The sequence below is a fragment of the Streptomyces noursei genome (assembly GCF_016917755.1).
Lineage (GTDB): Bacteria > Actinomycetota > Actinomycetes > Streptomycetales > Streptomycetaceae > Streptomyces > Streptomyces yunnanensis.
In genome coordinates this window covers 4,275,428-4,331,841 of record NZ_CP070326.1, presented here as the reverse complement: position 1 = coordinate 4,331,841, position 56,414 = coordinate 4,275,428, and the positions used below count along the sequence as shown (strand labels likewise).

The 56,414-nt window shown below is 71.8% G+C and carries 49 protein-coding genes, 1 tRNA gene, 1 pseudogene and 1 riboswitch (2 of these 52 running past the window's edge); of the genes and pseudogenes, 30 read left to right on the top strand and 21 right to left on the bottom strand.

All coding sequences use genetic code 11. The features are described 5' to 3' along the window. A protein-coding gene (locus JNO44_RS19010) for a tetratricopeptide repeat protein (RefSeq protein ID WP_275695756.1) crosses the window boundary here: on the top strand, nucleotides 1–497 show its end. The gene continues 1,798 nt to the left of window position 1, outside the view; 497 of the gene's 2,295 nt are visible here — the last part of the coding sequence; the start codon falls outside the window, past its left edge; it ends in the stop codon at nucleotides 495–497. A gap of 232 nt (nucleotides 498–729) precedes the next feature. On the opposite strand, the gene JNO44_RS19005 is transcribed toward JNO44_RS19010, so the two are convergent. The 3 genes from JNO44_RS19005 to JNO44_RS18995 form a co-directional block, all read right to left on the bottom strand. Continuing rightward, nucleotides 730–1,239 (bottom strand): DUF6879 family protein, encoded by a 510-nt coding sequence (locus tag JNO44_RS19005; RefSeq protein WP_205365390.1) that lies wholly within the window; start codon nucleotides 1,237–1,239, stop codon nucleotides 730–732. Next, nucleotides 1,226–1,432 carry a hypothetical protein gene (locus JNO44_RS19000; protein WP_205365389.1) on the bottom strand — a complete coding sequence of 69 codons (207 nt, stop codon included), beginning with the start codon at nucleotides 1,430–1,432 and terminating at the stop codon, nucleotides 1,226–1,228. Before JNO44_RS19000 ends, JNO44_RS19005 begins: the two co-directional genes overlap by 14 nt. Nucleotides 1,433–1,551: 119 nt before the next feature. After that, nucleotides 1,552–1,908, bottom strand: a complete 357-nt coding sequence (locus JNO44_RS18995; RefSeq protein WP_205365388.1) for a hypothetical protein — start codon at nucleotides 1,906–1,908, stop codon at nucleotides 1,552–1,554. A gap of 137 nt (nucleotides 1,909–2,045) precedes the next feature. Here JNO44_RS18995 and JNO44_RS18990 point away from each other — a divergent pair, with 137 nt between their 5' ends. Both JNO44_RS18990 and JNO44_RS18985 read left to right on the top strand, forming a co-directional pair. Further along, complete coding sequence (locus JNO44_RS18990) at nucleotides 2,046–2,870, top strand: helix-turn-helix domain-containing protein (RefSeq protein ID WP_205365387.1); 825 nt, start codon at nucleotides 2,046–2,048, stop codon at nucleotides 2,868–2,870. Then, a complete protein-coding gene (locus JNO44_RS18985) occupies nucleotides 2,857–3,081 on the top strand; it encodes a DUF397 domain-containing protein (RefSeq protein ID WP_205365386.1) in 225 nt (74 codons plus the stop codon). The genes JNO44_RS18990 and JNO44_RS18985 overlap by 14 nt, the downstream gene beginning before the upstream one ends. On the opposite strand, the gene JNO44_RS18980 is transcribed toward JNO44_RS18985, so the two are convergent. Next, nucleotides 3,056–4,357 (bottom strand): MFS transporter, encoded by a 1,302-nt coding sequence (locus tag JNO44_RS18980; RefSeq protein ID WP_205365385.1) that lies wholly within the window; start codon nucleotides 4,355–4,357, stop codon nucleotides 3,056–3,058. The two genes, JNO44_RS18985 and JNO44_RS18980, sit on opposite strands and share 26 nt — an antisense overlap. Nucleotides 4,358–4,467: 110 nt before the next feature. On the opposite strand from JNO44_RS18980, the gene JNO44_RS18975 reads away from it, so the two are divergent. The 10 genes from JNO44_RS18975 to JNO44_RS18930 all read left to right on the top strand — a co-directional run bounded on the left by JNO44_RS18975 (nucleotide 4,468) and on the right by JNO44_RS18930 (nucleotide 16,555). After that, entirely contained in the window at nucleotides 4,468–5,343 is an 876-nt protein-coding gene (locus JNO44_RS18975; RefSeq protein WP_205365384.1) for a LysR family transcriptional regulator, read from the top strand. A gap of 151 nt (nucleotides 5,344–5,494) precedes the next feature. Then, nucleotides 5,495–6,769, top strand: a complete 1,275-nt coding sequence (locus tag JNO44_RS18970) for a cytochrome P450 family protein (RefSeq protein WP_205370057.1) — start codon at nucleotides 5,495–5,497, stop codon at nucleotides 6,767–6,769. A gap of 189 nt (nucleotides 6,770–6,958) precedes the next feature. After that, on the top strand, nucleotides 6,959–8,116 hold the full coding sequence (locus JNO44_RS18965) for a LysM peptidoglycan-binding domain-containing protein (protein WP_205365383.1): 1,158 nt from the start codon (nucleotides 6,959–6,961) through the stop codon (nucleotides 8,114–8,116). A gap of 259 nt (nucleotides 8,117–8,375) precedes the next feature. Next, nucleotides 8,376–8,545, top strand: a riboswitch (cyclic di-AMP (ydaO/yuaA leader). 7 nt (nucleotides 8,546–8,552) lie between these two features. Beyond that, nucleotides 8,553–9,245 (top strand): transglycosylase family protein, encoded by a 693-nt coding sequence (locus tag JNO44_RS18960; RefSeq protein WP_205365382.1) that lies wholly within the window; start codon nucleotides 8,553–8,555, stop codon nucleotides 9,243–9,245. 273 nt (nucleotides 9,246–9,518) lie between these two features. Next, entirely contained in the window at nucleotides 9,519–10,835 is a 1,317-nt protein-coding gene (gene eno, locus JNO44_RS18955; protein WP_052286865.1) for a phosphopyruvate hydratase, read from the top strand. 172 nt (nucleotides 10,836–11,007) lie between these two features. After that, nucleotides 11,008–11,514, top strand: a complete 507-nt coding sequence (locus JNO44_RS18950; protein WP_205370054.1) for an FtsB family cell division protein — start codon at nucleotides 11,008–11,010, stop codon at nucleotides 11,512–11,514. Between the two features lie 123 nt (nucleotides 11,515–11,637). Further along, the gene (locus JNO44_RS18945) at nucleotides 11,638–12,189 is read left to right on the top strand and encodes a DUF501 domain-containing protein (RefSeq protein ID WP_205365381.1); all 552 of its coding nucleotides are present in this window, start codon (nucleotides 11,638–11,640) and stop codon (nucleotides 12,187–12,189) included. Continuing rightward, nucleotides 12,186–13,184 (top strand): Ppx/GppA phosphatase family protein, encoded by a 999-nt coding sequence (locus JNO44_RS18940; protein ID WP_205365380.1) that lies wholly within the window; start codon nucleotides 12,186–12,188, stop codon nucleotides 13,182–13,184. Before JNO44_RS18945 ends, JNO44_RS18940 begins: the two co-directional genes overlap by 4 nt. Before the next feature lie 471 nt (nucleotides 13,185–13,655). Continuing rightward, entirely contained in the window at nucleotides 13,656–15,044 is a 1,389-nt protein-coding gene (locus JNO44_RS18935) for an NAD(P)/FAD-dependent oxidoreductase (RefSeq protein ID WP_073443097.1), read from the top strand. Between the two features lie 200 nt (nucleotides 15,045–15,244). Continuing rightward, entirely contained in the window at nucleotides 15,245–16,555 is a 1,311-nt protein-coding gene (locus tag JNO44_RS18930; RefSeq protein ID WP_205365379.1) for a class I SAM-dependent methyltransferase, read from the top strand. Between the two features lie 86 nt (nucleotides 16,556–16,641). On the opposite strand, the gene JNO44_RS18925 is transcribed toward JNO44_RS18930, so the two are convergent. Next, the gene (locus JNO44_RS18925; RefSeq protein WP_205365378.1) at nucleotides 16,642–19,173 is read right to left on the bottom strand and encodes an ABC transporter permease; all 2,532 of its coding nucleotides are present in this window, start codon (nucleotides 19,171–19,173) and stop codon (nucleotides 16,642–16,644) included. Between the two features lie 63 nt (nucleotides 19,174–19,236). Beyond that, entirely contained in the window at nucleotides 19,237–20,073 is an 837-nt protein-coding gene (locus JNO44_RS18920) for an ABC transporter ATP-binding protein (RefSeq protein ID WP_205365377.1), read from the bottom strand. Between the two features lie 482 nt (nucleotides 20,074–20,555). Between JNO44_RS18920 and JNO44_RS18915 the strand changes: the two genes are divergently transcribed. Further along, nucleotides 20,556–20,637, top strand: a tRNA-Leu gene (locus tag JNO44_RS18915). Between the two features lie 115 nt (nucleotides 20,638–20,752). Here JNO44_RS18915 and JNO44_RS18910 read toward each other — a convergent pair. After that, nucleotides 20,753–21,922, bottom strand: a complete 1,170-nt coding sequence (locus JNO44_RS18910) for a glycosyltransferase (protein ID WP_073443103.1) — start codon at nucleotides 21,920–21,922, stop codon at nucleotides 20,753–20,755. Further along, nucleotides 21,922–24,771, bottom strand: coding sequence for a bifunctional glycosyltransferase/CDP-glycerol:glycerophosphate glycerophosphotransferase (locus tag JNO44_RS18905; protein WP_205370052.1), 2,850 nt, complete (start codon nucleotides 24,769–24,771; stop codon nucleotides 21,922–21,924). Before JNO44_RS18905 ends, JNO44_RS18910 begins: the two co-directional genes overlap by 1 nt. A 556-nt stretch (nucleotides 24,772–25,327) precedes the next feature. Here JNO44_RS18905 and JNO44_RS18900 point away from each other — a divergent pair. After that, a complete protein-coding gene (locus tag JNO44_RS18900) occupies nucleotides 25,328–26,170 on the top strand; it encodes a Bax inhibitor-1/YccA family protein (RefSeq protein WP_205365376.1) in 843 nt (280 codons plus the stop codon). Between the two features lie 84 nt (nucleotides 26,171–26,254). Here JNO44_RS18900 and JNO44_RS18895 read toward each other — a convergent pair whose 3' ends face one another. Continuing rightward, nucleotides 26,255–26,482, bottom strand: coding sequence for a DUF4287 domain-containing protein (locus JNO44_RS18895; protein ID WP_039635780.1), 228 nt, complete (start codon nucleotides 26,480–26,482; stop codon nucleotides 26,255–26,257). A 98-nt stretch (nucleotides 26,483–26,580) separates the two neighbouring features. Between JNO44_RS18895 and JNO44_RS18890 the strand changes: the two genes are divergently transcribed. Then, entirely contained in the window at nucleotides 26,581–26,982 is a 402-nt protein-coding gene (locus JNO44_RS18890; RefSeq protein WP_205365375.1) for a hypothetical protein, read from the top strand. On the opposite strand, the gene JNO44_RS18885 is transcribed toward JNO44_RS18890, so the two are convergent. The 3 genes from JNO44_RS18885 to JNO44_RS18875 form a co-directional block, all read right to left on the bottom strand. After that, nucleotides 26,946–27,950, bottom strand: coding sequence for a hypothetical protein (locus JNO44_RS18885; protein WP_205365374.1), 1,005 nt, complete (start codon nucleotides 27,948–27,950; stop codon nucleotides 26,946–26,948). The two genes, JNO44_RS18890 and JNO44_RS18885, sit on opposite strands and share 37 nt — an antisense overlap. A 580-nt stretch (nucleotides 27,951–28,530) precedes the next feature. After that, a complete protein-coding gene (locus JNO44_RS18880) occupies nucleotides 28,531–29,751 on the bottom strand; it encodes an acetyl-CoA C-acetyltransferase (RefSeq protein WP_205365373.1) in 1,221 nt (406 codons plus the stop codon). Nucleotides 29,752–30,120: 369 nt separating this feature from the next. Beyond that, entirely contained in the window at nucleotides 30,121–31,152 is a 1,032-nt protein-coding gene (locus JNO44_RS18875; RefSeq protein ID WP_205365372.1) for an SGNH/GDSL hydrolase family protein, read from the bottom strand. A gap of 273 nt (nucleotides 31,153–31,425) precedes the next feature. Between JNO44_RS18875 and JNO44_RS18870 the strand changes: the two genes are divergently transcribed. Beyond that, complete coding sequence (locus JNO44_RS18870; protein WP_205365371.1) at nucleotides 31,426–32,814, top strand: cystathionine beta-synthase; 1,389 nt, start codon at nucleotides 31,426–31,428, stop codon at nucleotides 32,812–32,814. 369 nt (nucleotides 32,815–33,183) lie between these two features. Here the strand turns inward: JNO44_RS18870 and JNO44_RS18865 are convergent, their stop codons facing one another. Continuing rightward, nucleotides 33,184–33,597 (bottom strand): hypothetical protein, encoded by a 414-nt coding sequence (locus JNO44_RS18865; protein WP_205365370.1) that lies wholly within the window; start codon nucleotides 33,595–33,597, stop codon nucleotides 33,184–33,186. Nucleotides 33,598–33,638: 41 nt separating this feature from the next. Next, nucleotides 33,639–35,075, bottom strand: coding sequence for a purine-cytosine permease family protein (locus tag JNO44_RS18860; RefSeq protein ID WP_205365369.1), 1,437 nt, complete (start codon nucleotides 35,073–35,075; stop codon nucleotides 33,639–33,641). Nucleotides 35,076–35,204: 129 nt separating this feature from the next. On the opposite strand from JNO44_RS18860, the pseudogene JNO44_RS44460 reads away from it, so the two are divergent. Next, nucleotides 35,205–35,408 (top strand): annotated as a pseudogene (locus JNO44_RS44460) (sigma factor-like helix-turn-helix DNA-binding protein); the annotation flags it as partial. A gap of 174 nt (nucleotides 35,409–35,582) precedes the next feature. Continuing rightward, on the top strand, nucleotides 35,583–36,446 hold the full coding sequence (locus tag JNO44_RS18850) for a MurR/RpiR family transcriptional regulator (RefSeq protein WP_235096012.1): 864 nt from the start codon (nucleotides 35,583–35,585) through the stop codon (nucleotides 36,444–36,446). Nucleotides 36,447–36,470: 24 nt separating this feature from the next. Here JNO44_RS18850 and JNO44_RS18845 read toward each other — a convergent pair whose 3' ends face one another. The 5 genes from JNO44_RS18845 to JNO44_RS18825 all read right to left on the bottom strand — a co-directional run bounded on the left by JNO44_RS18845 (nucleotide 36,471) and on the right by JNO44_RS18825 (nucleotide 40,922). Continuing rightward, nucleotides 36,471–37,805, bottom strand: coding sequence for a type III PLP-dependent enzyme domain-containing protein (locus JNO44_RS18845; protein WP_205365368.1), 1,335 nt, complete (start codon nucleotides 37,803–37,805; stop codon nucleotides 36,471–36,473). Between the two features lie 318 nt (nucleotides 37,806–38,123). Then, nucleotides 38,124–39,077: an ABC transporter permease gene (locus JNO44_RS18840; RefSeq protein WP_205365367.1), complete on the bottom strand. Its 954-nt coding sequence runs from the start codon at nucleotides 39,075–39,077 to the stop codon at nucleotides 38,124–38,126. An 11-nt stretch (nucleotides 39,078–39,088) separates the two neighbouring features. After that, the gene (locus JNO44_RS18835; protein ID WP_205365366.1) at nucleotides 39,089–40,063 is read right to left on the bottom strand and encodes an ABC transporter ATP-binding protein; all 975 of its coding nucleotides are present in this window, start codon (nucleotides 40,061–40,063) and stop codon (nucleotides 39,089–39,091) included. Next, nucleotides 40,060–40,404, bottom strand: coding sequence for a transcriptional regulator (locus JNO44_RS18830; protein WP_039635804.1), 345 nt, complete (start codon nucleotides 40,402–40,404; stop codon nucleotides 40,060–40,062). The genes JNO44_RS18835 and JNO44_RS18830 overlap by 4 nt, the downstream gene beginning before the upstream one ends. After that, nucleotides 40,401–40,922 (bottom strand): hypothetical protein, encoded by a 522-nt coding sequence (locus tag JNO44_RS18825; RefSeq protein ID WP_205365365.1) that lies wholly within the window; start codon nucleotides 40,920–40,922, stop codon nucleotides 40,401–40,403. The genes JNO44_RS18830 and JNO44_RS18825 overlap by 4 nt, the downstream gene beginning before the upstream one ends. Nucleotides 40,923–41,159: 237 nt before the next feature. On the opposite strand from JNO44_RS18825, the gene hutU reads away from it, so the two are divergent. The 4 genes from hutU to hutI all read left to right on the top strand — a co-directional run bounded on the left by hutU (nucleotide 41,160) and on the right by hutI (nucleotide 46,694). Beyond that, nucleotides 41,160–42,842 (top strand): urocanate hydratase, encoded by a 1,683-nt coding sequence (gene hutU, locus JNO44_RS18820; RefSeq protein ID WP_205365364.1) that lies wholly within the window; start codon nucleotides 41,160–41,162, stop codon nucleotides 42,840–42,842. Nucleotides 42,843–42,859: 17 nt separating this feature from the next. After that, the gene (locus JNO44_RS18815) at nucleotides 42,860–44,077 is read left to right on the top strand and encodes an allantoate amidohydrolase (protein WP_205370048.1); all 1,218 of its coding nucleotides are present in this window, start codon (nucleotides 42,860–42,862) and stop codon (nucleotides 44,075–44,077) included. After that, entirely contained in the window at nucleotides 44,068–45,423 is a 1,356-nt protein-coding gene (locus JNO44_RS18810) for a formimidoylglutamate deiminase (RefSeq protein ID WP_205365363.1), read from the top strand. The genes JNO44_RS18815 and JNO44_RS18810 overlap by 10 nt, the downstream gene beginning before the upstream one ends. An 89-nt stretch (nucleotides 45,424–45,512) precedes the next feature. After that, on the top strand, nucleotides 45,513–46,694 hold the full coding sequence (hutI, locus tag JNO44_RS18805) for an imidazolonepropionase (protein ID WP_205365362.1): 1,182 nt from the start codon (nucleotides 45,513–45,515) through the stop codon (nucleotides 46,692–46,694). A 139-nt stretch (nucleotides 46,695–46,833) separates the two neighbouring features. Here hutI and JNO44_RS18800 read toward each other — a convergent pair whose 3' ends face one another. Further along, the gene (locus tag JNO44_RS18800) at nucleotides 46,834–47,772 is read right to left on the bottom strand and encodes an RNA polymerase sigma factor SigF (protein WP_205365361.1); all 939 of its coding nucleotides are present in this window, start codon (nucleotides 47,770–47,772) and stop codon (nucleotides 46,834–46,836) included. Between the two features lie 272 nt (nucleotides 47,773–48,044). Here JNO44_RS18800 and JNO44_RS18795 point away from each other — a divergent pair, with 272 nt between their 5' ends. The 6 genes from JNO44_RS18795 to JNO44_RS18770 all read left to right on the top strand — a co-directional run bounded on the left by JNO44_RS18795 (nucleotide 48,045) and on the right by JNO44_RS18770 (nucleotide 53,958). Continuing rightward, on the top strand, nucleotides 48,045–48,413 hold the full coding sequence (locus JNO44_RS18795) for an STAS domain-containing protein (protein ID WP_039635822.1): 369 nt from the start codon (nucleotides 48,045–48,047) through the stop codon (nucleotides 48,411–48,413). 171 nt (nucleotides 48,414–48,584) lie between these two features. After that, nucleotides 48,585–49,106: an ATP-binding protein gene (locus JNO44_RS18790; RefSeq protein ID WP_039635826.1), complete on the top strand. Its 522-nt coding sequence runs from the start codon at nucleotides 48,585–48,587 to the stop codon at nucleotides 49,104–49,106. Between the two features lie 237 nt (nucleotides 49,107–49,343). Then, entirely contained in the window at nucleotides 49,344–50,057 is a 714-nt protein-coding gene (locus JNO44_RS18785) for an LPXTG cell wall anchor domain-containing protein (protein ID WP_205365360.1), read from the top strand. 21 nt (nucleotides 50,058–50,078) lie between these two features. Further along, entirely contained in the window at nucleotides 50,079–51,257 is a 1,179-nt protein-coding gene (locus JNO44_RS18780; protein ID WP_205365359.1) for a COG1470 family protein, read from the top strand. A gap of 137 nt (nucleotides 51,258–51,394) precedes the next feature. Then, entirely contained in the window at nucleotides 51,395–52,507 is a 1,113-nt protein-coding gene (locus JNO44_RS18775) for a hypothetical protein (protein WP_205370046.1), read from the top strand. Next, the gene (locus tag JNO44_RS18770; protein ID WP_205365358.1) at nucleotides 52,507–53,958 is read left to right on the top strand and encodes a hypothetical protein; all 1,452 of its coding nucleotides are present in this window, start codon (nucleotides 52,507–52,509) and stop codon (nucleotides 53,956–53,958) included. Before JNO44_RS18775 ends, JNO44_RS18770 begins: the two co-directional genes overlap by 1 nt. Before the next feature lie 124 nt (nucleotides 53,959–54,082). Here JNO44_RS18770 and JNO44_RS18765 read toward each other — a convergent pair whose 3' ends face one another. Next, nucleotides 54,083–55,612, bottom strand: coding sequence for a peptide MFS transporter (locus tag JNO44_RS18765; RefSeq protein WP_205365357.1), 1,530 nt, complete (start codon nucleotides 55,610–55,612; stop codon nucleotides 54,083–54,085). Nucleotides 55,613–56,117: 505 nt separating this feature from the next. Here JNO44_RS18765 and JNO44_RS18760 point away from each other — a divergent pair. Next, nucleotides 56,118–56,414, top strand: partial view of a response regulator transcription factor gene (locus JNO44_RS18760; protein WP_016575659.1) — the 5' end (the start) only. The gene runs 384 nt beyond the window's last position; only the first 297 of its 681 coding nucleotides appear in the window; its start codon is at nucleotides 56,118–56,120; the stop codon falls past the right edge of the window.

The window sequence follows — 56,414 nt, the reverse complement described above, 5'->3', positions numbered from 1 at the left end:
ACGTGGACGACGCCTTCGACAGCTATCTGAGGGCGGTCGACGCTGGGTACGCACCGGTCGCCGCGAGCATGGCGAGGGTGAACCAGATATGGAACGACAACGAGTCCGCCACGGTATGGCTGCGTCGCGCCGCCGACGCGGGCGACGTGTGGGCCTCGTCAGTACTCGCGGATTACGTCCGGAAGGAGAACCACACGGAACCCCGCCGAGTGGAGACGGTGGACAGGGCGCTGGATGACATCCATTACGGCGCCGAAAGGGGCCGGGCGCTGGACGCCACCAATCTCGGCGTACTCCTCGAAGAGCGCGACCGCGCCGACGAGGCCCGCCCCTGGTACCTCAAGGGCTACGAACTGGGCGACGCCTACGGCGCGTTCCGCCTCGCCGAGCTCCACAAGAAGGAGGGCGACACTGCCGAGGCCACTGCCTGGTACCGCAAGGCCGCCGACCTGGGCCACCTCGGCGCCAAGCGGGCCCTCGGGGAGTCGTACGGGTAGCGCTTCCCCGCGTGGGTGGGATGGGCAAGGGCAGCCCGGGGAAAGGGCGCCTCAGACGGAATGCGAGAGCCTGGGCACCAGACCGCAGTCGTAAGCCGCTCGCTCAGCAACTCGGCCTCCGAAGGTGGCAGGACCGTCTCCGTATCCGTCACGTGCCGACCACTCCGCGACAGCCATACGGCAATGACGTATTCCGGGGTCTGGAGCAGGCCGGGAATCAACTGCCCTCGGGTCAGTGGTGCCGGCTCCAGTACTCCGCGAACGGGACGGCGTGGGCTTGGGCGGTGTCCCGGTAGCGCCGATAATCGGCGAGCCGGTTGCGGGGGAGGAGTTCCGCCCCGGTGAACTGCCCGGCTTCGGTGTAGTGCATACGGTAGGCGTCGGTGTCGTCAAAGAGCCAGAAGTCGTGATCCGGCAAGCCGGACACCTCTTGCTCCGCGAGGTCGATGACACCGATGGATTCGCCCGCTGTGATGTTCCCCGGGTATGCCGCCAGTTCGTAGCGGAGATAGTCCGTCAGTGGTGAGCGAAGGACGTGCACGCGGGAGACGGACTTCCCTCGGTTCGTCATGGAACGCACCCAAGGGTTGTGGTGCCACCCTGGCGGCATGGGCTTCCCGGCCAGGAACGCTTCGAACTCTTCATGCTCTTCTTGGACGTCGTACACCGCGAGGGTTTCCAACCGGAAGGCCGTCCGCTCGAAGGTCTCAAAGAGTCGGCCGAACTCCTCAGCAGTGAGCACGGAAATCCTCCTCCAGGACCGCGGAAGGAACCATCACGGCCGTTTCTCCCTCGGGCAAATCGAGCTGCGAAAGCCGTTCCGGATCCGTGATGACGTATCCCTGCACCGCGTGGTTCTGAGTGTCTTCCGTACCCCACAGGGTCGGGCATGTGCCGTTCTTGCAATCCGGGTCACCCGACAGCTTGCGTAGCATTCTCGCCCCCTTGCCTCGGCATCCGTCTGTCGGTCCAGAACGGGAAAGTTCCACTGGCCGCCCGCTTTCCGGCCGGGCGGTCTCGTGCACCGGCCGGCTAGCGGACCGAGCCCGTCGGCTCAGGCGGGACGGGCCCCGCCCCGCTCGGCGATCGCCCGGTCGGGGAAGTCCTCGGCGGGCGCGGGCAGGCGGGCGCCCCGGCTCACCGCCACCCGGCGCACATTGCTGAGCGATGCGGTCAAGTCGGCGGCGAGCAGATGGATTTCGCCGGGTGTCCAGGTCCGTTCGCGAAGGACCTGCCGAGCCTCCTCGATGAGCAGGGCCGCCGAGTCGAGCTGTTCCGCCTCCACCCGGTCGGCCATGCGGGAGACATATCCCGTCCCGTCGCCCGCGAGGAGGTAACAGGGCTTCCCCTCCGGGCTGGACCACGGTAGAAGCCGCCCGCCGTCCATGAGCCCCCGATCAGGCTCGGTCATATGTCGTCAACCTCCGTGCGAGGGTTCAGCGCTTCTTCACGCTGTGTGGCCTTTCCCTCACAGGGTGGGGTCTGTTCTGGCTACGCTGGTAGTAGGGCGAGCCTGACAACGCACCTTTCAACTCGGGGAGTTAGCCCATGGATAAGGACAGCCGGCCACGTACCCCCAGGGAGAAGTACGGCGAGGAGCTGAGGATCCGGCGCGTCGCGGCCCACATGACGCAGGAGGCGCTGAGCGAGCGTGTGGTGTGTTCGCCGACGCTGATCAGTCATTTCGAGGCGGGCAGGCGACTTCCGAAGCCGGATGACGCGCAGCGGATCGACCGGGCGCTGGGGGCGGACGGGTTCTTCGTTCGGTGGTTGGAGGACCTGGAGTCGAAGTACACCGACCATTTCGCGGCGGTGGCCGAGTTGGAGCAACAAGCCACGTTGATCCAGTACTTCGCGCTGACGTTGGTCCCCGGTGTGCTCCAGACCGACGACTACGCAGGCGCCCTGTTTCGCGCGTACCGGCCGAACTACACGGCCGAGGAGCTTGATGAGTTCGTCGTCATCCGAACGAAACGCCGCCGCATCCTCGACGGGCCGATGCGGCCTGTCGCCTGGACGTTGCTCGATGAGGCCGTCCTCCGGCGCCCCGTCGGCGGCCCGCAGGTCATGGCCGAGCAGTTGCACAGGATCGCGGACATGACTGAGGAGGGGCGGCTGCGCCTACACGTCCTGCCGTACAACGTGGGGGCACATGCGCTCCAACAGAGTTTGCTCACGCTCATGAGTTTCGAGGACGCGGCTCCCGTGTCGTACGTCGAGGGCTTCGTGACCGGGAACTTGATGGATGATCCGGCCCTGGTGAGTGCCTGCCAGACGGCCTACGCTCTGGCCCTGAGCGACGCGTTGTCGCAGCAGGAGTCACTGGCCCTTGTCAGGGCAGCAGCAGAGGAACACGCGCATGGTCAGCACTAAGGGCATCGTTTTCGACTCGTCCACCCTCGCCGGGTGGTACAAGTCCAGTCACAGTGGTGGTGATCAAGGCGAATGCCTTGAGGTCGCCCGCGGCCACGCCCACATCCCCGTCCGCGACAGCAAGCGCCCCACCGGCCCCGCGCTGATCTTCCCCGCCGCAAGCTGGTCGGCGTTCGTAACCGCCGTCAGGGGCGGGGAGTTCTCCGCCTGAGCCGCTCCGCCGTCCACACCCCCACGGCGGCCGCCGACAGTCCCGCTCCCAGGGTGCAGACGCCGGCCCAGCCGCCCAGGCCCCAGAGCATCGACGTCAGTGCGGAGCCCGCCGCGCCGCCGGCGAAGTAGCTGGTCATGTAGGCCGAGTTGAGGCGGTTGCGGGCCTCGGGGCGGACGCCGTAGATCAGGTTCTGGTTGCTGACGTGCACGGCCTGGACGGCGAGGTCCAGCACGACCACCCCGGCCAGCAGGGCGGTCAGCGACCAGCCGCCGCCGGTGCCGCCGGCCGCGAGCAGGCCCCAGGAGCCCAGGAGCAGGACCGCGCAGACGCCGCTGACGCGGTGCGCCAGTCCCCGGTCGGCCAGCCGGCCGGCCGTCGAGGCGGCGAGCGAACCGGCCGCGCCGACCAGTCCCAGCAGGCCGATCGTCGACTCCTGCCAGCCGTAGGCGGGGCCGGACAGCAGGAAGGCCGCCGCGGTCCACAGCACGCTGAAGGCGGCGAAGGTCAGGGCGCCGAGCGCCGCCCGCCAGCGCAGCACCGGCTCGTGGGCGAACAGCGTCAGCGTCGAGCGGAGCAGGGCCGGGTAGCGCAGTCCGGCGCTGGTGCGCAGGGTCGGCAGGCGCAGCCGCAGCAGGAGTGCGATCAGCAGCATCAGGGCGGCGTTGACCCAGTAGACGGTGCGCCAGCCGCCGAGTTCGGCCAGCAGGCCGGCGGCGGTGCGGGCGAGCAGGATGCCGAGCAGCAGGCCGGTCATGACGGTGCCGACGGTCCGGCCCCGTTCGGCGGGGGCGGACAGGGTGGCCGCGAACGGCATGACGACCTGGGCGGCCACGGAGCTGAGACCGGTCAGGGCGGTGCCGACGAGCAGCAGCGTGCCGTTCGGGGCGCTCGCGGTCACGGTGAGGAAGACGGCGGTCAGGGTGCAGAGGACGACCGCGAGGCGGCGGCGTTCCAGGAGGTCGCCGAGGGGGACGAGGAGGAGCAGGCCGAGCCCGTAGCCGGTCTGGGCGACGGTGACGACCAGTGCGGCGGTGCCGGTGGAGAGGTGGAGGTCGCGACCTATGACGTCCAGGAGGGGTTGGGCGAAGTAGTTGCCGGCGACCGCGAGGCCGGTGGCGACGGACATCAGGAGCAGGGTGCCGCGGCCGAGTCGGGGCGCCGGCGCCGCCGTCGGGTGGCCCGCGGTGCCTCCGGAGCTCGTGGCCGGGGCGGTCTCCGGACTGGTCTCCGGACCGGTTTGCGGGCCGCTTCCTTCGTGTGCGGTGGTTCTCATGGGGTCAAGGATCGGGGCGAGGGCATCGATCGGTCCAACACATGGTTTTCATCGCATCGATCGTGGATTGAGATGGAGGGTGGGGGCGGTGCGCGCCTACGATCGCGCGCATGGAGCTCCAGCAGATGCGGTATGTCGTCGCGGTCGCCGAGACGGGTGGGTTCACCCGGGCCGCGGAGCGCTGTCATGTGGTGCAGTCCGCGCTGAGTCATCAGATCGCCCGCCTGGAGAAGGAGTTGGGGGCGCGGCTCTTCCACCGGACGAGCCGGAGCGTGCGGCTGACCGCCGCCGGGGAAGCTTTCGTTCCGGTCGCCCGGCAGGCGCTCCAGGCCGCCGAGCGGGCCCGCGCGGAGGTGGAGGCGGTGACCGGCGAGGTGCGCGGGCGGCTGGCGGTGGGGGCGATCTCCACCGTGGGGGCGATCGATCTCGCCCGTGAGCTGGGGGCGTTCCGCGCCAGGTACCCGAAGGTCCGGGTGAGCCTGCAGATGGAGATGAGCGATCCGCTGCTGGAGCGGGTGCGGGAGGGCGCGCTGGACGTGGCGTTCGTCGGGCTGGTGCCGGGGGCGCGCGCGGTCGGGGTCCGGGAGAAGGTGCTGGCGCGCGGGGAACTGGTCGCGGTGGTGCCGCCGGAGCATCCGTTGGCCGGGCGGGAGTGGACGACGCTGGGGCGGGTGGCCCGGGAGACGCTGGTGGACTTCACGGCGGGGTCGGCGGCCCGCCGGCAGCGCGAGGAGGCGTTCCGGGCGGCGGGGCTGACGGCGGAGGTGGCGTTCGAGGTGACCACCGTGGAGTTCCTGGCGGAGCTGGTCCGGGCCGGACTCGGCGTCGGCATGGTGCCGGAGGCGTTCGCCGGCAGGCTGGCCGGGCTGCGGACCGTGCGGGTGCGGCCGGCGCCGGAGCGGACCGAGCGGGTGGTGTGGAGCGGGCTGGGGCCGTCGCCGGCCGCGGCGGCGTTCCTGGCGGGGCTGGGCGTGGAGACGGGGTGAGGCCCTGAGGGTGGGGTGGGGCGGGTGTGTCACCGGTTACGGTCGATATGTGCATCAGACGCCCGACGCCCGCCAGGAGACCCGGTCCGACTCCCACCCGGAGACCCGGTCCGACACCCGTCCGGCGGGCGACCCGCCCACCGGTTGCCCGGTGGCCCCGTCTCCGGCCGCCGCCGGCCCCACCCCCGCACTCTTCTCCTGGGAGTTCGCCGCCGACCCGTATCCGGCGTACGCCTGGCTGCGCGAGCACGCGCCGGTGCACCGGACCCGGCTGCCCAGCGGCGTCGAGGCGTGGCTGGTCACCCGTTATCCGGACGCCCGGCAGGCGCTGGCCGACGCCCGGCTGTCGAAGAACCCGGTGCACCACTCCGAGGCCGCCCATAAAAAGGGCAAGACGGGTATTCCGGGCGAACGCAGTGCCAACCTGATGACGCACCTGCTGAACATCGACCCGCCGGACCACACCCGGCTGCGCCGCCTGGTCTCCAAGGCGTTCACCCCGCGCCGGGTCGCCGCGTTCGCGCCGCGCATACAGGAGCTGACCGACCGCCTGATCGACGCCATGATGGAAAAACAGCGCGGCGCGGAGCGGGGGAGCGCGGACCTCATCCACGAGTTCGCGTTCCCGCTGCCGATCTACGCGATCTGCGATCTGCTCGGCGTCCCGCCCGAGGACCAGGACGACTTCCGCGACTGGGCGGGCATGATGATCCGGCACGGCGGCGGGCCGCGCGGCGGGGTCGCCCGCTCCGTCAAGAAGATGCGGGCCTATCTGGCCGAGCTGATCCACCGCAAGCGCGGCGCGCTCGGCGACGACCTGATCTCCGGCCTGATCCGGGCCTCCGACCACGGCGAGCACCTCACCGAGAACGAGGCCGCCGCCATGTGCTTTGTGCTGCTGTTTGCCGGATTTGAGACCACGGTCAATCTGATCGGCAACGGCATCTATGCGCTGCTCCGCCACCCCGCCCAGCGCGAACTGCTCCAGAAGTCGATCGCGGCCGGCGACACCGAGCTGCTCGCCACCGCCGTCGAGGAGCTGCTCCGCTACGACGGGCCGGTGGAGCTGGCCACCTGGCGGTACGCGACCCGGGACCTGACGCTGGGCGGAGCGCGGATCGCCGAGGGGGATCCGGTCCTGGTGGTGCTGGCCGCCGCCGACCGCGATCCGGCGCGCTTCGACGAGCCTGACGTGCTCGACCTCACACGGCGTGACAACCCGCATCTGGGATACGGGCACGGCATCCACTACTGCCTCGGCGCACCCCTGGCGCGCCTCGAAGGACAGACCGCGCTCGCCACTCTGTTGACCCGACTCCCGGACCTCCGGCTTGCGGCGGAACCTGATGATTTGCGCTGGCGCGGCGGGCTCATCATGCGCGGACTGCGCACCCTGCCGGTGGAGTTCACGCCCGAGCGGCCCTGACCAGGAACAGCCGCATAATTGACGATCCGTCAGCTACGTAATCATTGCGTGATCTCCGCTACACCGACTTGTGACTGCCCGTAACCCCGGCTACCTTTCCTCCGACGATCGAGGTCGGCCACGGGTTGCCGCACGGCACCCCTTCCGCCGCCGATCCGACAACTCAACCGCCGCGCGAAAGGCAACCGCATGCGTTCCGGGAACGGCCGGCATCGTCGCCCCCGACAAGCACCGGCCATTTTTGTCACGGCAGGAGTGACCGGCGCGGGCCTGGCCCTGCCGCTGTTCGCGGCGAGCGGCGCGCACGCCGCCGACACGACGACCTGGGACAAGGTCGCGCAGTGCGAGAGCGGCGGGGTGTGGAGCGCCGCCACCGGCAACGGCTTCTACGGCGGTCTCCAGCTCACCCAGGAGATGTGGAACGACTACGGCGGCACCGCCTACGCCTCCCGCCCCGACCTCGCCAGCCGCGCCCAGCAGATAGCCGTGGCCGAGGCGATACTCGACGACCGCGGCCCGGACGCCTTCCCCAGCTGCGCGGTGAACGCCGGACTGACCAAGGACGGCCGCAAGCCCCGCGTCGACCCGGGCCCCACCACCCGCCCCTCGCCGCGGCCGACGCACGGCCACAACGGCGGCGCCTCCGGCGAGGCGGGGGACGACTCCGACACGGCGGGCGGCGACCAGGGCCACCCGAGCCCGGCGACCCGGACGCCGGAGCCGTCCGGCGGCGACTCCGACACGGACCGCGGCCCGGACGTCGGCAGCGGCTCCGACGCCGGCGCGGACGGCCCGCACGCGCCCTCGGCGACCCCGGGGCCGTCGGGCTCCTCGTCCGCCTCGCCCGCCCCGTCCGACTCCGGGGCACCCACCGACTCCCCGTCGGGCTCCCCGTCCGACTCCCCGTCGGGAAGCCCGTCCACCTCTCCGGCGGACCCGTCCGCGCCGTCCGACCCGTCGGGCTCGACGGACCCGGCCGACCCGGCGTCGCCCACCCCGTCCGACTCCACCGCGCCCGGCGGCCAGGACCGGCCCGGCGACCCCGCTACGCCGCCCGCCACCGGCAAGCACCGCGGGACGCCCGGCGGCGGTACGGAGGCCGGCGACGGCCGGGACGGCGGCCGCGGCCGGCACGCCTCCCGCGGCGGCGAGGCGCCCCGCACGCCCCCGGCGGAGGCCGGCAGCTACCGCGTGCGCCCGGGTGACAACCTGTCAGAGATCGCCGTCAGTCATGACCTGCCGGGCGGCTGGCCGGCGCTCTACCACCGCAACCAGGACGTCATCGGCTCCGACGCGGATCTGATCCACCCCGGTCAGGTGCTCGATCTCGGGCGGACGCAGGGGTAGTTACCGGCAGTTCGCCGTCTTTCGCGGCGTTTCGTAAAAGTGAGATATGGCTCTCGTTGCGGGGGATGGGTCCAGACCTGTCCCCCGTTGCCATACCGGGGCCTACCTGCGGAAATGACCCGCGCGGTGATCAAAAACGGTCAACTTGGTTCAGAAGATGGGGTTTGAACACCAACAGGGTTACTGCTTACGGTCAGGACCGCTCGCCAAAGCGGGCCCTTCGATCGCACGCCGAGTCCTGCCGGCGGTCGGAGTCGACGACGCGCAAGCGCCGAAGGCAGGAGCGGGGGACCCAAGGTAAGTGCCGACCCCGCCCGTGAGAGCGGGTCAGTCGGCTTGGGGTGAAGTCGTGTGTGCAGCACACACGACCGGGCAGCTCACACGGCCCGAACCCGACAGCTCACCTCGTAGGCGTCGGTGAGGAAACGAACGCACGATGCTGATCAACAAGGGCAAGCACCGCCGCAGCTCCAAGGCCGTCCGCGTCGCCACCCTGGCCGGTGTCGCCGGCGCCGCCGTCGCCGTTCCGCTGATGGGCGCCACCTCTGCTTCCGCCGCCTCGGTCGCCACCTGGGAGAAGGTCGCCCAGTGCGAGTCCAGCGGCAACTGGTCGATCAACACCGGTAACGGCTACTACGGTGGCCTGCAGTTCTCGAACTCCAGCTGGGCCGCCGCCGGTGGCACCAAGTACGCGGCCCGCGCCGACCTGGCCACCAAGGAACAGCAGATCGCCGTCGCCGAGAAGCTGCTCGCCATGCAGGGCCCGGGTGCCTGGGGCTGCGCCGCTGCCGGTGGTCTGACCTCCGGTGGCCCGGCCGCCGACGTCAACCCCTCCGGCTCCACCGTCAAGAAGAGCCAGGGCACCGAGGCCCGCAAGCAGACCGAGGGCTCCACCAAGAAGTCCGCCCCGGTCCGCGAGAAGGCCGAGAAGAAGGCGGAGAAGGCCCAGCCGGCCGCCCCGCAGCACTCGCACCGCTCCGGTGACACCTACACCGTCAAGTCGGGTGACACCCTCGCCAAGATCGCCAAGGCGCACGGCACCAACTGGAAGGCGCTCTACGCCGCCAACAAGTCCGTCGTCGGCGGCAACCCCAACCTGATCTTCCCGGGCCAGAAGCTCAGCATCTGAGCCGATCCGGCTGCCCGAGAGAGCTGCCCCGCCGCGGCGCGTACCCCCGAGCGCGCCGTGGCGGGGCTTCTCCGTTGCCGGGCCCGGCCCCCCGGGGACGGCCCGGCGCGCGTCGCCCTCCCCGGCGCCCCGAGCGCTCCGGCACGACGTTCCCCGCATAGCGAACAGTGCCCTGAAACCTCCTGTGAACTGGGGTTTTGTTCTGCTTGTTGGGTTTTTTCGTCCCACGGAGCGGGCCACGGGCGAGCGGATCCCCCCGGGGCCGTTAGGCTCATGCCGAGAACTCCAGACACCCCCGAAGGAGACAACGTGCCGTCCATCGACGTCGTCGTAGCCCGCGAAATTCTCGACTCGCGAGGTAATCCCACGGTCGAGGTCGAGGTCGGCCTCGACGACGGCAGCACCGGCCGTGCCGCCGTCCCGTCCGGCGCCTCGACCGGCGCCTTCGAGGCCGTCGAGCTGCGGGACGGTGACCCCAACCGCTACCTCGGCAAGGGCGTGGAGAAGGCCGTCCTGGCCGTCATCGAGCAGATCGGCCCGGAGCTCGTCGGCTACGACGCGACCGAGCAGCGGCTGATCGACCAGGCGATGTTCGACCTGGACGCCACCGACAACAAGGGCTCGCTCGGCGCCAACGCCATCCTCGGCGTCTCCCTCGCCGTCGCGCACGCCGCCTCCGAGGCCAGCGACCTGCCGCTGTTCCGCTACCTCGGTGGCCCGAACGCGCACGTGCTGCCCGTCCCGATGATGAACATCCTGAACGGCGGCTCGCACGCCGACTCCAACGTGGACATCCAGGAGTTCATGATCGCCCCGATCGGCGCGGAGTCCTTCTCCGAGGCGCTGCGCTGGGGCGCCGAGGTCTACCACACCCTCAAGAAGGTGCTGAAGGCCAAGGGCCTGGCCACCGGCCTGGGCGACGAGGGCGGCTTCGCCCCCAACCTCGGCTCCAACCGCGAGGCCCTGGACCTGATCCTGGAGGCCATCAAGGAAGCCGGCTACGCCCCCGGCCAGGACATCGCGCTCGCGCTGGACGTCGCCGCCTCCGAGTTCTACAAGGACGGCAAGTACCAGTTCGAGGGCAAGGAGCGCTCCGCCGCCGAGATGACGGAGTACTACGAGGAGCTGGTGGCGGCCTACCCGCTGGTCTCCATCGAGGACCCGCTGTTCGAGGACGACTGGGCCGGCTGGAAGGTCATCACCGACAAGCTCGGCGCCAAGGTCCAGCTCGTCGGCGACGACCTCTTCGTCACCAACCCCGAGCGCCTCGCCCGCGGCATCGAGGAGGGCTCCGCCAACGCGCTGCTGGTGAAGGTCAACCAGATCGGCTCGCTGACCGAGACCCTGGACGCCGTCGAGCTGGCCCAGCGCAACGGCTTCAAGTGCATGATGTCGCACCGCTCCGGTGAGACCGAGGACGTCACCATCGCCGACCTCGCCGTCGCCACCAACTGCGGCCAGATCAAGACCGGCGCCCCGGCCCGCTCCGAGCGCGTCGCCAAGTACAACCAGCTGCTGCGCATCGAGGAGATCCTCGACGACGCGGCGGTGTACGCCGGCCGCAGCGCGTTCCCGCGCTTCAAGGGCTGAGGCCCGCCCCCCACACCACCGTCCGGCTGAGCTCCCGAGGACTCGACAACGGAGCAAAGCCGGGGTGAAGCGCAGCGTCCCCGGCGCCGGTCCCGTACCGTTGCCGGGGACGTACGTCATGACGACCGCCGTGACGACGTCAGGACGGAAGCTGAAGGGGAGGCGAGACGACGTGCCCGCGGACCGGTTCTCCACCGCGACCCGGCTCAAGGCGCTCGGCGAACAGGCCGCCGCCCGCGTCCACCGCGCCAAGCGACGGCCCCGCCGCAACCGCCTCACCGGCCGGGCCGCCCTGCTGGCGCTGGTGATGTGCTCGCTGGTGGTCGCCCTGGCGTACCCGATAAGGCAGTACATCTCCCAGCGTTCGGACATCGCCGACCAGCGCCGCAAGGCCCAGGACGCCGCCGCCGCGCTCGACCGGCTGCGCGACGAGAAGGCCCGCTGGCAGGACCCGGCCTACGTCCGGCAACAGGCCCGCCGGCACCTGCACTACGTCATGCCGGACGAGACCGGGTACATCGTCCAGGACGGGACCGGGGTCCGCGCCGCGCCCAAGGGAGCGGCGGCGGCCCAACGCCCCTGGTACGACAAGTTCTGGGAAGACGTGGACCGCGCTGACGGCGCCGCCCACGCCGACACCGCCCACGCCCCCGACACCCCCGCGGTCACCAAGCGGTAGCCCGCACCGGCGGGTAGCGGCGAGACTGTACGGGCGGGCCCGCACACGGCCGTACGGCACGCCCTCGCCGTGCCTCCGCCCGGCCCGTTCGTCACTCACCACCGGCCCTCACCGAAAGCGCACATGGACACGCCCCCGCCCCAGACCGAGCCCACCGAGCCCACCGCCGCGGACATCGCCGCCTTCAAGGAGCAGCTCGGCCGTCCGCCGCGCGGCCTGCGCGCCATCGCCCACCGCTGCCCCTGCGGCCAGCCGGACGTCGTCGAGACCGCACCGCGCCTGGAGGACGGCACCCCCTTCCCCACGCTCTACTACCTCACCTGCCCGCGCGCCGCCTCGGCGATCGGCACGCTGGAGGCCAACGGCGTGATGAAGGAGATGACCGAACGGCTGGCGACCGACCCGGAGCTGGCCGCCGCCTACCGCGCGGCCCACGAGGACTACATCCGCCGCCGGGACGCCATCGAGGTGCTCCAGGGCTTCCCGAGCGCGGGCGGCATGCCCGACCGGGTCAAGTGCCTGCACGTGCTGGTCGGCCACTCGCTGGCCGCCGGCCCGGGCGTCAACCCGCTTGGCGACGAGGCGCTGGCCATGCTGCCCGAGTGGTGGAAGAAGGGCCCCTGCGTGAGCTCGTGCGGGGAGACCGTCGAGACCGACGAGGGAGCGTCCGAGTGAAGCGTGTCGCCGCTGTCGACTGCGGTACCAACTCCATCCGCCTGCTGGTCGCGGACGTGACGCTGCCCGACGGCGCCTCCGGCGAGCTGAAGGAGCTCGACCGCCGGATGCAGATCGTCCGGCTCGGCCAGGGCGTGGACCGCACCGGGCGGTTGGCGCCGGAGGCGCTGGAGCGGACCTTCGCGGCCTGCCGGGAGTACGCCGCGGTGATCAAGGACCTGGGCGCGGAGCACGTCCGCTTCGTGGCGACCTCGGCCTCCCGCGACGCGGAGAACCGCGCGGACTTCGTCCGCGGCGTGGTGGACATCCTGGGCGTGGAGCCCGAGGTGATCACCGGCGACCAGGAGGCGGAGTTCTCCTTCACCGGCGCCACCAAGGAACTGACCGGCCACCCGCACATCGAACTCCCCTACCTCGTCGTGGACATCGGCGGCGGCTCGACGGAGTTCGTGCTCGGCAGTGCCCACCCGTCGCCCGCCACCGCCCTCCCCGGAGATGCTGCGCATCACAGCTCTGTGAGGGCCGCCCGCTCGGTGGACGTCGGCTGCGTGCGGATGACCGAGCGCCATCTGCTCCACGACGGCCGGATCACCGACCCGCCCACCGCCGCCCAGATCGCCGCCATCAAGGCGGACATCGCCGCGGCCCTGGACCGCGCCGAGGAGACCGTCCCGCTGACCGAGGCCGCCACCCTGGTCGGCCTGGCCGGTTCGGTGACCACCGTCGCCGCCATCGCGCAGGGCCTGGACCACTACGACTCCGCGGCCATCCACCACTCCCGGATCTCCCGGGCCACCGTCCGCGAGGTCACCGAGCGCCTGCTGACCTCCACCCACGCCGAGCGGGCGGCGATCCCCGTCATGCACCCCGGTCGGGTCGACGTCATCGCGGCCGGCGCCCTCGTGCTGCTGTCGATCATGGATCGCATCGACGCCGACGAGGTCGTGGTCAGCGAACACGACATTCTGGACGGAATCGCCTGGAGCCTCGCCTGACGAGCGGTCCCCGCACGGGGTCCGGAACGGCGCCGCAGCCGCTGCCCATATCGGGCTTTTCGCGCGGGCGCGGCGCCGTCTGAGCGGGTTTCAGGGGCTCCGGAGGGGGTCTCGGGGGGCGCCCGGAAAAAAGGTTCGTGAAATCCTTCACATGAAAAACCCGCCTCCCGGGCGAACTATGGGGCCATCCGACCCTCATTCGAAGGTCCTAGGACTCATCTGCCCGAAGAATGCGGGGTCTACGGTGGGTCTCCACTGTGTGACAGGAGTGTTCCCGCGGGGTGTGGTCTAGCCGCTCACAGGCGGACAAGCCCTGATCAATAGGGGTATCCAACGTGTCGCGTTATACCGTGGTTCCCCGAACGCGCTATGGCGTCGGTCACGAAGCCGGCGGAGTGTAGCAGATGCCTTCGTGATTCTTGTGAAGGGGCTCACGAGCGACCCCCCATGTGGGGGTGGATACTCGATTGCATGAGCACCACGGAGCGTCCCAGGATCCTCGTTGTAGGCGGTGGGTACGTAGGCCTGTACGCGGCACGCCGCATCCAGAAGAAGATGCGGTACGGCGAGGCGACCGTCACGGTCGTCGACCCGCGCTCGTACATGACGTACCAGCCCTTCCTCCCTGAAGCTGCGGCCGGCAGCATCTCCCCCCGTCACGTTGTGGTCCCGCTGCGGCGCGTGCTGCCCAAGGCGGAGGTCCTCACCGGCCGGGTGACCACCATCGACCAGGACCGCAAGGTCGCCACCATCGCCCCGATCGTGGGCGATGCGTATGAGCTGCCCTTCGACTACCTGGTCGTCGCGATGGGCGCGGTCTCCCGTACCTTCCCGATCCCCGGCCTGGCCGAGAACGGCATCGGCATGAAGGGCATCGAGGAGGCCATCGGCCTGCGCAACCACGTCCTGGAGCAGCTGGACAAGGCCGACTCCACGACCGACGAGGAGGTCCGCCGCAAGGCGCTGACCTTCGTCTTCATCGGCGGTGGCTTCGCCGGTGCGGAGACCGTCGGCGAGGTCGAGGACATGGCCCGCGACGCCGCGAAGTACTACAAGAACGTCAAGCGCGAGGACATGCGCTTCCTGCTGGTCGACGTCGCGGACAAGATCCTCCCCGAGGTCGGTCCCAAGCTCGGCGCCTACGGCAAGGAGCACCTGGAGTCCCGGGGCGTCGAGGTCTACCTCAAGACCGGCATGAAGTCCTGCGTCGACGGCAACGTCGTCCTCGACAACGGCCTCGAGGTGCTCTCCAACACCATCGTGTGGACCGCCGGCGTCAAGCCGAACCCGGCGCTGTCCCGCTTCGGTCTGCCGCTGGGCCCGCGCGGCCACATCGACACCGCCGCCACCCTCCAGGTGCAGGGCACCGACTACATCTGGGCCGCGGGCGACAACGCCCAGGTTCCGGACATGGTCGGCCGCAAGAACGGCAACGAGAACGCCTGGTGCCCGCCGAACGCGCAGCACGCGCTGCGGCAGGCCAAGGTCCTCGGCGACAACGTGGTCTCCGGCATGCGGGGCTTCCCGCAGAAGGAGTACAGCCACGCCAACAAGGGCGCGGTGGCGGGCCTCGGCCTCCACAAGGGCGTCGCGATGATCGTCATGGGCAAGATGAAGATCAAGCTCAAGGGCCGTCTCGCCTGGTACATGCACCGCGCGTACCACGGCATGGCGATGCCGACGTTCAACCGCAAGATCCGGGTCTTCGCCGACTGGACGCTGGCCACCTTCCTCAAGCGCGAGGTGGTCTCGCTGGGCGCCATGGAGAACCCCCGCGAGGAGTTCTACGAGGCCGCCAAGCCGGCCCCCGCTCCGGCCGCCGCGGCCGACGGAGGCAAGCCGAAGGCCAAGGCTTCCTGAACCATCGGTCGGGTACTCCGACCAGCCCGAAGGGCGTCCGCCATCCGTGGGGCGGGCGCCCTTCGGCGTGCCCGGGTATGGCTGAAAACGGGCGGCATGTTGTTCTCTTGCAGGCGAACGGGACTATATGGGCGCCCACTTGGCGTTTAGGTGGTGGGTGAAACTTCTTTGCCCGACTCGTCATGACGGAGGTGTGCGACATGGCCGGTGCCGCTGGACGGCTCACCAACCTTGCCGAGGAGGTTCTGGGGGCCCCGCTCCCGGTGCGGATCCGCGCCTGGGACCGCAGCGAGTCCGGCCCCCCGGACGCCCCGGTGCTCGTCATCCGCAATCGCCGGGCGCTGCGCCGACTGCTGTTCAAGCCAGGTGAGTTGGGCCTGGCCCGGGCCTGGGTGGCCGGTGACATCGACGTCCAGGGCGACCTCTACGAGGCGCTGGACCTGCTCGCCGGGCTGATCTGGGAACGCGGCAGCGCCGGCCCGAAGGCGCCGCGTGCCGCCGTGCTGCGCGCCCTGGCCCGCCCCGAGATCCGCGCCGCCGCCAAGGAACTGCTCTCCCTGGGCGGCCTCCCGGTCCCGCCCCCGCCGCCCGTGGAGGAGGCCCGCCCGCGCCGCGGGGCGCTGCACTCCCTGCTCCGCGACCGGCAGGCGATCAGCCACCACTACGACGTCGGCAACGACTTCTACGCGCTGGTGCTCGGCCCGTCCATGGTCTACTCCTGCGCCTACTGGGAGACGCCGGACGCGCCTTTGGAGGACGCCCAGCGCGACAAGCTCGACCTGATCTGCCGCAAGCTCGGCCTGGCGGAGGGGCAGCGGCTGCTGGACGTGGGCTGCGGCTGGGGCTCGATGGTGCTGCACGCGGCCCGCGAGTACGGCGTCCGGGCGGTCGGCATCACGCTCTCCGAGGAGCAGGCCACCTACGCCCGCAAGCGGATCGCCGAGGCCGGGCTCGCCGACCGGGTCGAGATCCGGGTGCAGGACTACCGCGAGATCGCCGACGGGCCGTTCGACGCGATCTCCTCGATCGGGATGGCCGAGCACGTCGGCCGGGCCCGGTACGCGGAGTACGCGGGACTGCTGTACGCGCTGCTCAAGCCCGGCGGGCGGCTGCTCAACCACCAGATCGCACGCCGGCCGCTGACGGACGAGGAGGCGTACCGCGTCGACGAGTTCATCGACCGCTATGTCTTCCCCGACGGGGAGTTGGCCCCGGTGGGGCGGACCGTCGGCCAGCTGGAGGAGGCCGGCTTCGAGGTGCGGGACGTGGAGGCGATCCGGGAGCACTACGCGCTGACGCTGCGTCGGTGGGTGGCCAATCTGGAGGCCCACTGGAGCGAGGCGGTCCGGCTCACGTCCCCGGGCCGGGCCCGGGTCTGGCGGCTCTACATGGCCGCCTCGGCGCTGTCGTTCGAGCGCAATCGCATAGGGGTCAACCAGGTGCTGGCGGTCCGTACGCCGGACTCCGGCGCCTCCGCGCTGCCGCTGCGGGCCCGGGACTGGCGGGGCTGAACCACCGGGCAACCACGGCCGAGGGCCCCGTTCCCCGCACCAGGGCGGGGGAACGGGGCCCTCGGGCCGTCCGGGAGGGCTGCCGGCTACTCCGCCTTGATGGCCTGGAGCATGTTGAGCTTCGCCGCCCGGCGCGCCGGCCACAGCGCGGCCAGGACGCCCACCAGCGCGGCCACCGCGAGGAAGACGGCCATCCGGCCCCACGGCATCACCAGCTCGTAGGTCGGCAGCGAGCCGCTGACCAGCTCACCGGCCGCCCAGCCGAGGAACACGCCCAGGCCGATGCCCAGCACCCCGCCGAAGAGCGAGATCACCAGCGACTCCAGCCGCACCATCCGCTTGATCCCGCGGCGGTCCAGGCCGATGGCACGCAGCATGCCGATCTCCTGGGAGCGCTCGAAGACCGACATCGCCAGGGTGTTGATGACGCCGAGCACCGCCACGATCACCGCCATGGCCAGCAGGCCGTAGACCATGTTCAGCATCAGCGTGAAGGTCTGGGCGATGGCGTTGGAGACGTCCTTCTTGTCCGCGACGGTGATCGCCGGGTTCTTGCCGAGCGCCTTGACCAGGGAGTCCTTGGCCTCGGGGGTGGCGCCGTGCGCGGTCTTGACCATCACCTGCATGTCGGTGGCGTGCTTCTGGTGCGGCGCGAGCGTGCCGTTGTCCAGGATGATGCCGCGGATCACCTGGTTGCCCTGGTAGATCCCGCCGATGGTCAGCGTGCCCTTCTTGCCGTCCTCGAAGGTCACCGGCAGCCGGGAACCGACGTGCCAGCCCTTGAACTTGGCGAGGGAGGCGTCCACGACGGCCCGGTCGCCGTCGAGGGTGCCGAGCGCGCCCTCGGTGAAGTCGAGCTGGGTGAGCCGGCCGAAGTCCTTGCCGTTGACGCCGGTCAGGTACTCGGTGTCGGCGCCGATGCGGGACGGGGAGTTGCGCAGCGGGCTGGACGCGGTGACCCCGTCCACGGCCGCGAGCTTCTGCGCCACGTCCGGGGAGAGCGGGGACCGGGTCGCCATGGAGACGACGTAGTCGGCCTTCAGGGCGGAGGTGGCCATCTTGTCGATGCCCTGCTGCACGCTGCCGGCGATCACCGTCAGGCCGGTGATCAGGGTCAGCCCGATCATCAGCGCGGAGGCGGTGGCGGCCGTCCGGCGTGGGTTGCGGACGGCGTTCTGCCGGGCGAGGGTGCCGGATATCCCGAAGAGCCGCAGCACCGGGGAGGCCAGCGCGATCAGCGGGCGGGACAGCAGCGGCGTCAGCACGAACACGCCGATCAGCAGCAGTGCGGCGCCCGCGCCCATGGTGACCTTGCCGTCGGACATCCCGGTGGCGACCAGGACCGCGGCCGTGCCGGCGCCCGCGAAGAGCGCGCCGATGATGTTGCGGACCACCAGCGACTTGGTGGTGGCGGTGGCGTGCACGCTGTTCATCGCGGCGACCGGCGGGATCTTCGCGGCCCGGCGGCCGGGCAGCCAGGCGGCCAGGACCGTGACGACGATGCCGACCACCAGGGCGATCAGGATCGTGCTGGGCGAGATCACCAGCGGGCCGTCGGGCACCTTCGCGCCGGTGGCGTTCATCAGCGAGCGCAGGGCGGCGCCGATGCCGATACCGGCCAGCAGGCCCGTCACCGCGGCCACCGCGCCGACCACGAACGCCTCGGTCAGCACCGAGCGGGTGATCTGGCGGCGGCTGGCGCCGACCGCGCGCAGCAGCGCCAGCTCCTTGGTGCGCTGGGCGACCAGCATGGTGAAGGTGTTGGCGATGATGAAGATGCCGACGAAGAGCGCGACGGCGGCGAAGCCGAGCAGGCCGGTCTTCATCCCGTCCATGCTCTGCGCGATCATCTTGGCCTGCTCGTCGGCGAGTTGACGCCCGGTGGTGGCCTCGGTGCCCTGCGGCAGCACCTTCTCCACCGCGTCCTTCAGCGCCGCCTGGGAGGTGCCCGGGGCGGCCTTGATGTCGATCTCTTCGAACCGGCCGGGTGCCGCGAACAGCTTCTGGGCGGTGGCGGTGTCGAACAGTGCGAGGCTGCCGCCGGCGCCGACCCGGGCGTCGTCGGTGGTGAAGACGCCGGTCAGCTTCTGCTCCCGGACCGGGCCGTCGACGGATATCCGGACGGTGTCGCCGACCTTGTAGCCGCCGCGGTCGGCGGTGTGGGCGTCCAGCGCGATCTCGTGCGGGCCCTTGGGGGCGGTGCCGCTGCGCATCGGATAGCGGGCGTCGGTGCCGTTCGGGCCGGGGGAGTAGTTGCCGCCGAGGGTCGAGAAGCCGTCGCCGATCATCGTGCCGTGCTTGTCGGCGATGGCGGTGAAGCCGGAGACGGTGCCGGTGGCGGAGGCGGCGCCCGGCAGGTGGGCGGCCGTCTCCAGCAGCTTCTGGTCGAGGGCGGGGCGGGCCCCGGGGGCGCCGTCGGCGCGGTCGGAGCCGCCGCGCTGGATGGCCACGTCGACGTTGTCGAAGCCCTTGCGGGCGGTGTTTTGGAGGGCGTCGGAGAGGGTGGAGGTGAAGACCAGGGTGCCGGAGACGAAGGCCACGCCGAGCATCACGGCGAGCACGGTCATCAGCAGCCGGGCCTTGTGCGCGAGCACATTGCGCAAGGCGGTACGGAACATGGGTGGGTCAGTCCTGGAGGAGTGGTCCGGGGTGTCCGGGGTGCGGGAGGTGGCTGCTGCCGGTCAGTTGACGCGGCCCGTGGCGTCGAGGCCGGGGGTGCGGGGCCGCGCGGCGGAGCCGCTGGTGTTACCGCCCCCGGAAAAGCCCAGCATGCGTTCCAGCACCATGTCGGCGCTGGGGTCGGGCATGTCGTCCACGATCCGGCCGTCGGCCAGGAATATGACGCGGTCCGCGTACGACGCGGCGACCGGGTCGTGGGTCACCATCACCACCGTCTGGCCCAGTTCGCGCACGGAGTTGCGCAGGAAGCCCAGGACCTCGGCGCCGGAGCGGGAGTCGAGGTTGCCGGTGGGCTCGTCGGCGAAGATGATCTCGGGCCGGGAGGCCAGGGCGCGGGCCACCGCCACGCGCTGCTGCTGGCCGCCGGAGAGCTGGCTCGGGCGGTGCTTGAGCCGGCCGGAGAGGCCGACGGTCTCCACGACCCGCTCCAGCCAGGCGCGGTCCGGCTTCCGGCCGGCGATGTCCATGGGGAGGGTGATGTTCTCCAGGGCGGTGAGCGTCGGGAGGAGGTTGAACGCCTGGAAGACGAAGCCGATCTTGTCGCGCCGGAGCTGGGTGAGCTTCTTGTCCTTCAGCCCGGTCAGCTCGATGTCGCCGATCTTCGCCGAGCCGCCGGAGATCGCGTCCAGGCCGGCCATGCAGTGCATCAGCGTGGACTTGCCGGAGCCGGAGGGGCCCATGATCGCGGTGAACTGGGCCTGGCGGAAGTCGACGGAGACCGCGTCCAGGGCGACCACCTGGGTCTCGCCCTGTCCGTAGACCTTGCTGAGATCCGTGGCGCGGGCGGCCACCGCGGTGCTGCGGCCGGCGAAGGTGACGCCGGAGTGGGTGGTGGTCACGGGAAGGGTCTCCTGTCGGGACGAGGAACGGGCCGCTCCCGCACGGCGCGGTGGCCGCGGCGGGTGGCGGAACATCGGTTTCCATCGTCCGGCAGCGCATTGTGCCCGGACGTCAACCCGTGTGACCGTCCTTGGGCCACCCCCAGGGATTAGCTCCTCGCGCTCCGTCATCCCTGGGTATGAGGTCGTCCCTGAGGCCGATGGGGCCGGTGGGGTGCCGGGCGGGCATTGCCGGAGGGCGCGCGAAGGGCGTTGGGGCGCCGTCGCAGAGGCGTCGAATTTTCGTCAATTCGGGGTCGAATTTCGCCCTCGCGACCACCGGCGAACATGGGCTCCAGGCATGTGCCGGAGGCTCTGTCGGTCGCTGATGCACCCTCAGTTGCCAATAAAATAAGACAACCTCGGGATGAGCGGCCGATCCGCCTGGTGCGCTGCGGGCTACGCTCGTGCTGCCTTCTATGAGGAGGCATGGGGGACCCCACGCCCGGATGGTGGAATGCAGACACGGCGAGCTTAAACCTCGCTGGCCTTCGGGCCGTGCCGGTTCAAGTCCGGCTCCGGGCACTTCCCGCGGGCAGCGGGACAAAGACCCGTAGATACCTGAATATTCAACATGTATCACGAGGCGGGGCCGCCGGGAAAACCCGGCGGCCCCGCCTCGGTATTGCGTGGTGGCGGCTCAGCGCTCCACGAGCGCGAACAGCGCCTCCCAGCGGCCGACAATCTCGTCGGTGGAGAACCGCTGGATGTTCTCCCGGGCCGTCTCGCCCATCCGGTCCCGCAGCTCCTGGTCCGACATCAGGGTGTCGAGGTGCCGGGCGAATTCGGTGATGTTGCCGGGCGGGGCCAGGAAGCCGTCCGTGCCGTCCGTGATGATCTCGCGGACGCCCGGCGCCACGTCGAAGGCCACACACGGCACCGCGGTGGCCATCGCCTCCATCGGTGCCAGCGGGAAGCCCTCGCCGCGCGAGCTCAGTGCGAACACCGCGCTCTCCCGCAGCGCTCCGGCGACGTCGCTGGTCCGCCCCATCCACTCGACCGAATCGGTCACCCCCAGCTCGGCCGCCTGCTTGCGCAGCGCCTCGGCCTCCTCACCGGAGCCGTAGATCCGCAGCGTCCAGTCCGGGTGCTGCGGCGCGACCTTCGCCCACGCCTCCAGGAGCAGGTCCACGCCCTTCTCCTCGTGCAGCCGGCCGATGCTCGCCACGACCTTCTGGGACCGGTCCGAGGGGACGTCGGGGAAGAACGGCAGCGGATTCGGCATGAAGCCGACGTTGTCCATCCGCTGGCGGATCCACTTGTCCGCGTCCTCGCGGGTGAGCGGCAGCATCCGGTCGACGTCCTGGTAAAACCGCTTGACGCGGGCGAACCGGGACGACCGGCGGCAGGTCTCGAACGACTCGTGGCTCATTCCGATGACCGCCAGCCCGGCGGTGTCGGCCAGCGCCACCCACTCCATCGCCCACACCTGGGTCACGATCACCACGCCGCCCGGCCGCGCGCCCCGGAACAGCGTGGTCATCTTCGCGGCCTGCTCGTGCATCCCGGCCTCGCGGGCGGTCCGGCGGCGCTGCTCGACGACGTTCAGCTTGTCCCGCAGGCCGCGCACCGGGCGCACGCTCGGCGGGTGCACGTCGTAGAGCGTGGTGGTCCGGTACGGCAGATCGGGACCGAGCTCGTGGACCCGGCCCTCGGGGGGCGGCACGATCCCGATGACGTGCACCCGGTGGCCCTGCTCGGCGAACAGGCGCGCCATCTGGTGCGACCAACTGGTGATGCCGCCCAGCTCGTTGACGCTGTTGGAGACGAAGAAGATGTCCCGCGGCTCGGCTGCGTTCGACTTGGTCATCAACGGCTCCACTGCGCAAAGAACTGGTCGACGATGCTCTGTGCGGCGTCGCCCTGGTCGTATTCCCCGAACTTGGCGACGAATTCCTTGCGGTCCTTGGCGTATTCCAGCTGCTGGGACTCGAAAGACGCCACGGTCTCGAAGAAATCCTCCTCGGTGCGCACTACCGGCCCTGGTGCGTGTTCCAGCAGATCAAAGTACGTTCCGCGGCCCTCGTGCACATATTCGTCGTAGTCGTAGGTGAAGAACACCAGCGGCCGGTCGAGCAGCGCGTAGTCGAACATCACCGACGAATAGTCCGTGACCAGGCCGTCGGCCAGCTCCAGGATCGGGGTGATGTCGTGGCGCGCCGAGACATCGATCACCCGGCCCTGCACGGTCGGCGGCAGCACCACGTGGTTGAGGTAGTGCGAGCGGACGAGCAGGACGTAGCGGTCGCCGAACTGGTCGGCGAAGCGCTCCACGTCGAAGGGGAGCGCGAACCGGCCGTGCCGGCCGCCCGCCTTGCGGAACGTCGGCGCGTACAGCAGCACCTTCTTGTCCGCGGGGATGCCCAGCTCCGCCGCCAGCGGGCCGCGCTCGCGGCGGCCCAGTTCGGCCTCCCGCAGCCGGGCCTTGACCAGGGCGTCGTTGCGCGGGTAGCCGACCCGCAGCAGGGTCTTCTCCTTGAGGCGGAACGCCTTGGCCAGCGTCCGCGCGTCGTGCTCGGTGCGGCACACGAACCGGTCGAAGCGGTCCAGCGAGCGCTGCTGCTCGGCCTGCTGCTGGCGGGTCTGCGCCTTGAGCGAGGGCTGGTCGAAGCCCATGTTCTTCAGCGCCGAGCCGTGCCAGGTCTGGATGTAGGTGGTCTCGGGGCGCTTGGTCAGCTTCAGCGGGTAGCTCTGGTTGTCCACCCAGAACTCCGCCTGCGCCAGCGCCTTGAGGTACGGCAGCGACCAGCGCTTGACCAGGGTGGCGTCCTTGGGGAAGTCCTTCGGGGACCCGGCGTAGGCCCAGATCGCCTCGAACTCCAGGCCCTGCCGGCGCATCTCCTCGTAGATGGCGCGCGGGCTGTCGCTGTACTGCTTGCCCAGGTGGCTCTCGAAGACCACCGTGCGCTTCTTGATCGGCAGCCGGCTGAAGACCTCGTGGTACGCCCGGAGCTTGGTGTCCCCGGAGGTGAGCGTCTTGCGCAGCGCCTTGGCCTTGCGGAAGCCGGACTTGGCCAGCGCGCCCGGCTTGCCGTGGACGCTCCTGGAGATGAGCTCCTGCACGCGCTCGGCGCTCTGGCCCTCGCTGATCAGGCGGAACGCCAGGTGGCCCTTGGAGGAGATGTGCGGCTCGATGTGGTCGGCGACCATCCGGGTCAGCCGCGGCCGGATCGGCAGCGGCGCGCCGGCCAGCTCGGTGTCGGCCACCGTCAGCCGCGACGTGGTGTGCACCCCGTCGACGGTCAGGCGCAGCCGGACGTCCCAGATGGTGTCGACGATGCCCAGCGGGCGCAGCCGCGCGGTGACGTCCGCGGTGGTCTCCCACGCCACGGCGTCGCCCTCGTGGCGCAGGGTGGTGACCGGGAAGGTGAAGGACTGCAGGCTGCGGCGGCGGGCGCTGAACTCCAGCTGGCCGGCGAGCTTGGCGCCCTCGGGGATCGCACCGAGCGGGTTGGTGATCCGACCGGCCAGCGAGACGGTGTTGCCCGCCTCGGAGAACCGGGTGAGCTGGTTGCGCAGGAAGAGCTGGTTGACCGGCTTCTCGTGGTAGCCGATGTCGGTCACGTCCAGCACCTGGCGGCCGAACGCGTCGTCGACGTGGCCGTCGCACCAGTAGATCCGGCCGTCGTGCTGGGCCAGCGGAGAGGAGAGCTTGTCGCGGTTGATGAGGGTGTCGACCGCCGGGATGAGGTTGTCCCAGTCGCCCTTCTGGAGCAGGTAGGCGCAGATGGCCTGTATCGGCAGGACCCGCTCGTACGCCTCGGGCGCGAGGTCGGCGAGGTACTCCTGGGAGAGCGCGGCGAACTCCTGGCGGTACGCCTCGTCGCGGAAGGGCAGGTCCCGCAGGTGGAGCACCAGGTCGTGCTTGAGGAACTTGACGTCCTTGGCGAGCTTCATCTCGCTGAGGCCGCGCTCGGCCAGCAGGGCGTCGATCCGCCGGTGGACCTCCAGCCGGTGGATGTAGTTGGTCATTTCGTGCCGTCGGTTCGTCACCGACTTCACGGCGGCCTTCTCGAAGACGTTCCAGAAGTAGACCTGATTGGGAATCAGCGTGATGCGCTTCGCCGCGAGGTAGGCGTCGGCGATAAACATCAGGTCCTCGTAGAACATCCCCTTGGGGAAGCGGAGATCGTTCTCGATGAGGAATTCGCGGCGGTAGCATTTGTTGGTGGAGAGGGTGTCCCACACAAAAAGGTCCGGCAATTCCGTAACGGACTCAAAGGTGCGAGTCGTGGAATACAGCCAGGCGTACCACTCGTCACGCTTCTGGTTCCGGGTGTCCTTGTGGATTCGGACACACAGACCGGAGACGATGTCCGAGCCGGTTTCCTCGGCGGCCTCCAGCAAATTGCGGCAGGCGTTGTGCTCCAGGACGTCGTCACTGTCCAGGAACATGACGTACTGTCCCCGGGTGTGCTGAATGCCGAGGTTCCGCGGCTCGCCGCCGGCACCGCTGTTCTCCGGCAGCTGGAAGGCTCTGACCCGCTCGGGATGGGTGGCCGCGAGCGCCTGCGCGACCTCGAAAGAACGGTCGGTGCTGCAATCGTCGACGATCACCACCTCGACGTCCCGGAGTGTCTGATCCAGCACGGACTGGACCGCGGTCGGCAACCGGTCGGCGTCGTTGTAGACAATGACGACTACTGAGACGTCAGGCACAGGCACCTCAACCCTCTTTCGCTGCTGTTTCCGGCCAGAATAGCCCCATCTGTACACGGGGTTTACGACCACCCGCACCCGGACCGCTACACGTGGTGACGGGGTGCTGCCCGTGGAAGGGCAGGTACCGGCTAGCCAGTATGACGACGACTCTGGTCAATCGGTTGCCCTGACCTCCGGTGATCAGACATTTATCGGATTCGGATCATGCCGGTGACCCCGGGGTCCCGGAGTTGACGGTGTGGGGAAATGCCCGTTCGACGGGGACGGGAAAAGATCGATTACCCGGATTTTGTCCGGACTATCTGGCGGCCCGCTCCGACGGCCCGGTCGTCCGCGGAGTGGCATATGACACAGCGGCAGATGTGACGAAGACGTCGCGATCCGGTAGTTGGAGTGCCCGCCCGGGCACCTCCGCGGGCTCCGACACGTCCTCTCTGCAGAGGACGTGTCATCCGTGGGACGAGGGAAGATCCTGCCCAGGAACGAGAGACGCGTCTTTGCCAAGCCATTACGCTTGCGTCAAGGCCGCGCAGGGCGGCCATGGAGGAGTGAGATGAGGAGCAGCAACCCGGTCTTCTCGCGACGGGGGTTCAGCCGAGGCACCGGCTACGCGGGCTTCAACGCGCAGGCCGGGGGCCCCACCGCCACCCAGTACGCCGGAGCCAACCCGTACGCCGGAGCCAATCCGTACGCCACCGAGGCGCCGCAGTACGCGCCGCAGCACACCCCGCAGACCCGCCCGATGACGATGGACGACGTCGTCGCGCGCACGGGCCTGACGCTCGGCACGGTCATCGCCGGTGCCACCGTCGGCTGGCTGTTCCTCACCGGGCAGCTCGCCTTCGCGATCGGCGCCGGACTGGCCGCCACGGTGCTGGGCTTCATCCAGTCCTTCAAGCGCAAGCCGTCCCCCGCGCTGATCCTCGGCTACGCGGCACTGGAGGGCGTCTTCCTGGGCGCGCTCAGCGGCTTCATCAACGACCTGCCGAAGCTGAACGGCGCCCCCATGCAGGCGGTGCTGGGCACGATGGCGGTGTTCGTCGCCATGCTCGTCGCCTACAAGACCCGGATCGTCCGGGTCACCGCGCGGTTCACCCGCTTCGTGATGATCGCGGCGCTGGGCTTCTTGATGCTGTCGCTGGTCAACCTGCTGTTCATGGTGTTCGGCGGGGGTGACGGCCTCGGCTTCCGCAGCGGCGGCCTGGGCATCCTCTTCGGCGTCGTGGGCGTGGTCCTCGGCGCGCTCTTCCTCGCCATGGACTTCAAGCAGGTCGAGGACGGCGTCGCCTACGGCGCGCCGCGCGAGGAGTCCTGGCTGGCCGCGTTCGGCCTGACCACGACCCTGGTGTGGATCTACTGGGAGATGCTGCGGCTGATCTCGATCCTGCGCGACTGACACCCCGCACGAGCGGACGAGGGGCCCGTGGGCGACTGCCCACGGGCCCCTCGCGCATACCGGGACTCCTCCCGGGCCCGGATTTCAGAACTTGCGCGCGGCGCGCCGGAGATCGTGTTCATGGACGATCGCCTTGGCGTGGCCATGGGAGAGGTTGTGCGCGCCGCGCAGCCAGCTGACCTTTTCGTCGAAGCGGATGAGAGCGGGGCCTTCGTCGACGGTGCGGAGCCATTCGGCAATATCCCGACCGGTGCAGTGCGGGATGCGGGAGAGCATATTCTGGTGGGTCTCTTCGGAGAAGGACTGAGACATCGGCGCCTCCGGACGCGGTCGATGCTGGTTCTTCCGCTCACCGTGCCTGAGCGTTCCGGCATTGGCAACCACCCGGGAGTTGCGCTTAGGCTCACGCCGTGCTTGACGTGACGCCTTTGCAGACCGCCGTGGACGCGCTCGCCGACCGCCTCAGGGCGCTGCCGCAGAGCGCCCTGCGCCGCGGCGCCGCCGCCGAAGGGCTGGCGCTGGCACGGGAGTTGACGGCCCGCGCGCAGCGGATCGAACGCCCCGGGGAGCGGCCCAGGGAGCTCCCGGACGCCGGGATGTTCGCGGTCGGCGACCAACTCGCCGTGGCCGGACACGACCTCGTCGAGGCGCTGCGGGCGGCCGCCGGCGCGCCCGAGGGCGGCGCGGTCGACGGGCGGGGCGCGGCGGAAGCTGACGTGAAAGCGGCCCCCGCCGAGCAGTTGGCGGAGGCCGTGCGCCGTGTCCGGGAGGCGGCTCAGAGCGAGGCGATGACCCGGTCGGCGAGGATGTAGACGCTCTCGTTGCGGCGCTCGCCCCAGGAGAACGTCAGCGCGTAGGCGCCGGAGATGCCCGAGCCGCCCAGCAGCACCGGGGCGTGGCCGTCGCGCAGCGCGGCGGCCAGGCTCTCGGCGGTCTCCCGGTGCCCGGGGGTCAGGCAGAGCGTGGTGCCGTCGGTGAAGACGTACACGTCGAGCGTGCCCAGCGGACCGGGGCGGACGTCGGCGAGCGGGGTGCCCTCGCGGGCCAGCTCCGCCAGGCGCGCCACGGTGCGCTCGTGGTCGCCGATGGCCGGGATGGGGGAGAAGTCCGGGTGCGAGGGGTGGCGCCGGCGGGCGGCGGCCAGCTCGGCGGACTCGGCGGGCTCGGAGGGTTCCGCCCGCTCGAACTCCGGCGCGTCCAGTGCCTCCAGCGCCTCGACGGACTCCAGGGCCTCCAACGACTCCAGGGCCTCGACGGGCTCCAGCGCCGGCAGCGGTTCCAGGGCGTCCGGGCCCAGCAGCGACTCCAGCCCGGCCAGGTCCGCCTGGCGCGGCACGAACGGCTGGCTGTCGAACCGGTCCAGCTCCAGCTGCTCGGACGGCTCCCGGCGCCCCTCACGGCCGTCGAGCGGTCCGTCCTCGCCGAGGGCGGACAGCGGGCCGGACAGCGACGGGGCGTCCGCCGCGTTCAGGGAGTCCCGGGCCTCCTGCGCGGCCCAGAAGGCGCGCGCCTCGGCCAGCTCCCGCTCCCGCTCCTCGGCCAGCGCGTCCGCGACGGCGGCGCGTATGTCCGCGAGCGGGGTCTCGACGGCCGGCACGCCGCGGGCGGCGGGCACCTGCGCGGCCTCGGCGCGGGTGGCCGCGTCCGCGCGGGCGGCGACCAGCTCGGCGTGCAGCGCGGTGAGCTGACCGCGCAGCGCACGGGCGGTGTACAGGGCGACGGCGCCCAGCACCACGGCGACCGCCGCGGCCAGCAGCAGGACGAGGGTGGTGACAGTCATGCCGAAACCTCGCTTCGCTCGGCCTCGCATGCACGAGGCGCGCACCTTTCGGTGGTTCGCTCACTTCCGGGCATACGCCCACACTGTCGTGGACCGGTCACCGGCGTACTCCCGTTAGCAGATTGTTCTCGGACTTCCTACAACAGCGTGACTGACGTCGGCGACTGTTCGCAGGGTGGTATGTCCTGAAATGGTGCCCCCTTGGGGGCACCTGCGGTGGGGTGCCCCCTGGCTGAGCTGCAAAAACGCTGCTCCCCCGGGATGTTGGTCACAATCCTGGGGGCGATTGGGTCGCGATCTTGTCACTGAGTGGCCTGGGTCACGCGCCGTCGCGGAACGTGTCCGAACGGCAGCGAAGGGTGCGCGGGGGACGGGAGTTGGTCCGTTTTCCCCGCGCACCCTTCAGGTACGCGCGTGCGCTGCGGGCGGGTGCCGGGCGCTCGTTCCTCACCCCCGCCCCCACCCTCCGCTGCGACTCAGCTCAGCCGCTCGCGCCACGGGTCGCGCTGAGCTTCGCCTCCGCTGCGGGCGGGCGCCGGGCGCTCGTTCCTCACCCCCGCCCCCCACCCTCCGCTGCGACTCAGCTCAGCCGCTCGATGACCATCGCCATGCCCTGGCCGCCGCCGACGCACATGGTCTCCAGGCCGAACTGCTTGTCGTGCCACTGGAGGGAGTTGATCAGGGTGGTGGTGATCCGGGCGCCGGTCATGCCGAAGGGGTGGCCGACGGCGATCGCGCCGCCGTTGACGTTCAGCCGGTCCAGGTCGATGCCCAGGTCGCGGTAGGAGGGGATCACCTGGGCGGCGAACGCCTCGTTGATCTCGACCAGGTCGATGTCGGAGACCGACAGGCCGGCGCGCCGGAGCGCCTGCTTGCTGGCCTCGACCGGGCCGTACCCCATGATCTCGGGGGAGAGGCCGGAGACGCCGGTGGAGACGATCCGGGCCAGCGGGGTCAGACCCAGCTCGCGCGCCTTGGTGTCGGACATGATCACGAGCGCGGCGGCGCCGTCGTTCAGCGGGCAGCAGTTGCCGGCGGTGACCAGGCCGTCGGGGCGGAAGACCGGCTTGAGGCCCTGGACGCCCTCCAGCGTGACACCGGCGCGCGGGCCGTCGTCCTTGGAGACGACCGTGCCGTCCGGGAGCTCGACCGGGGTGATCTCCCGCTCCCAGAAGCCGTTCTTGATCGCCTGCTCGGCGAGGTTCTGGGACCGGACGCCGAACTCGTCCATGTCCTGGCGGGTGACGCCCTTGAGGCGGGCGAGGTTCTCCGCGGTCTGGCCCATCGCGATGTACGCGTCCGGGATCAGGCCGTCCTCGCGCGGGTCGCGCCAGTTGGCGCCCTCCTGCTGGGCGCGGGCGGCGGTGCGCGCCTCGGCGTCCGCGAACAGCGGGTTGTGGGTGTCGGGCAGGCCGTCGGAGGTGCCCTTGGTGCTGCGCGAGACCATCTCGACGCCCGCCGAGATGAAGACGTCGCCCTCGCCGGCCTTGATGGCGTGCAGTGCCATCCGGGTCGTCTGGAGCGAGGAGGAGCAGTAGCGGGTGATGGTGCAGCCCGGGAGGTGGTCCATCCCCATCTGGACGGCCACGATGCGGCCGAGGTTGTGGCCCTGCTCGCCGCCGGGCAGACCGCAGCCGAGCATCAGGTCGTCGATGTCGGTCGGGTCGAGCTCGGGGACCTTGGCGAGGGCGGTCTCGATGATCTTCGCGGTGAGGTCGTCGGGGCGCAGGTCCTTGAGGGAGCCCTTGAAGGCGCGGCCGATCGGGGAGCGGGCGGCTGAGACGATCACGGCTTCGGGCATCACGGCTCCAAGGGGTGTGTGGGTGCGGCGTCCGACGCCCCGCCGTGCGACCGGGGCCGGGCGGTGGGTGGCGGAACAAGGCGGACCGTCAGGGAAGTTACCTGCACGTACGGCAAGAGGTCACGGGGTGCGCGCTGTGATGCGGGCCTCTTTTCTAAGCGAACGCTTATGGGGAACGGGGGAGCGGACGCCGGCTGTTCCCGCGTGGGCGCCCGGAGGCCGCTCCGCGCCCCCTGACGTGCGCCGGTGGGCCCAGGGCGGGTCCGCCACACCCCGCCCGCCGTTCGTCGCTCCCCCGGCCGACGCCGGGAGGTGCCCAGGCCCGCGCGCTCGCCGCACCGGGCCGACGACGGGACGGTGCGGCCCCGCCTATCCGGTGACCGACGGCCGGTCCACCGGGTCCTCCTCCGGCGCCGGAAGCTGACGGCGCCGGCGGTGCTTGAGCAGGGCCCAGGGGGCGCGGCGGGAGGCGGTGACCTCCGTGCCGCCCTCGGAGGCGGCCCGGGCCGCGGCCTGCTCGACGGGGAGGATGCCCTCGCGCCGGGCCGGCTCCGGCCGCTCCTCCTCCGGCCACAGCCCGAGCGCCGCGCACAGCGTCGGGAACACCGCCATCGCGGCGGTGGCGTACCCCTCCGCCGAGGGGTGGTAGTTGTCCGGGCCGAACAGCTCCCGGGGGCGTGCCTCGAACTCCGGGCCGAGCAGCGCGCCGAGCGAGACCGTCCGGCCGCCGTTCTCGACCACGCCGATGGTCTGCGCGGCGGCCAGCTGCCGGGAGAGCCGGCGGGCCACCCACCGCAGCGGTTGGTAGACCGGCTCGATGGTGCCCAGGTCGGGGCAGGTGCCGACGATCACCTCGCAGCCCGCCATGCGCAGCACCCGCACCGCCTCGGACAGATGCCGCACCGACTCCGCGGGCGGCAGGCGGCGGGTGACGTCGTTGGCGCCGATCATGACGACGCAGAGGTCGGGGGTCTCCTCGCCGCTCGCCAGCAACAGCTCCACCTGGCGGGGCAGGTCGTCGGACCGGGCGCCGGGCAGCGCCACGTTGCGCAGGTCGACGGGGAGTTCGGCGAGCGCGGCCAGGCCGGAGGCGAGCAGCGCGCCGGGCGTCTGGGAGGGGCGGTGGACGCCCTGGCCGGCCGCGGTGGAGTCGCCGAGGAAGCCCAGGCGCAGCGGGGGGCGGTCGGTGCGGTGGCCGAAGGCCGCGCCGTAGCGGCCGTCGGCGCACGGCGGGATGTCGTTGGAGCCGCCGACCGTGCGCCGGGCCAGCCGGACCTCGGTCAGCAGCAGCCCGACGGCGGCCACACCCAGCAGCCCGACCCCGCCGCCGCCGAACGCGGCCGCGGTCGCGATCCGCCGTGCCACTCTCGCCCTGGAACCCGTCGTCACCGTCGTCGCCATCGGCCGGCACCTCCCTGTGCAGCGCGGGCGCGCCGCGGCTGTGGGGCCGGACGCGCTCGTGAAAGGGCAAGAACTCCTTCACCAGGTAGGTGCCCGTTCCTGGCTGCCGTGCAACGCGGCGGACCTCCGATGGAGCCCTGCGCACGGGCTCGCGGGCCCGGGGCCCCGGTGGATCGGAGCCGGGGTTGATCGACCGGACGGCCCTTTCCCCACCAGGGCAATAGGCTGGCGGCACGGGCGCAGGAGAGCGTGCCCCCGACCGCGGAGACCACCGTGCAGTTTTACGATTCGATGATTGAGCTCGTCGGCAACACCCCGCTCGTGCGACTCAACAACGTCACTCAAGGGATCCAGGCAACCGTCCTGGTGAAGGTCGAGTACTTCAACCCCGGCGGATCGGTCAAGGACCGGATCGCGGTGCGGATGATCGAGGCCGCCGAGGAGTCGGGCGAGTTGCAGCCGGGCGGCACCATCGTGGAGCCGACCTCCGGCAACACGGGGGTGGGGCTCGCCATCGTGGCCCAGCAGAAGGGCTACAAGTGCATCTTCGTCTGCCCCGACAAGGTGTCGACGGACAAGATCAACGTGCTGCGGGCCTACGGCGCCGAGGTGGTGGTGTGCCCGACGGCCGTGGACCCCGAGCACCCCGACTCGTACTACAACGTCTCCGACCGGCTGGTGCGCGAGACGCCCGGTGCCTGGAAGCCCGACCAGTACAGCAACCCCAACAACCCGCGCTCGCACTACGAGACCACCGGTCCGGAGCTGTGGGAGCAGACCGACGGGCGGATCAGCCACTTCGTGGCGGGCGTCGGCACCGGCGGCACCATCAGCGGCACCGGCCGCTATCTGAAGGACGTCAGTGACGGCAAGGTCAAGGTCATCGGCGCCGACCCGGAGGGCTCCGTCTACAGCGGCGGCTCCGGCCGGCCGTACCTGATCGAGGGCGTCGGCGAGGACTTCTGGCCGACCGCCTACGACCGCACGGTCGCCGACGAGATCGTGGCGGTCTCCGACAAGGACGCCTTCCAGATGACCCGGCGGCTGGCCAAGGAGGAGGGGCTGCTGGTCGGCGGCTCCTGCGGGATGGCCGTGGTGGCCGGTCTGCGGGTCGCCGAGCGGCTCGGGCCGGACGACGTGATGGTCATCCTGCTCCCGGACAGCGGGCGCGGCTACCTCTCCAAGATCTTCAACGACGAGTGGATGGCCGACTACGGCTTCCTGGAGGAGGGCGGCACCGCGGCCCGGGTCGGCGAGGTCCTCCAGTACAAGGAGGGCGCGCTGCCCTCCCTCGTCCACATGCACCCGGAGGAGACCGTCGGCGAGGCGATCGAGGTGCTGCGCGAGTACGGCGTCTCGCAGATGCCGATCGTCAAGCCGGGCGCCGGGCACCCCGACGTGATGGCCGCCGAGGTCGTCGGCTCTGTCGTCGAACGGGAGCTGCTGGACGCGCTGTTCACCCAGCGCGCCTCGCTCTCCGACCCGCTGGAGAAGCACATGTGCCCGCCGCTGCCGCAGGTCGGCTCCGGCGAGCCGGTCTCGGACCTGATGGCGGTGCTGGAGAGCGCCGACGCGGCGATCGTCCTCGTCGAGGGCAAGCCCAAGGGCGTGGTGAGCCGTCAGGACCTGCTGGCGTACTTGGCGCGCGGGGTCGCCAAGTAGGCATCAGGTGTCCGTCGCCGCCCGGGCGTCGCGCCCGGGCGGTGTCAAGTGTCCGTCAGGAAACGGTTCGTCGGCGCAAGGTGTACGTATGCGTCACGTGTCCGCAGCACGGACTTAACACTTCTCCGGCACATTGTTGTGCAGGCGACGCGGAACTCCGGAGCGGCTCCCGGACCTCCTCGATCGCCAGGATGCGACGACCGGCCCTGACCCGGCTCGCGTCTCGTGCGGGGACCGCCGTCGTCCCGCCCCCGGCTCCGGCCGGGGTGCGGCGGTCCCCGCGAAATTCTTTTCCGGGCCCCGAGTCCCGTCTCCCGGCCCTTCGGAGGCCGGGCTTCGGGGTGCCCCGCCGCCGAGCCTCCGGCCGGCTCAGTCCCAGTCGCCCTCGCGCCGCTCGGACTTGCCCGGCAGCACCGTCCGCAGCCCCAGGCTGTGCACCGCGTTGACCCCGACGATGCCGGCCCAGCACAGCGCCAGGCCGATCAGCCCCGCGTTGGCCACGGCTATCGCGGACAGCGGGATGGCCAGCACCAACGAGACCACGGCGACCGCGAACCGCTGCCAGAACTCGTGGTTGACGCCCGGCCGGCGGGGCGGCAGCGTCCCGCGCGCCACCTGCATCTGCTGCTCGGCCACCTGCCGGCGCACCCGCCGGTCGACGTTGGCGTCGAGCTTCTCCAGGAAGGACTCCACCAGCTCCGACTCGTACTCCGGCCCCAGCTCCTTGCGCGTCTGGAGGGTCGCGTCGAGTTCCTTCTTCAGCTCAGGGTCGTGTGTCGCCATAGCGTCGAGATTACGGCCGGGTGGGCGGCGGCGCGGTAGGGCTAGCCCCCCGATCCGGCGGGGGCGCGCCTCTCCCGGACCGCCGGTTCCACCAGGCGCGCGGTGTCCCGGCGGGCGGTGAGCCAGTACAGGGCGGCGGGCACCGCCAGGCCGACCAGCCAGGAGACGTCGGCGCCGCCGAGCGGGGCGACCAGCGGGCCGGTGTAGAACGCCGTGGCCAGGAAGGGGAGTTGGGCGAGCACGCCGACGGCGTAGACGGTCAGGGCCCGGACGTTCCAGGCGCCGTACCGGCCGGCGGGGTCGCTGAGCGCCGGGACGTCGTAGCGCTCCTTGGAGAGCAGGTAGTAGTCGACCAGGTTGATCGCCGACCAGGGTGTGAAGAACGTCAGCAGGAAGAGCAGGAAGTCCTTGAAGGAGGCGAGGAAGGAGTCCTTGCCCAGCAGGGCGACGGCGGTGCCGGCCGCCATGATCCCGGCGATGTACGCGGCCCGGCCGCGCGGCGAGAGGGACCGTCCCCCGCCTTCGGTGCCCGGCGCCCCCGGCCCGCGGAAGCCGGTGACGCTGGTGACCAGCGACATGAAGCCGCCGTAGGTGTTGAGGATGTTGATGGTGAGCTTGCCGAGGGCGATGACGAGGTAGAGGAACGAGGCGATCAGCCCGCTGCCGCCGAGTCCGACGACATAGCCGACCTCGTGGCCCACGAACGCACCCGGGGCCGCGGCGGCGGCCAGCGCCCCGAAGGCCATCGACCACTGCGCGCCCAGCACGGAGCCGGCGAACGTCCACCAGAAGGTCGCCCGGGTCGAGGTGTGCCGCGGCAGATAGCGCGAGTAGTCCGCCACGTACGGGCCGAACGCCAGCTGCCAGGACGCCGAGAGCGAGACCGCGAGCAGGAACACCGGCGCCCCGAAGCCGCGGTCGTGCAGCAGCGCGGCGAGGTCGGCGCGCTGCAGCAGTCGGACGCCGAGGTAGACGAAGGCCAGCGCGCAGACCAGGCCGGCGACCTTGCCGAGCAGGTGGACGAGGCGGTAGCCGACGGTCGCGGCGAGCGCGGTGACCGCGGCGAACAGCACGATCCCGGCCGTCCCGCCGAGGTGCGTCAGCTCGCCCACCGCCTGCCCGGCGAGCACGCTGCCGCTGGCGAAGAAGCCGATGTACATCACGATGACCAGCGCCAGCGGCACTACCGCCCCGCGCACCCCGAACTGCGCTCGGGAGGTGATCATCTGCGGTAGTCCGAGCCGCGGCCCCTGCGCGGAGTGCAGCGCCATCACCGCCCCGCCCGCGAGGTTGCCGAGCAGCAGTCCGATCAGTGCCCAGAAGGCGTTGGCCCCGAAGACCACGGCGAGCGCGCCGGTGACGACGGCGGTGATCTGGAGGTTGGCGCCCAGCCAGAGGGTGAACTGGCTGACCGCGCTGCCGTGCCGTTCGTCGTCGGGGACGACATCGATCGAGCGTCGTTCCACCACGCCTGCCATGGGTGCCGCCTCTCCCGCCGTGCTGCGTGCATGAGTTCATGCAGGATCGGGGTACGGTGAATGGAAGGTCAATAGGCGGGCGGTCGTTCGCTCCGCTCGCGGGCGTCCGGCGCGAAGCGCGGACCGGCGGTGCTCCGGTACGGCCCGGGCACGCATACCGGCCGTCGGCGGACGGGGAACGGTGGGTCCGATGCAGCGTCCACGACGGGTGCGGGGGACACCCCGGAGTCGGTCCGGCTGGCGTTCGTCTCCGCGCTCCAGCGGCTGGCCCCCCGGCAGCGGGCGGTGCTGATCCTGCGGGAGGTGCTCTGCTGGTCGGCGAGCGAGGTGGCGGAGCTGCTCGACAGCGCCGCCACGCCCCTCCCGCCCCACCCGGGGCCGACGCCGGCCAGGAATTCCGTACAGTCGGTGGACCGACGTCAAGGCCCCCGACCGGGCCGGGAAGAAGAGGCCATGAGCGGGGACGGGGACAACGGCGTCCGCACGGACGGGACGCAGCCGCCGGCGATGGGCGCGGCGGGGAGCACGGCGGTCGGCGCCACCGGCACCGCCGCCCGCCTCCAGCGGCTCTTCGAGGGGCACCGGCTGACGCCCACCCAGCGGCGGATCGCCCACTGCATGGTGCGGCGGGCCGCCGACGCGCCGTTCCTCTCCAGCGTCGAGCTGGCGGAGCTGGCCGGCGTCAGCCAGCCCTCCGTCACCCGCTTCGCCGTCGCGCTCGGCTTCGACGGCTACCCGGCGCTCCGCCGCCACCTGCGGGACGTCGCGCCCACCGGCAAGCCCGGCGCCGCCGGCGCGCACAACGAGTACCAACAGGCCGTCCAGGCGGAGATCGACAACCTTCGTCACCTCGCCGACGCCCTCGCCGACCCCGGCCCGGTGACCGAGGCCGGCCGGCTCCTCGCCGCCTCCCGCCCGCTCCCGGTCCTCGGCCTGCGCGCCGCCACCGCCCAGGCCGCCGGTTTCGCGTACTTCGCCCGGAAGGTGCACCCCGACGTCCGCCTGCTGGACGAGGGCGGCACCATGCTCACCGACCGGGTCGACGCCGCGGTCCACGCCGGCGCCAGCGCCCTCCTGTGCTTCGCCCTGCCCCGCCACCCCCGCGAGGTCATCGACGCCCTCGCCTACGCCCGCGCCGCCGGCCTCACCGTCGTCACCGTCGCCGACAGCGTCTTCGCCCCGGTCGCCCACCACACCGACCTGCTGCTGCCGGCACCCGTCGGCACCGGCCTGGCCTTCGACACCGCCTGCGCCCCGATGCTGCTGGGCCGCGTCCTGCTGGAGGCGATGTGCGACGACCTCCCGGACGCCCAGGCCCGCCTGGAGGAGTTCGACGCCAAGGCGGCGGAACGCGGCCTGTTCGTGGAGTGAGGGCCGGCCGCGGGCCGCTGCCGCTCAGCCCAGCGCCAGGCTCCGCAGCGCGTTGGCGTGGTCGGCGCCGCTCTCCGCGGTGAGCTCCTCCAGCGTCTGCGGGGTGCGGACGGTGGCGAAGGCGAACGTGCCGTCGGGGGCCGGCGCGTAGCCGTAGACGCCGGGGCGGGGGAGGGAGTTGTAGGCGAAGTGGGTGGAGAAGTAGTACGCGCCGGTGTCCAGCAGGGCGACGTGGTCGCCGGATTCCAGGCGGGGCAGCGGGCGGTTCTCGGCGACCAGGTCACCGGCGAAGCAGCACGGGCCGGCGATGTCCTGCGGCACCGGCGCCCCGGTCCTGGGGCGACCGGCGTCGTCGTACGCCGCCACCCGGATCGGCCACGACGCGGGCGCGAAGACCGTGCGGGTGGCGACCTGCGCCCCGGCGTGGGTGAGGGCGATCGGCCGTCCGCCGGCCCACTTCGCGTACTCGACGCGGGCCAGCACCATGCCGTGCTTGGCCAGCAGTGACCGCCCGAACTCGGTGACCAGGCCGTACCGGCCGGAGAACAGCCCGGGGACCGCCGAGCGGAGCAGCGCGACGTACTCGCGGTAGGTGGGGGTGACGGCGTCCGAGGAGAAGTTGACGGGCAGGCCGCCGCCGATGTCGAGGGTGCTGATCCGGGGGCCGCCGGCCTGCTCGTTGATCTCCTCGGCGAGGTCGTAGAGCGCCCGGACGCCCTCCGCCATCCGCTCCAGCGGCATGCCCTGGGAGCCGACGTGGGCGTGCAGCCGGGTCAGCCACGGGCGATCGAGGCAGGCCCGGACGATCCATTCGCGGGCGCCCGGGTCGCGCAGCGGGACACCGAACTTGGAGGTGTCGGTGGCGGTGCTCATCGCGCCGATGCTGCCGCCGCCGACCTGCGGGTTGACCCGCAGTCCGATCGGCGCGGTGGACGGGGCCGAGGCCATCATCCGGTCGATGCGGGAGAGTTCCTCGTGGTTGTCGACGTTGACGGCGATGCCCAGGGCCAGCGCCTCGCGGAGCTCGGCGAGGGTCTTGGCGGGGGAGTCCAGGACGGTGTGCCGGGCCGGGATCCCGGCGGCCCGGGCCAGCGCCAGCTCGCCGGGACTGGCCACCTCGCAGCCGATGCCCTCCTGGGCCAGCAGCCGCAGCACGGGCACGAGCGAGGCGGCCTTCACCGCGAACGCATGCAGTACTTGGGTGCCGGGTGCGGTGAACTCCGCGAAGGCGGCGCGGAGTTCGGCCGCCGAGCGGCGGATGCCGGCGACGTCGAGCAGCCCGGCCACCGGCTGACGGGGGCCGACCAGCCCCTGGGCGAGGGCCGCCTGAACGGCACGGTCTCGGTCGGTGAGGGTCATGACTCAACTTCATCATCCGCCCGGGCCCCGCGCCACGGCCGACGTGGGTGGTCGGAGCCCATCCGGTGGCCATGTTGTGTCGATCTCGTGCGGCGATCTCGGCGGTGCGGATCTTGTGTGCCGATCGTGGCGGTCCGGGCCATGGCGGTGTTGATCATGAGGCGGACCGGGGGTGCCGGCACCGCCGTGGCCCCCGTGGCCGGCTGCTCGCGCCCCCCCGCAACGAGCCTCGTCCCCGCCCCACCCCGCGACATGTGCGCGGGGTGGGGCGGGGCGGCAGGAAGCGAGGCGGGGTGAGGAGGGAGGCCCCCGGTGGGGCTACGCCACGGGGGTGCCGCTCAGCTCGGCCTTGCCCTGGCGGGCGGTCAGGCGGGAGCCGGACTCCCGCCGGGTGGCGCGGCGCAGCAGCGGGACCGCCAGGAGGAAGCCCACGACGGCCCAGGCGGCCAGGACCAGGGCGACCGTCGGCAGCTGCCAGGAGCCGGCCAGCTCCGCGGCGCGGGCGGAGTCCGGCAGCAGCGCCGCACGCAGGCCCTGTGCCATCCAGCGCAGCGGGAAGACCGAGGCGATGTTCTGGACCACCGCCGGCATCTTGGATATCGGGAACATCGCGCCCGATGTGATCAGCAGGGCCATCGCGGGCAGCATGATCATCGCCAGTGCCTCGCGCGGATTGGGGAGCACCGCGCCGATCGCCGCGCCCAGCGGTACGACGGCGAGCAGACCGAGGGCGGTGACCCACAGCAGCGTCAGCCAGCCGGCCGGACTGTGCGGCAGCGGCCCGTTCACCAGCGCGGCGGCGGCGCCCAGCAGGACCACCAGGGTGGCCAGCGCCATGACCACGATCAGCAGCGACTTGGCGATGAGGTACGCCGGTATGCCGCCGGGGGTGGTCCGCAGCCGCAGCAGGGTGCCCTCCTCGCGCTCGGTCACCAGGATCTGCGGGAGGCTGATCAGGCCGATCTGGAACAGCAGATACGCGGCGAAACCGGCGAGCGTCAGGTGCGCCATCGGGATCTGGGTGCCGGGCACCTTGCCGTGGATGTAGCCGGCGAGTGCCAGGGCCACCACGATGTTGGTCACATAGCCGAACAACTCCTTGCGGTTGCGCAGCAGATGACGCAGTTCGATGCCGCCGCGCCGCAGTCCCGCCTGCCAGGGGCGGAACCGGCCGGGCCGGGTCGTGCCCCCGCCGGTCGGGCGCGGGCCGCCGCCCGCCGTGCCGTGGTCCCGCTCCGTCGTGGCCGGGCCGCTGTCCGTCGCCGTCGTCATGTCCGTCCCCCTCATGCTGCTGTTGCCTCCCCCGTCGTGTCGCCGGTCGGGAAGCCGGTCTCCTGCTCGTCGTCCCAGTTCTGCCGGTGCACCATGTGCAGGTAGGTGTCCTCCAGCGTCGGGCGGCGCACCTCCAGGTCCGCGATCGGTCCGGCTGCCTCACGGTGCAGTTCCCAGACCAGGCGGGACGGGTCCGCGGTGTGCTCGCGGCGCGGGCTGCCGTCGGACGCCGTCCAGCGGACCTCGGCCTGCGCGGCGGCCCGCCGGGCGAGTTCGGCCGGGGTGCCGCAGGCCCGGATCCGGCCGTCCACCAGCATCGCTATGCGGTCGGCCAGCCGCTCGGCCTCGGCCAGGTCGTGGGTGGTGAGCAGGATCGTGACGCCCTCCTCACGGGCCAGGCGCTCGACCAGGTCGTGGAAGTCGCGGCGCGCCTCGGGGTCGAAGCCGGTGGTGGGCTCGTCCAGGAAGAGGAGTTCGGGGCGGCCGACGATGCCGAGCGCGACGTCCACGCGCCGGCGCTGACCGCCGGAGAGCTGGTCGACGCGCTTCTCCGCCTGCTTGGTGAGGCCGACCAGGTCGAGCAGTTCGGCCGGGTCGCGCGGGTCCGGGTAGTACATCGCGAAGTGCGTCAGCAGCTCGGCGACCTGCCAGCGGCGGTGGTCGCGCCAGGACTGCAGGACCAGTCCGATCCGGCCGCGCCAGGCGTCGTCGGCGCGCGCCGGGTCGGTCCCGAGGACGCGCACCTCGCCGGCGGACCGCTGCCGGAAGCCTTCCAGGATCTCGACGGTGGTGGTCTTGCCGGCGCCGTTCGGGCCGAGCAGGGCGAAGATCTCGCCCCGCCGGATGTCCAGGTCGACGCCTTTGAGGACGTCGGCGCTGCCGTACGACATCCGCAGGGCGCGGGTCTCGACGACCGGCGCGGCGCCGGCCGGGGCGGTGGGTGTGGTGGTCATCGTGCTGGTCTCCGGGTGTGCGGTCGTGGTCATCGGCCGGCCTCCGCGTGCTGCTGGGGCGTTGCGAGGGCCGCTGCGGGGCCCGCGCCCTCGACGATGGCGCGGAGGGCGGCGACATGGCCGTCGAAGGCGGTGCGGCCGCGGGCCGTCAGTCGCACCTTGGTGCGCCGCTTGCGGCCGCCGCCCTCCTTGCGGATCTCCAGGTATCCGGCCTCCTCCAGCGTGTGCAGCTGTTTGGAGAGCGCGGAGTCGCTCAGCGAGAGGCTGTCGCGGATGAACGGGAAGTCGGCCCATTCCGTGGCGGCGAGCAGGGCCACGACGGACAGCCGGGTGGACGGGTGGATCAGTTCGTCGAATCCCGAGGGAGTGCTCATCGGCGTACCTCCTCATGGACGGTTCTCTGGGGGTGTTCGCCCAGGGCGCGGCTGCGGAGCGGGCTGACCGCCCAGCGGTTGGCCGGGCCGACGAAGAGCAGGAATGCGGCGACGGAGACGGTGGCCTGGATGAGGTTGCCGTAGGGCAGCGCCAGCCATTCGGTCAGGAGGTCGGTGAGGACGATCATGCCGCCGCCGACGACCGCGCCTGCGAAGAAGGTGGCGAAGGTGCGCCAGGTGTACCGCGAGCGGTGCAGCCGCACCCTGGAGCGGCGGCTGCAGAGGACGATCAGGCTGCTCAGGCCGCCGATGTAGCCGGCGAGGATCAGGAGGGAGCCCCAGGTGGGGAGCTTGAGCTCGTAGCTGGCGAGGAAGAGCCACATCATGGCGGCCGTCACATAGGTCGTCCGCTGGTCCCCCTCCGCGCGGCGCTCGACCTCGTCGTACACGCGCTCCTGAGGGACCCGGATGCGCTGGAGATCCTGCCAGGCCTGCTCGGCATCCACTGGTGTCGTCATGTCCTTCGCCTCCCCGTAGACGTGTCGGACGGTCCGTGTCGGACGGACGGTGTGGGGATCGCCGGCGGCGCCCCCGTACAACTTTCCTACTGGGAAAGCTAGCACTCGGCTTTCCCGTCCGGCAAGTCGAAGTGGCCGGTTGGGGAAAGCTCTCGCCGCGCCCTGTTGACTAGCGGTATTCAGTCGAGCAAGACTGTGAATAGGTCAATCCATTTAAGAGTCAGGGAGGCACGGCCCATGTCGGGACCGCGACCCGTGCGGGCACCGCGCGGTACGGAGCTGAGCGCACGGGGATGGCAGCAGGAAGCCGCGCTGCGCATGCTGCAGAACAACCTCGATCCGGAGGTGGCCGAGCACCCGGACAAGCTCGTCGTCTACGGCGGCACCGGCAAGGCCGCCCGTGACTGGCGCTCCTTCGACGCGATGGTGCGCACCCTGACCACGCTCAAGCAGGACGAGACGATGCTCGTCCAGTCCGGCAAGCCGGTCGGCGTGATGCAGACCCACGAGTGGGCCCCGCGGGTGCTCATCGCCAACTCCAACCTCGTCGGCGACTGGGCCAACTGGGAGGAGTTCCGCCGCCTGGAGGCCCTCGGCCTCACCATGTACGGCCAGATGACGGCCGGTTCGTGGATCTACATCGGCACCCAGGGCATCCTCCAGGGCACCTACGAGACCTTCGCGGCGGTCGCGGCGAAGCTGCATTCCATGGGTAAAGGGGTCGGCGGGACGCTGGCCGGCACCATCACCCTCACCGCCGGACTCGGCGGCATGGGCGGCGCCCAGCCGCTCGCCGTCACCATGAACGACGGCGTCGCGATCTGCATCGACTGCGACCCGCGCGCCATCGAGCGCCGCATCGAGCACCGCTACCTCGATGTCAAGGCGGACAACCTCCAGCACGCCCTGCAGCTCGCCGTCGAGGCCCGCGACCAGCGCAAGCCGCTCTCCATCGGCCTGCTCGGCAACGCCGCGGAACTCCTCCCGCAGATGCTCGCCGACGGCGCCCCGATCGACATCGTCACCGACCAGACCAGCGCCCACGACCCGCTCGCCTACCTGCCCGTCGGCATCGACTTCGCCGACATGGCGGCCTACGCGGCCGAGAAGCCCGCCGACTTCACCCGGCGCGCGCGGGAGTCCATGGCCAAGCACGTCGAGGCCATGGTCGGCTTCATGGACGCCGGCGCCGAGGTCTTCGACTACGGCAACTCCATCCGCGGCGAGGCCCAACTCGCCGGATACCAGAGGGCGTTCGCGTTCCCCGGCTTCGTCCCCGCCTACATCCGGCCGCTCTTCGCCGAGGGCAAGGGGCCGTTCCGCTGGGCGGCGCTGTCCGGCGACCCGCGGGACATCGCCGCCACCGACAAGGCGATCCTCGACCTCTTCCCCGAGAACGAGTCGCTGGCCCGCTGGATCAAGTTGGCGGGGGAGCGGGTCCACTTCCAGGGCCTGCCCGCGCGCATCTGCTGGCTCGGCTACGGTGAACGCGACAAGGCCGGCGAGCGGTTCAACGAGATGGTCGCCGACGGCACCCTGAAGGCGCCGCTGGCCATCGGCCGCGACCACCTCGACTGCGGCTCCGTCGCCTCCCCGTACCGCGAGACCGAGGCCATGAAGGACGGCTCCGACGCGATCGCCGACTGGCCGCTGCTCAACGCCATGGTCAACGTCGCCTCCGGCGCCTCCTGGGTCTCCCTGCACCACGGCGGCGGCGTCGGCATGGGCCGCTCCATCCACGCCGGACAGGTCACGGTCGCCGACGGCACCGCGCTGGCCGGCGAGAAGATCCGCCGGGTGCTCACCAACGACCCCGGCATGGGCGTCATCCGGCACGTCGACGCCGGCTACGAGCGCGCCGACGAGGTGGCCGCCGAGCGGGGCGTCCGCATCCCGATGCGCGAGGGCGAGGGCGAGTGACCTCCTCGTTCCACGAGATGTGGGAGGAGTTGCGGCCGCTCGGCCGCGACTCCTCCTCCGGGGGCTACCGCCGCTTCGCCTGGACCGGCGCGGACACCGACTGCCGCGCGTGGTTCCGGGCCCAGGCCGAGGCCCGCGGACTCGCCTACGAACTCGACCGCAACGGCAACCAGTGGGCCTGGCTCGGTGTGACCGGCCATCAGGACGTCGCCCCCGGCGAGGCCGTCGTCACCGGCTCGCACCTGGACTCCGTCCCGGACGGCGGCGCCTTCGACGGCCCGCTGGGCGTGGTCTCCTCCTTCGCCGCGCTCGACGAGCTCCGGGGGCGGGGAGCGGAGCCCACCAGACCGCTGGCGATCGTCAACTTCGGCGACGAGGAGGGCGCCCGCTTCGGGCTGGCCTGCGTCGGCTCCCGGCTGTCCGCCGGCGCGCTGACCGCCGAGGCCGCGCACCGGCTGCGGGACGGCGACGGCGTCACCCTCCCGCAGGCCATGGAGCGCGCCGGCCACGACCCCGAGGCGATCGGCCCGGACCCGGAACGGCTCGCCACCATCGGGGCGTTCGTCGAACTCCACGTCGAGCAGGGCCGCGCGCTGGACCTTTCCGGGGACCCGGTCGGCATCGCCTCGGCGATCTGGCCGCACGGCCGCTGGCGGTTCGACTTCCGCGGCGAGGCCAACCACGCCGGCACCACCCGCCTGGAAGACCGCCGCGACCCGATGCTCTCCTACGCCGCGACCGTGCTCGCGGCCCGCGAGCAGGCCCGCCTGACCGGCGCCCTGGCCACCTTCGGGAAGGTCAGCGTCGAACCGAACGGCGTCAACGCCATTCCCTCGCTGGTCCGCGGCTGGCTGGACGCCCGCGCCGCCGGCCAGGACACCCTGGACACCGTGATCACCGGCATCGAGCGGGCCGCCGCCGAGCGGGCCGCCCGCGACGGCGTCGACCTCGACGTCGTCCGCGAGTCCTTCACCCCCGTCGTGGAGTTCCAGCACGCCCTGCGGGACGAACTGGGCGCCCTCCTCGGCAAGAAGAGCGAGCGGCCGGTACCGGTCCTGGGCACCGGAGCCGGACACGACGCGGGTATTTTGTCCGCAATCGTCCCGACGGCCATGCTGTTCGTCCGCAACCCCACCGGCGTCTCGCACTCGCCCGCCGAGGCGGCCGCCGAGGACGACTGCGTCGCCGGGGTCACCGCACTCGCCGACGTACTGGAGGGGCTGGCGTGCCGCTGACGCCACAGGCAACACCGACGACCTACTGGCTCGAACACGCCTGGCTCGGCACGCACGTCGAGCCGGGCGTGACCGTGGAGGTGGCGGACGGGCGGATCACGGCCGTCCGCACCGGGACGCCCGCACCGCCACCGGGAGCCGAGGCCCTCCACGGGCTGACCCTCCCGGGCCTCGCCAACGCCCACAGCCACGCCTTCCACCGCGCCCTGCGCGGCACCGTCCAGGTCGGCAGCGGGACCTTCTGGACCTGGCGCGAGGTGATGTACGGCGTCGCCGACCGGCTCACCCCGGACAGCTACTACGCCCTCGCCCGCGCCGTCTACGCCGAGATGGCGCTCGCCGGCATCACCTGCGTCGGCGAATTCCACTACCTCCACCACGCGCCCGGCGGCACCCGCTACGACGACCCCAACGCGATGGGCCGGGCGCTGCTCGCCGCCGCCGACGACGCCGGCATCCGGATCACCCTCCTGGACACCGCCTACCTCTCCGCCGGCTTCGGCGACCGCCCCAACCGGCACCAGCTGCGCTTCTCCGACGGCACCGCGGACGCCTGGGCGGAGCGCGCCGACGCCCTCAAGGGAGCCGAGCACGCCCGGATCGGCGCCGCCGTGCACTCCGTACGCGCCGTCCCCGCCGAGGAGTTGGGCACCGTCGCCGACTGGGCCCGGCGGCGGGAGGCGCCGCTGCACGTCCACCTCTCCGAGCAGACCGCCGAGAACGACGCCTGCCGGGCGGCGCACGGCCGCACCCCCACCCAGCTGCTGGCCGACCACGGGGTGCTGGGCCCGCGCACCACGGCCGTGCACGCCACCCACCTCACCGACGAGGACATCGCCCTGCTCGGCGGCAGCGCCACCGGCGTCTGCATGTGCCCGACCACCGAGCGGGATCTCGCCGACGGCATCGGCCCGGCCGTGGCGCTCCAGGAACAGGGCAGCCTGCTCTCCCTGGGCAGCGACAGCCACGCCGTCATCGACCTGCTCGAAGAGGCCCGCGCCATGGAGCTGAACGAGCGGCTGCGCACCCGCACCCGGGGCCACTGGACCGCCGCCGCCCTGCTGCGCGCCGCCACCGCCGACGGTCACGCCGCCCTGGGCTGGGACGACGCCGGCACCCTCGCGCCGGGCGCGCTCGCCGACCTCACCACGATCCGGCTGGACTCCGTACGCACCGCCGGACCGCTGCCCCGACTGGGCGCCGAGACGGCCGTATTCGCCGCCACCGCGGCGGATGTGCGACACACCATCGTGGGTGGTCGGCAGATCGTCCGTGACGGGACGCACACGCGCGTGCCCGACGTGCCCACCGCCCTCGCCGACGCCATCGCCGCCGTGCGCGGCTGACCACCCCCACCCTCCACCAGCTACCGCTGGAAGGTGCCCCCAGGCCGCCCGGCCCGCGCCGCCCGCGGACGAAGGAGAACACCCCCGCGATGACGACGACCTCCGCGCCGACCACCGCCATCACCCACATCGCCCAGCTCGTCACCAACGACCCCTCCCTCGGTGAAGGCCCCCTCGGTCTGATCCAGGACGCCGCGGTCGTCATCGACGGCGACCGCATCGCCTGGGTCGGTCCCTCAAGCAAAGCACCCGCCACCGACAACGCCGTCGACGCGGCCGGCCGGGCCGGTCTGCCCGGCTTCGTCGACTCCCATTCGCACCTGGTCTTCGCCGGCGACCGCACCGAGGAGTTCAACGCCCGGATGTCCGGGCGCCCTTACTCCGCGGGCGGCATCCGCACCACCGTCGCGGCCACCCGCGCGGCCGCGGACGACGCGCTGCACGCCAACGTCGCCCGCTACCTCGCCGAGGGCCTGCGCCAGGGCACCACCACCCAGGAGATCAAGTCCGGTTACGGCCTCACCGTCGAGGACGAGGCCCGCGCGGTGCGGATCGCCGCCGCCCACACCGACGAGGTCACCTTCCTCGGCGCCCACATCGTCTCCCCCGACTACGCCGACGACCCGGCCGGCTACGTCGAGCTGGTCACCGGCCCGATGCTGGACGCCTGCGCCCCGCACGCCCGTTGGGTGGACGTGTTCTGCGAGCGCGGCGCCTTCGACGGCGACCAGGCGCGTGCCATCCTCACCGCCGGTCAGGCCAAGGGCCTGGTGCCGCGGGTGCACGCCAACCAGCTCGGCCACGGCCCCGGCGTCCAGCTCGCCGTCGAACTGGGCGCCGCCTCCGCCGACCACTGCACCCACCTCACCTACGCCGACATCGACGCGCTGGCCCAGTCCGACACCGTCGCCACGCTCCTGCCGGGCGCCGAGTTCTCCACCCGCGCCAAGTGGCCCGACGCCCGCCCGCTGCTCGACGCCGGTGCCACCGTCGCGCTCTCCACGGACTGCAACCCGGGCTCGTCCTTCACCAGCTCGATGCCGTTCTGCATCGCGCTGGCCGTCCGCGACATGGGGATGACGCCCGACGAGGCGGTGTGGGCGGCGACCGCGGGCGGCGCCCGGGCGCTGCGCCGCGAGGACGTCGGCCGGATCACCCCCGGCGCCCGCGCCGACCTGCTCCTGCTGGACGCCCCGTCCCACGTCCACCTCGCCTACCGTCCGGGCGTGCCGCTGGTGACGGACGTCTGGCACAAGGGCGTTCGCCTCTGAGGGCGGCGCCACGCGGCGCCACGCGGCGCCGGGCGCACCCGCCGGCAGACGCACAGAGGGCCCGTCCCGGACGATTCCGGGGCGGGCCCTCGTGTGCACGGGCGTCCGCCGACCGCGGGGCCGGCGCCGACCGCGGCGGCTAGTCCTCGATCATCAGGCCCTTGCGGAGCCGTACGAGGGTGCGGGAGAGCAGCCGGGAGACGTGCATCTGGGAAATGCCCAACTCCTCGCCGATCTCGGACTGCGTCATATTGGCGACGAATCTCAGCGAGAGGATCTTCCGGTCCCGCGAGGGCAGTTCGGCGATCAGCGGCTTCAGCGACTCGACGTATTCGATGCCTTCGAGGCCGTTGTCCTCGTAGCCGATACGGTCGGCCAGCGCGCCCTCGCTGTCGTCCTCCTCGGGCTGGGCGTCCAGCGAGCTCGCGGTGTAGGCGTTGCTCGCGGCCATCCCTTCGACGACCTCGTCCTTGGTGATGCCGAGGCGGTCGGCGAGTTCGCCGACCGTGGGTGCCCGGTCCAGCTTCTGCGCCAGTTCGTCGCCCGCCTTGGCCAGGTCCAGGCGGAGTTCCTGAAGGCGCCGGGGAACCCGCACCGACCAGCTGGTGTCGCGGAAGAAACGCTTGATCTCGCCGACGATGGTCGGCATCGCGAACGTCGGGAATTCCACGCCGCGGCTCAGCTCGAAACGGTCGATCGCCTTGATCAGACCGATGGTGCCGACCTGGACGATGTCCTCCATGGGCTCGCTGCGGGAGCGGAACCGGGAGGCCGCGAACTTCACCAGGGCGAGGTTCAGCTCGACCAGGGTGTTGCGGACGTACGCGTATTCGTGGGTGCCTTCTTCCAGCGATTCCAGGCGCTCGAAGAGGGTTTTCGACAGGGCCCTCGCGTCCACCGGACCCACTTCGTCGAACGGTGGGATCTCGGGCAGGCCGTCGATGTCGGGCACGCCCACCGGCTCGGTGGCCGCGGCGTGCGGCTGGGAAGGAATGTGACCGGTCACATCGGACCGGGGTGTCGACGATGCGGGGCTCTGCTCGTCCTCGATACGCAATTCGTCGAGCCGGGGTGACATGTGTCTCCTCCATCGTTCTCGGCATATGGCTGCCGAAGCCTCTGCGTGAAACTGCGGTGTGCGGCGCCTCCAAAGCCGGCCGTTTCGAATGTGTCCTTCTACGCCTACCTGGCTTCGCCGGAAGAAGGCAAGTGCGCGATGTCCGGAATTCAGCGCTATGCACTTTCTGCGGCTACCGACGGGCGTCAGGAAGGCGTAGGGTTCGACGCGCGCAGTCGTAAGCAACGTCGCCACGAAAACAGTCGTCTAGGCAGCAAGAGGGGTGCGCTCGCATGGACCGCGGGACGGTCGGCAGTGCAAGCCGGGGTCGGCTTCATGTCGAGATCCGCCATCACGGCGCCAGCGCGGTCGTGACCGTCGCGGGTGAGTTGGATCACCACACCGCGGATCTGCTGCGGGAATCGCTGGAAGGCTGTGTCGACGACGGATACGCACGCCTGGTGGTGGATTGCTCACCTCTTGAATTCATGGACTCCACCGGTCTGAACGTGCTGCTCGGCGCCCGACTGAAAGCGGAGGCCGCGGGGGGCGGTGTCCACCTGGCCGGCATGCAGCCGGTGGTGGCCCGGGTGTTCGAGATCACCGGCGCGGAGGCGGTTTTCACGGTGCACGACTCACTCGACGCGGCCCTGGCCGACTGACCGGCCGCGACGTCCGGAAGGATGCGTTCCGGGCGCGTAGTCGGTATCACAACTTCCGTACCCAAGAAGTGGGTGTTCTCACGGTCCGGTCGGGCAGGAGACACCTGAATCCGTTGAATCAGTCAGGTATCTGTTGTCCGTGAACAGGCGAATCGGTGAGGTGAAGCGCTGATGAGCACCACCCGGCCGTACCCGCCGGGCGATCTCGGCCCGGAGCCGGTCCCCCATAGCCTGAGTGGCATGGGTGGTGCCCCCACCGCCGGCGCCTCGTCCGCCGTCCCGTCGGGGCAGATCCGCCGGCTGCGCCTGGCGGACACCCGGGGTGCCGTGGCGCGGGCCCGCGACTTCGCCCGGGAGGCGCTGCACGACTGGGGCTGGCTGCCGGCCGCGACCGCCGATCAGCGGGCCGCGGCCGAGGACGTCCTGCTCGTCGTCTCCGAGCTGGTGACCAACGCCTGTCTGCACGCCGAGGGCCCGGAGGAGCTGCGGCTGCGCTGCGCGGCCAAGGTCCTCCGCCTGGAGGTCAGCGATCTGGGCGCGGGCTCGCCGGCGCCGCGCAGCCCGCACCGCCCGGGGCGTCCCGGCGGCCATGGCATGTTCATCGTGCAGCGGCTGTGCCTGGACTGGGGCGTGGTGCGCAACGCCGACGGCGCGGGCAAGACCGTCTGGGCGGAGCTGGCCGCCCCCTCCTGAAGGGGCGGCGAACGGGGAGAGGTGGAGAGCGCGGGCCCACGGGCCCGCGCCGTGTCGTTTCCGGGGCCGTTCGGGGCAGGGGCGCGCCCCCTTCCGGACGGGATCCGGCCGATGCCTCGTATCGGGGCTGTGCGGTGCCTTCCCTCGACAACCTCCCGGGCGTACCTTGAGCGCCCAATCTGATGTGCCGTCAGTAATATCCGGCGGCGCGCCGAACCCGAAGAAGGGGAAATCAAGGTGGCCCGCTTCCACGCACAGCACGGCAGGCGGCCGCGGCGGGCGGCCGGGCTGGCCGTGGCCGCGGCGACGGCGGCCGGATCGGCGGTGCTGTTCACCGCGTCCGCCGCGCACGCCGAGGTCGTCGACGTGAACTACCAGTGCAAGACGCCGATCGGCAACAAGGGCGCGGTCTCGCCCATAGACATCAAGGGAACGCCCAGTGGGGGCGCGTACAAGCTGGTGATGTCGTTCCAGAAAGGCGTCTCCTCCAGCCCCGTCGAACTGGGCAAGGGCGCGATGAAGCCCAGCGCGCTGATCCAGCTGGGCGGTGCGGAGAGCGGCACCGTGCAGGTCAGCGGGGCGCCCAACGACCAGGCGATTCCCGCGAACACCCCGATAAAGATCAGCGACCTGAGTGGTACGTACACCCCGAAGGCCGGCGGGAAGGTCACCTTCACCGCCTCCACGCTCACCATCAAGGCGCTGGGCACCACCACCACCTGTACACCGAGCAACCACCCCAAGCCCTCGCTGACCCTGGACGTCAAGGGCAGCGGTGGTTCGGGCGGCAGCGGGGGCTCCGCGGCGGCGGGCGGTTCGACCGGCGGCGGCCAACTGCCGCAGACCGGACCGGCGGACTCCGCCCTCGCACTGGGCACCCTCGGTGGCACCGTCCTGCTGGCCGGCGCGGCCGGAGTGCTCTGGCTGACCCGCCGTCAGCAACGCGTCTGAGACGGCTGACGGGAGCCGCCGATGCCGTTCCGTCCCCGCACCGTGGCCGCCGGCGCGGCCCTTGCGGTCGCCGCCGTCCTGCTGTGCCCCGCGGCGGCCGAGGCCCGGCCGCCCACCGCGGCACGGGCCGGGCCGCCGACCGCCGCCGCACCGGGCTGGTCCGCCGCACCGACCGGGGCCGCCCGGACGGCCTTCTACCTGGAGGGCCCGCCGGGCACCGCCCTCACCGACCGGCTGGCCGTCCGCAACCCGACCGGCCGGCCGCTCACCGTGCGCCTGGCCGGTGACGGCGGCGTCGACGGATGGCTCGCCTTCGGCACCCCGGAGGTGACGGTTCCGCCGCGGACGCAGGCCAGCGTGCCGTTCACCGTGACCGTGCCGGACACCGCCGCCCCCGGTGGCCATCCCGGTGGGCTCACCGTCACCGGGACGACGCCCGGCGCGCGGACCCGGATACCGATACGGCTGCGGGTGACCGGCCCCGCGCTGTCCGCACTCACCGTCGAGCAGGTGTCGGTGACCCGCCGGGGGAGCGCGGCGCTGATCCACTACACCCTGGTCAACCGCGGGAACACCGCGCTCCGGCCGCGGCTGGAGGTCCGTGCCGACGGCCTCTTCGGGCCGCTGCTGCGCCGGCCCGCCCGCACCCTGCCGGACGTCCTGCCGCCCGGAGCCCGCGCCGACCGGACCGAGACCTGGCCCGATCCGCCGGCCCTGGACGCGGTGGACGTCCGGCTCACCGCGACCGCCGCGGCCGGCGCGCGGGACAGCGCCACCGCCCGGTACACCGCCGCCCCCTGGGGCGCGGGCGTCGCGCTGCTCCTCCTGGCGGCGGGCGGGGGCGGCTGGGCGGTGGTGCGACGCCGGAGACGCGCCGGCCGCGAGGGCCGCGCGGACGGTGACGCGCCGGACCGGCCCGGGCCGCGGCCGACCGACGGCACACGGCGGACGAGCGCGACGACGAGCGGAAGAGAGACGAGCGGAATAGAGGGGACAAAGGGGGCGCAGGGGGCGCAGGGAAACGCGTCGGCAGCGGTGGCACCGGCAGCGGACGCACCGAAGGCGAACGGGGCGAAGGCGAACCGGGCGAAGGCGCCGGCAGGCGAAACGGTGCGCGGGACGGCGACGCGCGGGACGGCGACGGGCGGGGCGACGGACACCACGACGGTCGCGAGGACGGGATCAGGGGTGCGCGGGTGAACGGTGAGAGCGGCGAGCACGGCGGGACGGGCGAGCAGGGCGCGGGCGGCGGGCACGGTGCGCGGGACGCGACGGGCGGGAACGGCGCGCGCGTCGGGCCGGGTCGCCGGGCCGGGCGCCGGCACCGCCCGTCCGTCCTGCTCGCCGCCCTCGCCCTGGCCCTGCTCCCGGTCCTGCCGCCCGTCCTGCCCGCGGCGGCGCACGCCGCGTCGGCCGGCGACCCGCCCTCGGCGGCGGTCTCCCGGAAGGAGGCGGGCGCCGGCGGCAGCATCACCGTCACCGGGCGGGGCTGGCGCCCGCACGCCCTGCTGACGCTGCTGATCTGCGGACAGAACATGATCGGCGGCACCAACTCCTGCGCCAACGGCGACGGGCGGGCCGTCACCACGGACGACCGGGGCGCGTTCAGCAGGCCGCTGCCGGTCGCCGAACCGCCCAGGCCCTGCCCCTGTGTGGTGCACGTGGCGACCGTGACCGGCCCGGAGGCCGCCGCGGACGCGGCGTTCAAGGTGGCCGGGCACCCGGTCGCGCCGCTGCCGCAGGACGTCAGCGCCGGCCGGCTGGCCGTCCTGGCACAGCCCCGGCTGATCGGCAGCGGCGGACTCCTCACCTGGTTCGGCGCCCCGCCGCAGCGCGAACTGGCCTTCACCGTGGGCAACTTGGGCTCGACGCCGACCAAGGACCCGATCTTCCAGGTCGGCACCTCGCACGGCGTCTTCGCGCCGAAGTGGGAGGACCAGCAGTGGCGGGGGACCGTCCCCGCCGGGCGGCGGACCGAGGTCAGGCTCCCGGTCGAGCTCGCCGCCGGGGCGCACGGGGACTACCTGGTCTCCCTCAAGTACGGCGGCAGGCTGCTGGTCGAGCAGCCGTGGGAGGTCGGCCGGCCGTGGGGCGTGACGCTCTTCTGGGTGCTGCTGTGCGTGGTCGTCCCGACGGTGGTGTTCCGGATCGGGATGGCGGTCGTCGACCGCGTCCGCCCGCCCCGCCCGGGAGCCGCCGCCCGCCCGGGGCGGGCCCCGCGCCGTCCGCGCCCCGGGCGCACCGGCAGGGACCGGCACGGCGACCAGCGTGACGACCGGCGTGGCGACCGGCGTGACGACCGGCCGAAGGGCCGGCAGAAGGACCGACGCGACATGGGACCCGGCACCGGCGCCGCGCCGGACGGCACCGCCGCACTGCCGTGGTTCACCCCGGACACCGCACCGTCCACCACAGCAACCGAACGACCCCCGTCGAAAGGTTCCGCGTGATGACGTTGATGAGGTTGACCCGGCCCACGAGGCCGACCGGGCAACGCAGGAGAGCGGTCACCGCCGCGGCGGCCGCCTTCCTGCTCGCGGGGGCGGGGGTGGTCGCCACCGCCGGGACCGCCCAGGCCGCCGAGGTGGCGTATCTGACCGAGTGTCAGCCGCCGCCGATCTCGGGGCTGCCGCCCGTCGAGGGCACCACCAAGGTCGAGATCAGCGCCCCCGCGACCGCCAAGGTCGGCGACGCGGTCGAGGTGGTCTGGACGACCGTCCAGGCGGCCTCCCAGAACCCCGGCATCCTCGACCTGGACAAGGACACCGTCCAGCCGACCGGCACGCTCAAGGTCGCCGGGGCGCAGACCGCCGACCTGGCGATGCAGGGCCCGCGGCAGAACCCGCCGATACCGAAGAACAGCCCGATGAAGCTGTCCGCCATGAAGGGCACGCTGAAACTCACCGCGCCCGGAGAGGTCACGCTGACGCCCGGTGCCTACAACATCAACGTCAGCAAGCCGATCTCCACCGACACCAAGTGCGCGCCCAAGGAGGCGGTGAAGGCGGCGGCCACCATCAAGGTCACGTCCGGTGGCGGCTCCTCCGGCGGCACCACGGGCAGCGGCGGGACCAGCAGCGGCGGCTCGGGCAGCGGCGGGACGACCGCCGGGGGCACCAGTTCGGGGGGCACCGGCTCCGGCGGCGCGACCACCGGCGGCAGCAGCGCGGGCACCTCCGGCGGCACCGCGGGCGGCTCCTCCGGCGGCTCCGGCGGCGACCCCGACGGCACCGCGTACAAGGGCAAGGAGGTGCAGGTCCCCTACGCCTGCAAGACGCCCATCGGCGACAAGAAGGCGACCTCGCCGGTCCAGATCGACGGCGTGAAGAAGGGCGGCGGCTACGACCTGACGGTGCACTTCGCCAAGTCCGTCATGGACAGCCCGGCGGACATCCCCAAGGGCTCGGTCAAACCGTCGATGGACGTGAAGGTGGGCGGCGCCGACAAGGGTTCCGTCAAGGTCGAGGGCCCCACCAACGCCGGGCCCATCAAGGCCGGCCAGCCCATCGAGATCCCCGACCTCAAGGGCACCTACAAGCCCGGCGCCACCGGTAGGGCCACGCTCACCCCGGGCGTCCTCACCGTCAACGCCCTGGGGACGACCACGACCTGCACCCCCGAGAAGGACCCCGGGGTCTCGCTCGCCCTGGACACCGCCGCCCAGCCCGGCGGCACCTCGGGCGGCTCGGCCGGCGGCGCCTCCTCCGGGGGCGGCGAGTCCTCCGGGAGCGGCACGGCCGGATCGGCCAGCGGGTCCGGCGGCAGCGGCAGCGCCGGCGGCCTCGCCCAGACCGGCGCGGCGGACCACGGCACGCTGACCGCCCTCGGCGTGCTCGCCGGCACCGTCGTCCTGCTCGGCGCCGCGGCACTCACCCTCACCCCGCGGCGGCTGCGCCGCTGACCCCGCGGTCCGGGGCACGACGGCCCGGCACACCGAGCGGCCCGGCACACCGAGCGGCCCGGCATACGGAAGGGCCCGGCACGCAACCAGCGTGCCGGGCCCTGACTCCCCTGTCGGGGACCGATCAGCGGACGTCACCCATGAGCGCGACGATCTTCTTGCGGCTCAGCCACACCGCGACACCGGCCAGCACCGCCAACCCGGCCTCGGCGGCCAGCACCGGGGGCCCGCTCAGGTCCGCGCCGGCGGTGGAGAGCAGGCTGGTGATGCAGTCGCCCGCGGTGACGGCGAGGAACCACACGCCCAGCATCTGGCTGGCGTACTTCTGCGGCGCCATCTTGGTGGTCACCGACAGGCCGACCGGGGACAGGCACAGCTCGCCGATGGTCTGGATCATGTAGATGGACAGCAGCCACATCGGGCTGACCTTCGAGCCGTCCGAGGCCATCATCATCGGGATGATGAAGACGGCGAACGAGGCGCCGATGAAGAACATCGCCATCGAGAACTTCACCGTGGTGCTCGGCTCGCGGTCGCGGCGTGCCAGCCACATCCACAGCCAGGCGATGACCGGGGCGAGCGCCATGACCCACAGCGGGTTCACGGACTGGAACCACGACGACGGGAAGTCCATCCCGAAGACCTGGCCGTTCGTCTTCTTCTCCGCGAAGACGGACATCGTCGAGCCCGCCTGGTCGAAGATCATCCAGAACACCGCGGCGGCCACGAAGAACCAGATGTAGCCGCTGACCTTGGTCTGCTCGGTGTCGGTCAGTTCCTTGTCGCGCTTGATGCGCCCCAGAACCGTGATCGGAATGATCAGGCCGAGCAGCGCGAGCGGGATCAGTGCCCAGTCCAGGGTGAAGTGGCCGGTGAAGCCGACCACGCCGTAGAAGACCGCGGCGGCGGCGACCCAGATCAGGCCCTTGCGCAGCCACATGGCGCGCTCCTCGGCCTGCAGCGGGGTCGGCACGACGCTGGACTGCGGGCTGAGGTGGCGGGTACCGACCAGGAACGACACCAGGCCCAGGGCCATGCCGACCGCGGCCAGCGCGAAGCCCAGGTGCCAGTTGACGCTCTGGCCGACGGTGCCGATCACCAGCGGCGCCGCGAAGGCACCGATGTTGATGCCCATGTAGAAGAGGGTGAAGCCGCCGTCCCGGCGCGGGTCCTGGGGACCGTCGTAGAGGTGGCCGACCATCGTCGAGATGTTGGCCTTCAGAAGGCCCGAGCCCACGGCGACCAGCGCCAGACCCGCGAAGAACCCGGCCTGGCCCGGCACGGCCAGCACCAGGTGGCCGGTCATGATGACGCCCGCCGCGATGGCGACGGTCTTGCGCGGTCCCCAGATACGGTCGCCGATCCAGCCGCCGGGCATGGCCAGCAGGTAGACCATCGCCACGTAGATGGAGTAGATGGCCGAGGCGGTGGCCGCGTTCATGGCCAGACCGCCGGCCTGGGCGCCCTTTTCGGCGTCCGGACCACCGGAGATCAGGTAGATCACGAGCAGGGAGCGCATGCCGTAATAGCTGAAGCGCTCCCACATCTCGGTCATGAAGAGAGGGGCCAGGCCGCGGGGGTGGCCGAAGAAGGTCTTGCCGCCGTTGGCAGGGATTCCCTGCTGGGCAGCGTCCTTCGTCAGGCTGGACGCCATGGTGGTTCCTTGCTTCTCGGGACGCGTCCGAGAGTCGGTGCGCGCCCGTGTGGGGATGACCGGCACCGGCGCCGCCCGCCCGCCCCCCACGTCCGGGAGGTTCGTCCCACACGAGGAGGGTCGACGGGAGGCCGAACACCGGGATCCACGCCCCCGTGCCGCGATAGCGCGGCCGGCGGACCCGGTCGACAGGTCTTTCACTGTGTCAGGGGCTGGGGGTACCAACCCCACACACAACAAGGACCGATGGCTTCGAGTTCTGCGCCATCGTCCCGGTGGTTGTGCGCTGGACGTTCCGGACACCATACGTCCGCTTGCCGGCCCGGGGGGAGTGGTGAGAGAACGCTCACACTCGCGCAGGGAACCGTTTGAAGCCGTCCGTGCGACCGCGCCCACGCCCGCGCGCCCCCGGCTCAGGCGCGTGAGCGGGCGCAGAACGGACCCACTGTCGCCCATCCGTGCTGGTCCGCCCCTCGCCGTCGGTACATCGGACTACCATCGGCCCATGACCCGTGTACTGCTCGCCGAGGATGACGCGTCCATCTCGGAGCCGCTCGCCCGCGCCCTGCGCCGCGAGGGTTACGACGTCGAGGTGCGTGAGGACGGCCCGACGGCGCTCGACGCCGGTCTCCAGGGCAACATCGACCTCGTGGTCCTGGACCTGGGGCTGCCCGGTATGGACGGTCTGGAGGTCTGCCGTCGCCTGCGCAACGAAGGCCATTCCTTCCCCATCCTGGTGCTGACCGCCCGCGCCGACGAGGTGGACACCGTCGTCGGCCTGGACGCCGGCGCCGACGACTAC

What these genes read in the sequence shown, in the direction of transcription:
- JNO44_RS19000 (WP_205365389.1), bottom strand. Translation starts at nt 1,432, where the DNA reads ATGCTACGCAAGCTGTCGGGTGACCCGGATTGCAAGAACGGCACATGC.
- JNO44_RS18995 (WP_205365388.1), bottom strand. Translation starts at nt 1,908, where the DNA reads ATGACCGAGCCTGATCGGGGGCTCATGGACGGCGGGCGGCTTCTACCG.
- JNO44_RS18990 (WP_205365387.1), top strand. Translation starts at nt 2,046, where the DNA reads ATGGATAAGGACAGCCGGCCACGTACCCCCAGGGAGAAGTACGGCGAG.
- JNO44_RS18985 (WP_205365386.1), top strand. Translation starts at nt 2,857, where the DNA reads ATGGTCAGCACTAAGGGCATCGTTTTCGACTCGTCCACCCTCGCCGGG.
- JNO44_RS18980 (WP_205365385.1), bottom strand. Translation starts at nt 4,357, where the DNA reads ATGAGAACCACCGCACACGAAGGAAGCGGCCCGCAAACCGGTCCGGAG.
- JNO44_RS18975 (WP_205365384.1), top strand. Translation starts at nt 4,468, where the DNA reads ATGGAGCTCCAGCAGATGCGGTATGTCGTCGCGGTCGCCGAGACGGGT.
- JNO44_RS18965 (WP_205365383.1), top strand. Translation starts at nt 6,959, where the DNA reads ATGCGTTCCGGGAACGGCCGGCATCGTCGCCCCCGACAAGCACCGGCC.
- JNO44_RS18960 (WP_205365382.1), top strand. Translation starts at nt 8,553, where the DNA reads ATGCTGATCAACAAGGGCAAGCACCGCCGCAGCTCCAAGGCCGTCCGC.
- eno (WP_052286865.1), top strand. Translation starts at nt 9,519, where the DNA reads ATGCCGAGAACTCCAGACACCCCCGAAGGAGACAACGTGCCGTCCATC.
- JNO44_RS18945 (WP_205365381.1), top strand. Translation starts at nt 11,638, where the DNA reads ATGGACACGCCCCCGCCCCAGACCGAGCCCACCGAGCCCACCGCCGCG.
- JNO44_RS18935 (WP_073443097.1), top strand. Translation starts at nt 13,656, where the DNA reads ATGAGCACCACGGAGCGTCCCAGGATCCTCGTTGTAGGCGGTGGGTAC.
- JNO44_RS18930 (WP_205365379.1), top strand. Translation starts at nt 15,245, where the DNA reads ATGGCCGGTGCCGCTGGACGGCTCACCAACCTTGCCGAGGAGGTTCTG.
- JNO44_RS18925 (WP_205365378.1), bottom strand. Translation starts at nt 19,173, where the DNA reads ATGTTCCGTACCGCCTTGCGCAATGTGCTCGCGCACAAGGCCCGGCTG.
- JNO44_RS18910 (WP_073443103.1), bottom strand. Translation starts at nt 21,922, where the DNA reads ATGACCAAGTCGAACGCAGCCGAGCCGCGGGACATCTTCTTCGTCTCC.
- JNO44_RS18900 (WP_205365376.1), top strand. Translation starts at nt 25,328, where the DNA reads ATGAGGAGCAGCAACCCGGTCTTCTCGCGACGGGGGTTCAGCCGAGGC.
- JNO44_RS18895 (WP_039635780.1), bottom strand. Translation starts at nt 26,482, where the DNA reads ATGTCTCAGTCCTTCTCCGAAGAGACCCACCAGAATATGCTCTCCCGC.
- JNO44_RS18885 (WP_205365374.1), bottom strand. Translation starts at nt 27,950, where the DNA reads ATGACTGTCACCACCCTCGTCCTGCTGCTGGCCGCGGCGGTCGCCGTG.
- JNO44_RS18880 (WP_205365373.1), bottom strand. Translation starts at nt 29,751, where the DNA reads ATGCCCGAAGCCGTGATCGTCTCAGCCGCCCGCTCCCCGATCGGCCGC.
- JNO44_RS18875 (WP_205365372.1), bottom strand. Translation starts at nt 31,152, where the DNA reads ATGGCGACGACGGTGACGACGGGTTCCAGGGCGAGAGTGGCACGGCGG.
- JNO44_RS18865 (WP_205365370.1), bottom strand. Translation starts at nt 33,597, where the DNA reads ATGGCGACACACGACCCTGAGCTGAAGAAGGAACTCGACGCGACCCTC.
- JNO44_RS18860 (WP_205365369.1), bottom strand. Translation starts at nt 35,075, where the DNA reads ATGGCAGGCGTGGTGGAACGACGCTCGATCGATGTCGTCCCCGACGAC.
- JNO44_RS18850 (WP_235096012.1), top strand. Translation starts at nt 35,583, where the DNA reads ATGGGCGCGGCGGGGAGCACGGCGGTCGGCGCCACCGGCACCGCCGCC.
- JNO44_RS18845 (WP_205365368.1), bottom strand. Translation starts at nt 37,805, where the DNA reads ATGACCCTCACCGACCGAGACCGTGCCGTTCAGGCGGCCCTCGCCCAG.
- JNO44_RS18840 (WP_205365367.1), bottom strand. Translation starts at nt 39,077, where the DNA reads ATGACGACGGCGACGGACAGCGGCCCGGCCACGACGGAGCGGGACCAC.
- JNO44_RS18835 (WP_205365366.1), bottom strand. Translation starts at nt 40,063, where the DNA reads ATGACCACGACCGCACACCCGGAGACCAGCACGATGACCACCACACCC.
- JNO44_RS18830 (WP_039635804.1), bottom strand. Translation starts at nt 40,404, where the DNA reads ATGAGCACTCCCTCGGGATTCGACGAACTGATCCACCCGTCCACCCGG.
- JNO44_RS18825 (WP_205365365.1), bottom strand. Translation starts at nt 40,922, where the DNA reads ATGACGACACCAGTGGATGCCGAGCAGGCCTGGCAGGATCTCCAGCGC.
- hutU (WP_205365364.1), top strand. Translation starts at nt 41,160, where the DNA reads ATGTCGGGACCGCGACCCGTGCGGGCACCGCGCGGTACGGAGCTGAGC.
- JNO44_RS18815 (WP_205370048.1), top strand. Translation starts at nt 42,860, where the DNA reads ATGTGGGAGGAGTTGCGGCCGCTCGGCCGCGACTCCTCCTCCGGGGGC.
- hutI (WP_205365362.1), top strand. Translation starts at nt 45,513, where the DNA reads ATGACGACGACCTCCGCGCCGACCACCGCCATCACCCACATCGCCCAG.
- JNO44_RS18800 (WP_205365361.1), bottom strand. Translation starts at nt 47,772, where the DNA reads ATGTCACCCCGGCTCGACGAATTGCGTATCGAGGACGAGCAGAGCCCC.
- JNO44_RS18795 (WP_039635822.1), top strand. Translation starts at nt 48,045, where the DNA reads ATGGACCGCGGGACGGTCGGCAGTGCAAGCCGGGGTCGGCTTCATGTC.
- JNO44_RS18790 (WP_039635826.1), top strand. Translation starts at nt 48,585, where the DNA reads ATGAGCACCACCCGGCCGTACCCGCCGGGCGATCTCGGCCCGGAGCCG.
- JNO44_RS18780 (WP_205365359.1), top strand. Translation starts at nt 50,079, where the DNA reads ATGCCGTTCCGTCCCCGCACCGTGGCCGCCGGCGCGGCCCTTGCGGTC.
- JNO44_RS18770 (WP_205365358.1), top strand. Translation starts at nt 52,507, where the DNA reads ATGACGTTGATGAGGTTGACCCGGCCCACGAGGCCGACCGGGCAACGC.
- JNO44_RS18765 (WP_205365357.1), bottom strand. Translation starts at nt 55,612, where the DNA reads ATGGCGTCCAGCCTGACGAAGGACGCTGCCCAGCAGGGAATCCCTGCC.